This is a genomic window from Microvirgula sp. AG722 (assembly GCF_003269145.1).
In the GTDB taxonomy this organism is placed as follows: Bacteria; Pseudomonadota; Gammaproteobacteria; order Burkholderiales; family Aquaspirillaceae; genus Microvirgula; species Microvirgula aerodenitrificans.
On record NZ_QLTJ01000017.1, the window covers coordinates 1 to 55,670 of the forward strand.

57 protein-coding genes and 1 pseudogene are annotated in these 55,670 nt (G+C 64.8%); 26 read left to right on the plus strand and 32 right to left on the minus strand.

The features are described from left to right. Positions 1 to 321: SpvB/TcaC N-terminal domain-containing protein (locus DFO50_RS19825; protein WP_304598482.1), on the minus strand; the 321-nt coding region annotated here is incomplete at its 3' end. A 359-nt stretch (positions 322 to 680) separates the two neighbouring features. Between DFO50_RS19825 and selA the strand changes: the two genes are divergently transcribed. The 8 genes from selA to aroC all read left to right on the plus strand — a co-directional run bounded on the left by selA (position 681) and on the right by aroC (position 8,878). Then, positions 681 to 2,099 (plus strand): L-seryl-tRNA(Sec) selenium transferase, encoded by a 1,419-nt coding sequence (selA, locus tag DFO50_RS15945; RefSeq protein ID WP_112692859.1) that lies wholly within the window; start codon positions 681 to 683, stop codon positions 2,097 to 2,099. Positions 2,100 to 2,112: 13 nt separating this feature from the next. After that, positions 2,113 to 4,008, plus strand: coding sequence for a selenocysteine-specific translation elongation factor (gene selB, locus DFO50_RS15950; RefSeq protein WP_112692860.1), 1,896 nt, complete (start codon positions 2,113 to 2,115; stop codon positions 4,006 to 4,008). Between the two features lie 58 nt (positions 4,009 to 4,066). Next, positions 4,067 to 4,942 carry an NAD(P)-dependent oxidoreductase gene (locus DFO50_RS15955; RefSeq protein ID WP_112692861.1) on the plus strand — a complete coding sequence of 292 codons (876 nt, stop codon included), beginning with the start codon at positions 4,067 to 4,069 and terminating at the stop codon, positions 4,940 to 4,942. Beyond that, on the plus strand, positions 4,942 to 5,727 hold the full coding sequence (locus DFO50_RS15960; protein ID WP_112692862.1) for a hydroxypyruvate isomerase family protein: 786 nt from the start codon (positions 4,942 to 4,944) through the stop codon (positions 5,725 to 5,727). The genes DFO50_RS15955 and DFO50_RS15960 overlap by 1 nt, the downstream gene beginning before the upstream one ends. 33 nt (positions 5,728 to 5,760) lie before the next feature. Then, positions 5,761 to 6,465: a lytic transglycosylase domain-containing protein gene (locus DFO50_RS15965; RefSeq protein WP_107888662.1), complete on the plus strand. Its 705-nt coding sequence runs from the start codon at positions 5,761 to 5,763 to the stop codon at positions 6,463 to 6,465. A 168-nt stretch (positions 6,466 to 6,633) separates the two neighbouring features. Continuing rightward, positions 6,634 to 7,002 (plus strand): hypothetical protein, encoded by a 369-nt coding sequence (locus DFO50_RS15970; RefSeq protein ID WP_112692863.1) that lies wholly within the window; start codon positions 6,634 to 6,636, stop codon positions 7,000 to 7,002. Positions 7,003 to 7,082: 80 nt separating this feature from the next. Further along, positions 7,083 to 7,721: a 2OG-Fe(II) oxygenase gene (locus DFO50_RS15975; protein WP_051528990.1), complete on the plus strand. Its 639-nt coding sequence runs from the start codon at positions 7,083 to 7,085 to the stop codon at positions 7,719 to 7,721. Positions 7,722 to 7,777: 56 nt separating this feature from the next. Beyond that, a complete protein-coding gene (gene aroC / locus DFO50_RS15980) occupies positions 7,778 to 8,878 on the plus strand; it encodes a chorismate synthase (protein ID WP_028499982.1) in 1,101 nt (366 codons plus the stop codon). On the opposite strand, the gene DFO50_RS15985 is transcribed toward aroC, so the two are convergent. Continuing rightward, positions 8,875 to 9,600: a uracil-DNA glycosylase family protein gene (locus tag DFO50_RS15985; protein ID WP_112692864.1), complete on the minus strand. Its 726-nt coding sequence runs from the start codon at positions 9,598 to 9,600 to the stop codon at positions 8,875 to 8,877. The genes aroC and DFO50_RS15985 overlap by 4 nt on opposite strands. Positions 9,601 to 9,762: 162 nt before the next feature. Here DFO50_RS15985 and DFO50_RS15990 point away from each other — a divergent pair, with 162 nt between their 5' ends. After that, positions 9,763 to 10,101: a putative zinc-binding protein gene (locus DFO50_RS15990; protein ID WP_276324998.1), complete on the plus strand. Its 339-nt coding sequence runs from the start codon at positions 9,763 to 9,765 to the stop codon at positions 10,099 to 10,101. Here DFO50_RS15990 and DFO50_RS15995 read toward each other — a convergent pair. Continuing rightward, positions 10,029 to 11,597 (minus strand): exonuclease domain-containing protein, encoded by a 1,569-nt coding sequence (locus DFO50_RS15995; protein WP_199489870.1) that lies wholly within the window; start codon positions 11,595 to 11,597, stop codon positions 10,029 to 10,031. The two genes, DFO50_RS15990 and DFO50_RS15995, sit on opposite strands and share 73 nt — an antisense overlap. A gap of 20 nt (positions 11,598 to 11,617) precedes the next feature. On the opposite strand from DFO50_RS15995, the gene DFO50_RS16000 reads away from it, so the two are divergent. Then, complete coding sequence (locus DFO50_RS16000) at positions 11,618 to 12,253, plus strand: histidine phosphatase family protein (protein WP_028499979.1); 636 nt, start codon at positions 11,618 to 11,620, stop codon at positions 12,251 to 12,253. A 96-nt stretch (positions 12,254 to 12,349) separates the two neighbouring features. On the opposite strand, the gene DFO50_RS16005 is transcribed toward DFO50_RS16000, so the two are convergent. Further along, a complete protein-coding gene (locus DFO50_RS16005; protein WP_028499978.1) occupies positions 12,350 to 12,925 on the minus strand; it encodes a phasin family protein in 576 nt (191 codons plus the stop codon). Between the two features lie 229 nt (positions 12,926 to 13,154). Between DFO50_RS16005 and minC the strand changes: the two genes are divergently transcribed. The 8 genes from minC to DFO50_RS16045 all read left to right on the plus strand — a co-directional run bounded on the left by minC (position 13,155) and on the right by DFO50_RS16045 (position 19,351). Then, positions 13,155 to 13,874, plus strand: coding sequence for a septum site-determining protein MinC (gene minC / locus DFO50_RS16010; RefSeq protein ID WP_036386500.1), 720 nt, complete (start codon positions 13,155 to 13,157; stop codon positions 13,872 to 13,874). Between the two features lie 45 nt (positions 13,875 to 13,919). Next, the gene (minD, locus tag DFO50_RS16015; RefSeq protein ID WP_028499976.1) at positions 13,920 to 14,732 is read left to right on the plus strand and encodes a septum site-determining protein MinD; all 813 of its coding nucleotides are present in this window, start codon (positions 13,920 to 13,922) and stop codon (positions 14,730 to 14,732) included. A 4-nt stretch (positions 14,733 to 14,736) separates the two neighbouring features. Further along, positions 14,737 to 15,009, plus strand: coding sequence for a cell division topological specificity factor MinE (minE, locus tag DFO50_RS16020; protein WP_028499975.1), 273 nt, complete (start codon positions 14,737 to 14,739; stop codon positions 15,007 to 15,009). Next, a complete protein-coding gene (locus DFO50_RS16025) occupies positions 15,006 to 15,926 on the plus strand; it encodes a LysR substrate-binding domain-containing protein (RefSeq protein WP_028499974.1) in 921 nt (306 codons plus the stop codon). Before minE ends, DFO50_RS16025 begins: the two co-directional genes overlap by 4 nt. Before the next feature lie 230 nt (positions 15,927 to 16,156). After that, complete coding sequence (locus DFO50_RS16030) at positions 16,157 to 16,465, plus strand: hypothetical protein (RefSeq protein ID WP_028499973.1); 309 nt, start codon at positions 16,157 to 16,159, stop codon at positions 16,463 to 16,465. Positions 16,466 to 16,575: 110 nt separating this feature from the next. Then, positions 16,576 to 17,994 carry an MATE family efflux transporter gene (locus DFO50_RS16035; protein ID WP_112692865.1) on the plus strand — a complete coding sequence of 473 codons (1,419 nt, stop codon included), beginning with the start codon at positions 16,576 to 16,578 and terminating at the stop codon, positions 17,992 to 17,994. Continuing rightward, the gene (murB, locus tag DFO50_RS16040; RefSeq protein WP_112692866.1) at positions 17,991 to 19,013 is read left to right on the plus strand and encodes a UDP-N-acetylmuramate dehydrogenase; all 1,023 of its coding nucleotides are present in this window, start codon (positions 17,991 to 17,993) and stop codon (positions 19,011 to 19,013) included. Before DFO50_RS16035 ends, murB begins: the two co-directional genes overlap by 4 nt. Positions 19,014 to 19,093: 80 nt before the next feature. Beyond that, positions 19,094 to 19,351, plus strand: a complete 258-nt coding sequence (locus tag DFO50_RS16045; protein WP_036386498.1) for a DUF2442 domain-containing protein — start codon at positions 19,094 to 19,096, stop codon at positions 19,349 to 19,351. Positions 19,352 to 19,470: 119 nt separating this feature from the next. On the opposite strand, the gene DFO50_RS16050 is transcribed toward DFO50_RS16045, so the two are convergent. From DFO50_RS16050 to ndk, 14 genes are all read right to left on the minus strand, one after another. Continuing rightward, on the minus strand, positions 19,471 to 20,766 hold the full coding sequence (locus DFO50_RS16050; protein WP_028499971.1) for an adenylosuccinate synthase: 1,296 nt from the start codon (positions 20,764 to 20,766) through the stop codon (positions 19,471 to 19,473). 25 nt (positions 20,767 to 20,791) lie between these two features. Beyond that, positions 20,792 to 21,949 carry an ATP phosphoribosyltransferase regulatory subunit gene (locus DFO50_RS16055; protein ID WP_028499970.1) on the minus strand — a complete coding sequence of 386 codons (1,158 nt, stop codon included), beginning with the start codon at positions 21,947 to 21,949 and terminating at the stop codon, positions 20,792 to 20,794. A gap of 70 nt (positions 21,950 to 22,019) precedes the next feature. Then, entirely contained in the window at positions 22,020 to 22,907 is an 888-nt protein-coding gene (gene hflC, locus DFO50_RS16060) for a protease modulator HflC (protein ID WP_028499969.1), read from the minus strand. A gap of 3 nt (positions 22,908 to 22,910) precedes the next feature. Further along, positions 22,911 to 24,149 carry an FtsH protease activity modulator HflK gene (hflK, locus tag DFO50_RS16065; RefSeq protein ID WP_028499968.1) on the minus strand — a complete coding sequence of 413 codons (1,239 nt, stop codon included), beginning with the start codon at positions 24,147 to 24,149 and terminating at the stop codon, positions 22,911 to 22,913. 38 nt (positions 24,150 to 24,187) lie between these two features. Next, positions 24,188 to 25,285: a ribosome rescue GTPase HflX gene (hflX, locus tag DFO50_RS16070; protein ID WP_036386497.1), complete on the minus strand. Its 1,098-nt coding sequence runs from the start codon at positions 25,283 to 25,285 to the stop codon at positions 24,188 to 24,190. 144 nt (positions 25,286 to 25,429) lie between these two features. Further along, a complete protein-coding gene (gene hfq, locus DFO50_RS16075; protein ID WP_028499967.1) occupies positions 25,430 to 25,690 on the minus strand; it encodes an RNA chaperone Hfq in 261 nt (86 codons plus the stop codon). Positions 25,691 to 25,775: 85 nt separating this feature from the next. Further along, positions 25,776 to 27,155 (minus strand): ribosome biogenesis GTPase Der, encoded by a 1,380-nt coding sequence (gene der, locus DFO50_RS16080; protein ID WP_028499966.1) that lies wholly within the window; start codon positions 27,153 to 27,155, stop codon positions 25,776 to 25,778. Positions 27,156 to 27,160: 5 nt separating this feature from the next. Next, the gene (gene bamB, locus DFO50_RS16085) at positions 27,161 to 28,297 is read right to left on the minus strand and encodes an outer membrane protein assembly factor BamB (RefSeq protein WP_158537488.1); all 1,137 of its coding nucleotides are present in this window, start codon (positions 28,295 to 28,297) and stop codon (positions 27,161 to 27,163) included. A gap of 4 nt (positions 28,298 to 28,301) precedes the next feature. Next, complete coding sequence (locus DFO50_RS16090; RefSeq protein WP_028499964.1) at positions 28,302 to 28,931, minus strand: tetratricopeptide repeat protein; 630 nt, start codon at positions 28,929 to 28,931, stop codon at positions 28,302 to 28,304. Positions 28,932 to 28,940: 9 nt separating this feature from the next. Further along, positions 28,941 to 30,212: a histidine--tRNA ligase gene (gene hisS / locus DFO50_RS16095; RefSeq protein ID WP_112692868.1), complete on the minus strand. Its 1,272-nt coding sequence runs from the start codon at positions 30,210 to 30,212 to the stop codon at positions 28,941 to 28,943. Between the two features lie 142 nt (positions 30,213 to 30,354). After that, positions 30,355 to 31,626, minus strand: a complete 1,272-nt coding sequence (gene ispG, locus DFO50_RS16100) for a flavodoxin-dependent (E)-4-hydroxy-3-methylbut-2-enyl-diphosphate synthase (RefSeq protein ID WP_199489871.1) — start codon at positions 31,624 to 31,626, stop codon at positions 30,355 to 30,357. 3 nt (positions 31,627 to 31,629) lie between these two features. Next, positions 31,630 to 32,547 (minus strand): RodZ domain-containing protein, encoded by a 918-nt coding sequence (locus DFO50_RS16105; protein WP_028499961.1) that lies wholly within the window; start codon positions 32,545 to 32,547, stop codon positions 31,630 to 31,632. 145 nt (positions 32,548 to 32,692) lie between these two features. Then, positions 32,693 to 33,781, minus strand: coding sequence for a 23S rRNA (adenine(2503)-C(2))-methyltransferase RlmN (gene rlmN, locus DFO50_RS16110; RefSeq protein ID WP_028499960.1), 1,089 nt, complete (start codon positions 33,779 to 33,781; stop codon positions 32,693 to 32,695). A 56-nt stretch (positions 33,782 to 33,837) separates the two neighbouring features. Further along, positions 33,838 to 34,263: a nucleoside-diphosphate kinase gene (gene ndk / locus DFO50_RS16115; RefSeq protein ID WP_028499959.1), complete on the minus strand. Its 426-nt coding sequence runs from the start codon at positions 34,261 to 34,263 to the stop codon at positions 33,838 to 33,840. Between the two features lie 269 nt (positions 34,264 to 34,532). On the opposite strand from ndk, the gene DFO50_RS16120 reads away from it, so the two are divergent. Further along, positions 34,533 to 35,354 (plus strand): SPOR domain-containing protein, encoded by an 822-nt coding sequence (locus DFO50_RS16120; RefSeq protein ID WP_051528988.1) that lies wholly within the window; start codon positions 34,533 to 34,535, stop codon positions 35,352 to 35,354. A gap of 6 nt (positions 35,355 to 35,360) precedes the next feature. Here DFO50_RS16120 and DFO50_RS16125 read toward each other — a convergent pair whose 3' ends face one another. The 3 genes from DFO50_RS16125 to DFO50_RS16135 form a co-directional block, all read right to left on the minus strand. After that, on the minus strand, positions 35,361 to 35,678 hold the full coding sequence (locus DFO50_RS16125) for a YnfA family protein (RefSeq protein ID WP_028499958.1): 318 nt from the start codon (positions 35,676 to 35,678) through the stop codon (positions 35,361 to 35,363). Continuing rightward, positions 35,675 to 36,829 (minus strand): cell division protein ZapE, encoded by a 1,155-nt coding sequence (gene zapE / locus DFO50_RS16130; protein ID WP_199489872.1) that lies wholly within the window; start codon positions 36,827 to 36,829, stop codon positions 35,675 to 35,677. The genes DFO50_RS16125 and zapE overlap by 4 nt, the downstream gene beginning before the upstream one ends. Before the next feature lie 114 nt (positions 36,830 to 36,943). Beyond that, positions 36,944 to 37,561: a peroxiredoxin gene (locus tag DFO50_RS16135; RefSeq protein WP_107888667.1), complete on the minus strand. Its 618-nt coding sequence runs from the start codon at positions 37,559 to 37,561 to the stop codon at positions 36,944 to 36,946. Between the two features lie 457 nt (positions 37,562 to 38,018). Between DFO50_RS16135 and DFO50_RS16140 the strand changes: the two genes are divergently transcribed. Then, on the plus strand, positions 38,019 to 39,518 hold the full coding sequence (locus DFO50_RS16140; RefSeq protein WP_028499955.1) for an acetyl-CoA hydrolase/transferase family protein: 1,500 nt from the start codon (positions 38,019 to 38,021) through the stop codon (positions 39,516 to 39,518). Between the two features lie 70 nt (positions 39,519 to 39,588). On the opposite strand, the gene aspS is transcribed toward DFO50_RS16140, so the two are convergent. The 3 genes from aspS to DFO50_RS16155 form a co-directional block, all read right to left on the minus strand. Beyond that, complete coding sequence (gene aspS / locus DFO50_RS16145) at positions 39,589 to 41,394, minus strand: aspartate--tRNA ligase (RefSeq protein ID WP_112692869.1); 1,806 nt, start codon at positions 41,392 to 41,394, stop codon at positions 39,589 to 39,591. Between the two features lie 66 nt (positions 41,395 to 41,460). Continuing rightward, the gene (locus DFO50_RS16150; RefSeq protein ID WP_036386489.1) at positions 41,461 to 42,084 is read right to left on the minus strand and encodes a DUF502 domain-containing protein; all 624 of its coding nucleotides are present in this window, start codon (positions 42,082 to 42,084) and stop codon (positions 41,461 to 41,463) included. A gap of 3 nt (positions 42,085 to 42,087) precedes the next feature. Beyond that, entirely contained in the window at positions 42,088 to 42,330 is a 243-nt protein-coding gene (locus DFO50_RS16155) for an FmdB family zinc ribbon protein (RefSeq protein WP_028499952.1), read from the minus strand. A 291-nt stretch (positions 42,331 to 42,621) separates the two neighbouring features. Here DFO50_RS16155 and fabI point away from each other — a divergent pair, with 291 nt between their 5' ends. Genes fabI through DFO50_RS16170 form a run of 3 tightly spaced genes read left to right on the plus strand, consistent with a single transcriptional unit; the run spans position 42,622 to position 45,537 of the window. Beyond that, entirely contained in the window at positions 42,622 to 43,398 is a 777-nt protein-coding gene (fabI, locus tag DFO50_RS16160) for an enoyl-ACP reductase FabI (RefSeq protein WP_028499951.1), read from the plus strand. A gap of 43 nt (positions 43,399 to 43,441) precedes the next feature. Further along, the gene (locus DFO50_RS16165; protein WP_028499950.1) at positions 43,442 to 44,371 is read left to right on the plus strand and encodes a bifunctional enoyl-CoA hydratase/phosphate acetyltransferase; all 930 of its coding nucleotides are present in this window, start codon (positions 43,442 to 43,444) and stop codon (positions 44,369 to 44,371) included. Next, entirely contained in the window at positions 44,368 to 45,537 is a 1,170-nt protein-coding gene (locus DFO50_RS16170) for an acetate/propionate family kinase (protein ID WP_107888670.1), read from the plus strand. The genes DFO50_RS16165 and DFO50_RS16170 overlap by 4 nt, the downstream gene beginning before the upstream one ends. 281 nt (positions 45,538 to 45,818) lie before the next feature. On the opposite strand, the gene DFO50_RS16175 is transcribed toward DFO50_RS16170, so the two are convergent. After that, on the minus strand, positions 45,819 to 46,892 hold the full coding sequence (locus DFO50_RS16175) for a phospholipase A (RefSeq protein ID WP_028499948.1): 1,074 nt from the start codon (positions 46,890 to 46,892) through the stop codon (positions 45,819 to 45,821). Between the two features lie 81 nt (positions 46,893 to 46,973). Further along, entirely contained in the window at positions 46,974 to 47,240 is a 267-nt protein-coding gene (gene rpsT, locus DFO50_RS16180; protein ID WP_028499947.1) for a 30S ribosomal protein S20, read from the minus strand. 187 nt (positions 47,241 to 47,427) lie between these two features. Between rpsT and murJ the strand changes: the two genes are divergently transcribed. Further along, positions 47,428 to 48,972, plus strand: coding sequence for a murein biosynthesis integral membrane protein MurJ (murJ, locus tag DFO50_RS16185; RefSeq protein ID WP_028499946.1), 1,545 nt, complete (start codon positions 47,428 to 47,430; stop codon positions 48,970 to 48,972). A 68-nt stretch (positions 48,973 to 49,040) separates the two neighbouring features. Here the strand turns inward: murJ and DFO50_RS16190 are convergent, their stop codons facing one another. Further along, the gene (locus tag DFO50_RS16190; RefSeq protein ID WP_233495291.1) at positions 49,041 to 50,273 is read right to left on the minus strand and encodes a pyridoxal phosphate-dependent aminotransferase; all 1,233 of its coding nucleotides are present in this window, start codon (positions 50,271 to 50,273) and stop codon (positions 49,041 to 49,043) included. 99 nt (positions 50,274 to 50,372) lie between these two features. Next, positions 50,373 to 50,615, minus strand: a pseudogene (locus DFO50_RS19680) (Arm DNA-binding domain-containing protein); the annotation flags it as partial. 210 nt (positions 50,616 to 50,825) lie between these two features. Here DFO50_RS19680 and DFO50_RS16195 point away from each other — a divergent pair. Beyond that, a complete protein-coding gene (locus tag DFO50_RS16195; protein ID WP_028499944.1) occupies positions 50,826 to 51,188 on the plus strand; it encodes an Mth938-like domain-containing protein in 363 nt (120 codons plus the stop codon). Here DFO50_RS16195 and DFO50_RS16200 read toward each other — a convergent pair. Next, positions 51,185 to 52,039: an NAD(P)-dependent oxidoreductase gene (locus DFO50_RS16200; RefSeq protein ID WP_107888671.1), complete on the minus strand. Its 855-nt coding sequence runs from the start codon at positions 52,037 to 52,039 to the stop codon at positions 51,185 to 51,187. The genes DFO50_RS16195 and DFO50_RS16200 overlap by 4 nt on opposite strands. A gap of 147 nt (positions 52,040 to 52,186) precedes the next feature. Between DFO50_RS16200 and DFO50_RS16205 the strand changes: the two genes are divergently transcribed. Further along, positions 52,187 to 52,537 carry a NirD/YgiW/YdeI family stress tolerance protein gene (locus DFO50_RS16205; RefSeq protein WP_028499942.1) on the plus strand — a complete coding sequence of 117 codons (351 nt, stop codon included), beginning with the start codon at positions 52,187 to 52,189 and terminating at the stop codon, positions 52,535 to 52,537. A 72-nt stretch (positions 52,538 to 52,609) separates the two neighbouring features. Here the strand turns inward: DFO50_RS16205 and DFO50_RS16210 are convergent, their stop codons facing one another. From DFO50_RS16210 to DFO50_RS16220, 3 genes are all read right to left on the minus strand, one after another. Beyond that, positions 52,610 to 53,113: a ComEA family DNA-binding protein gene (locus DFO50_RS16210; protein ID WP_199489873.1), complete on the minus strand. Its 504-nt coding sequence runs from the start codon at positions 53,111 to 53,113 to the stop codon at positions 52,610 to 52,612. A 184-nt stretch (positions 53,114 to 53,297) separates the two neighbouring features. Further along, entirely contained in the window at positions 53,298 to 54,668 is a 1,371-nt protein-coding gene (purB, locus tag DFO50_RS16215) for an adenylosuccinate lyase (protein WP_028499941.1), read from the minus strand. Between the two features lie 76 nt (positions 54,669 to 54,744). After that, positions 54,745 to 55,638: a RimK family alpha-L-glutamate ligase gene (locus tag DFO50_RS16220; RefSeq protein WP_107890267.1), complete on the minus strand. Its 894-nt coding sequence runs from the start codon at positions 55,636 to 55,638 to the stop codon at positions 54,745 to 54,747. Positions 55,639 to 55,670 lie beyond the last annotated feature (32 nt).

Sequence of the window (55,670 nt, forward strand, 5' to 3'; positions counted from 1 at the left end):
GGGAACCAGCGGTTCGCCATCGGGGCCGACAAACACGTCGTCGTCGTTGTACTGCGGGACGCCGAGGCGGGTGCGACGCTGGATGGTCGGCAGGGTGAGCCGCCAGCCGGTGCCGCAGGGGCCGTTGCCGGCGCCGGCGCTGTAGCCGAGGGTCAGGGCGGGGGTGGATTCGCGGGCGACGGGGAGAGACAGCGGGATGTCGAACGAGACCAGGCCGGCGGCGAGGGTGGGCCCGCTGCCGTCACCGGGGCCGGGAAGGGCGTCGTGGATGGTGGGCAGCGAGGGGAGAGAAATGGTGATGGAGGAAGAATCGGAAAACATGACACTGCACTCCAGGCATCCAGACCATGGCCATACTCTGAATGCGACAAGGGAGTTTATCGGGGAGAGAGGCTCGTACTACGCTGTATTCAGGACTCACATGTACAACAGCAGGTCTGCACATCTGAATGCCATCAACGCTTTATTTTTTATGTCTTCAGTAAAAATTCATAAAATACCGGGACGGCAATATAAAACCATGCGGTTTTATTTTTTAAATTAAATTATTTTCAAACCACGGGTATATAAACCCTTTTATAGAAGACTATGCCTGTTGCGCGATAGACAGCCGACGAATGGGCTTCCCGATGGCACGACTGCTACAATAACGCTCTCAGCGACCCGCCCGCCTGCACCGCATGCCTGACCTCCGCGCCCTGTTCGCCCGCCTTCCCGGCATTGATGCCCTGCTGAACCACGCCGATCTGAATCTGCCGCTGGCCCGGCATGGCCGTGATGCCGTGGTCGCCGCCGCACGTCAGGTGCTGGACGGGGCGCGCGCGCATATCCGCGACCACGCCGTGCTGCCCGCCTGGGCCAGCGACGCCGGTGCGCTGGCGCGACGCATCGCCGCCGACTGCGCCGACCGGCAGCGGCTGGCACTGCGCCCGGTCTACAACCTGACCGGCACCGTGCTGCATACCAATCTCGGTCGCGCCGTGCAGGCGGAAGCCGCTGTCGAGGCAGTCACCCGTGCCATGCGCCATGCCGTCACGCTGGAATACGACCTGGACGGCGCCGGTCGCGGCCACCGCGACAGCGCCATCAGCGAACTGCTGGCGTCGATTACCGGCGCGGAAGCCGCGTGCGTGGTCAACAACAACGCGGCAGCGGTACTGATCACGCTGGCCACGCTGGCGGCCGGCCGCGAAGTGATCGTGTCGCGCGGCGAACTGGTCGAGATCGGCGGGGCGTTCCGCATGCCCGACGTGATGCGCCAGGCCGGCTGCCGGCTGGTCGAGGTCGGCGCCACCAACCGCACCCATCTGCGCGACTACCGCGATGCCATCAGTGCTGATACCGCGCTGCTGATGAAGGTCCATACCAGCAATTATGCGATCGAGGGTTTTACCGCCAGTGTGAGCGAGTCCGAACTGGCGCCGCTGGCACGCGAACACGGCCTGCCGCTGGCGACCGACCTCGGCAGCGGCGCCCTGATCGACCTGTCCCGCTACGGGCTGCCGGCAGAGCCGATGCCGCAGCAGATGATCGCCGCCGGCATCGACGTCGTGACCTTCTCCGGCGACAAGCTGCTCGGCGGTCCGCAGGCCGGCCTGATCATCGGCCGCCGCGACTGGATTGCACGCATCCAGAAGCACCCGCTGAAGCGGGCACTGCGTTGCGACAAACTGTCGCTGGCAGCACTGGAAGCCACGTTGCGCCTGTATCTGGAGCCCGACCGGCTGCCGGATACCCTGCCCACACTGCGCTACCTGACCCGGGCCCAGACCGAGATCCGCGCCGTGGCCGGCCGCCTGCTGCCGGCCCTGACCCTGGCTGCGGGCGAGGCATTCCGGGTAGACGATCAGGCCTGCCTGTCGCAGATCGGCAGCGGCTCGCTGCCGGTGGACCGGTTGCCGAGCTGGGCGATCTGCATCGAACCGCGCGATGGTCGCGGCAAGACGCTGGAAGCCTTTGCCCAGCGCCTGCGCGAGCTGCCCTCGCCAGTGATCGGCCGGCTGTCGGCCGGCAAGCTCTGGCTCGACCTGCGGCTGCTGGACGACGAGGCCGGCTTCTGCGCCAACCTCGCCGCACTGTCCGCCGCGCCCGCCCACTGACCGGACCCGCCCCATGATCATCGCCACTGCCGGACATGTCGACCACGGCAAGACCGCCCTTGTCCGCGCCCTGACCGGCACCGATGCCGACCGTCTGCCGGAAGAAAAAAAGCGCGGAATGACCATCGACCTCGGCTACGCCTATCTGCCGCTGGCCGATGGCCGCTCACTGGGCTTTATCGATGTGCCCGGTCATGAAAAATTCCTGACCAATATGCTGGCCGGTGTCGCCGGCATCGACTATGCGCTGCTGATCGTCGCCTGCGATGACGGCGTAATGCCGCAGACACGCGAACACCTGGCCATCCTGCATCTGCTCGGTCTGACCCGGGCCAGCGTGGTGCTGAGCAAGCGTGATCTGGTCGACGACGCCCGCCACGCCGAAGTCGCAGCGGAAGTCCGCGCCCTGCTGGCGCCGACACGGCTGGCCGACAGCCCGCTGTTCACCGTCGCCAGCCTGGACGGCAGCGGCATCGACGCACTGCGCGACCATCTGGTCGGCCTGCCGGCCAGCCAGTCGGCGCGGGAAACGCGACGTTTCCGTCACGCCATCGACCGCGCCTTCACCCTGACCGGCAGCGGGCTGGTAGTGACCGGCACCGCTTTCTCCGGGCGGGTCGCCGTCGGCGACACCGTCTGGCTGACCGGTCGCAACCGGCCGCTGCGGGTACGCAGCCTGCATGCACAGAACCGGGCAACCGACAGTGCCCATGCCGGCCAGCGCGTGGCGGTCAACCTGGCCGGTGATGTCGAAAAAACCGATATTTCACGCGGCGACTGGCTGCTGGCCGCCGCACCGCCCGCCGCCACCGACCGGGTCACCCTCCGCCTGGATGCATCGCTTGATCTCGCCACGCCGCTGGCGCACTGGCAGACAGTGCATGTCCATCATGCGGCCAGCCACGTGACCGGCCGCATTGCGCTGCTGGACCGCATCGCCCTGCCCCGCGGCGAGTCGGCGCTGGCCGAACTGGCGCTCGACACGCCACTGCATCTGGCCGACAACGACCGGCTGATCCTGCGCGACGCCAGCGCCCGCCAGACCCTGGCCGGCGCCACCGTCATCGAACTGGCCCCGCCCTCGCGCGGCAAGCGCACCCCGGCCCGGCTGGCCGCGCTGCGCGAACTGGTGCAAGTCATTCACGACGACAACGATACCCTGCGCTGCCGGGCACAGACCGGCGCCGTGTCGCTGACCGACTTTGCCTGGGCGCGCCAGCTCGATGCGCGACAGCTCGCGACCCTGCCTGCCCTGGCCGGGCTGAAAGTCACCGGCCGCGACAACACCGGCAACGCCTATTCGCCGGCCCACTGGCAGGCGCTGCAGGAACGGGTCCTGAGCCGCTTGCAGGCCCTGCATGACGCCCAGCCGGACCAGCTGGGCGCCGGACGCGGCCGGCTGCGCCGGCTGGCGGTGCCGACCGAGACCGACGCTGCCGCCGATGCGCTGTTCGACGACCTGCTGGCCGACGGCCGGCTGCAGATGAGCCGCGGCTTCCTGCACCTGCCCGGCCATGTGCTCAGTTTCGATGCCCGCGAGACCGCTGACTGGGCAAGGCTGCAGCCATGGCTTGGCGACGGCTGGGAACCGCGCTGGGTGCGCGACCTGGCCGGTGATGCCGGTCTCGACGAGGCCGGCGTGCGCCTGCTGATGAAGAAAGCCGCCCGGCTCGGTCATGTCACCGCCATCGTCCCCGACCGCTACTACCCGAGCCAGACCATCGAGCGGCTGGCCGCCATCGCCAGCGAACTGGCCGGAGAACAGGGTCAGGTCGACGCGGCCAGCTTCCGCGACGCCATCGGTGTCGGCCGCAAGCTGGCGATCCAGATCCTGGAGTTCTTCGACCGCAGCGGCTTCCTGCGCCGCCAGGGCGACGCCCACCGGCTGCGCGACACGCGGCTGTTCTGATCCGCCGGCCGCGAGCGACGTCACCGTCACCTTCCGCATTGCCAACAGGAGAGCCTGCATGAAAACACTCGCCTTTATCGGACTGGGCCTGATGGGCCAGCGCATGGCATCCCGGCTGCTCGACGCCGGTTTTGCCCTGACCGTATGGAACCGGGATCAGACCAAAACAGCCGCGCTGGTCGCGCGCGGCGCACGCCTGGCCGCTGACCCGGCGGCAGCCGCGCAAGGCGCCGATGCCGTTCTGCTGTGCGTATCGGACACGGCGGCCGTTGAGGCCGTGGTTTTCGGCGCCAGTGGCGTGGCCGCCGGCATCGCCGCCGGCACCCTGCTGGTCGATTTCTCCAGCATTGCCCCGGATGCCACCCGCGACTTTGCCACACGCCTGCAGCAGCAGACCGGCGCCAGCTGGATCGATGCGCCGGTCTCCGGCGGCACCGGCGGCGCCGAGCACGGCACGCTGGCGATCATGGCTGGCGGCAATGCGGCGGCCATCGAACGGCTGGCGCCGGTCTTCGCCCCGCTGGCGGCACGCGTGACCCGCATGGGAGAAGTCGGCGCCGGCCAGGTCACCAAGGTCTGCAACCAGTTGATCGTTGCTGCCAACAGTTTGCTGATCGCCGAGGCGGTCGCGCTGGCCGAGCGCGCCGGCGTCGATCCGGCCCGGCTGGCGCCGGCGCTGGCCGGCGGCTTTGCCGATTCAAAACCGCTGCAGATCCTTGCCCCGCGCATGGCCAGCCACACCCATGAACCGGTGCAGTGGAAAGTGGCGACACTGGAAAAAGACCTGGGCAATGCCATGGCGCTGGCCGCATCCTGTCACAGCCCGGTGCCACTGGCCGGCCAGGCGCTGGCGCTGATGCGCCGCCACGCCGAAGCCGGTCAGGCCCAGTCCGACCTGTCCACCGTGATCGACCTGTACCGGAGCCTGCACTGATGCCGCATTTCGCCGCCAATCTGTCCATGCTGTTTACCGACCGCCCGCTGACGGCCCGCTTTGCTGCCGCCCGCGCGGCCGGTTTCGACACGGTGGAGATCCAGTTTCCATATGAAGTGCCACTGGACGAACTGCTGGCCGCACGCGATGCCGCCCGGGTGGCGGTCGTGCTGATCAACCTGCCGGCCGGCGATCTGATGAACGGTGGCGACGGCATCGCCGGCGTGCCGGGACGCGAGGCGGAAATCGATGCCGCGCTGACCGTGGCACAACCTTATATAGCCGGACTGGGCGTGCGTTTCGTCAACGTGCTGGCCGGCCGTCTGGCGGCCGGCATCCGCCGCGAACAGGCGCTGGACACGCTGGTCGCCAGCCTGGTGCGGGTCTGCCGCGCCCTGGCGCCGCTCGGGGTGACTGTGACCTGCGAAGCGATCAATCCGTACGACATGCCGGGCTACCTGATCAACACCGTCGACGACATGCTGATGCTGAAACAGCACGTCAATGAGGCGAATTTCGGGGTGCAGTTCGATGTCTACCATATGGCGAAACAAGATTTCTGCCCGCTTAAGCTGGTGAAAAAACACATTCAGCATATCGACCACATCCAGTTCGCCGATGTCCCCGGCCGGGGCGCGCCCGGCACCGGTACGCTGGACTTCCCGGCCCTTTTCACCACCCTTGACCAGCTGGGCTACCGGGGCATCACCGCGGCGGAATTCAAAATGCATGATGAAAATTTCATGGCATTTGAATGGATTTCATCAGGAAATTCATCGGGTTGACCGATCCGGTTTTCGCCACTAGAATCCAACCCCATGATTTTCAAGAGATTAATTTGTCATACTTTGAGAGCCCTGACATTAGCTAGCTTTCTGCTAGTGACCTTGCCTTCGCAAGCCGCCATGTACGGCTATGTCGATGACACAGGGCGTGTCCATGTATCCAGCCAAAAAATCGACGAACGTTACCAGTACATTCCGCCCGGCCAGACCCTGAGCGCCACGCGCCCGGTCAACCGGATTACCCACCCGTACAACATCAAGCCGGCCAGACCGGTCACGCCGAGCCCGGCGCGGGTCGAGCGCTACCGCGACATGGTCGAGGAAGTCGCCGCCCGTTACAAACTCAACCCCGACCTGCTGCACGCGATCATCAGCGTGGAGTCCGGTTACAACCCCAAGGCACTGTCCAATCGCGGCGCGCACGGCCTGATGCAGGTCACCCGTTCCACGGCACGCCGCTTCGGCTCGGAGCAGCCGATGGACCCGAGGCAGAACCTCGAAGCCGGCGCCCGGTACATCTCCTATCTGCTGAAGATGTTCGACAACCGCCTGACCCTGGTCATCGCCGCGTACAACGCCGGCGAAGGGGCCGTCAAACGCTACAACGCCGTCCCGCCGTATGCGGAAACCCGGCAATACGTCGCCAAGGTGCTGGCCACCTACGCGGCAGCCAGCATGGACGACAACGGGGCGGCAGCACCTGCGCCCCGCCTGGAAAAAGCCGCCTTCAACGGCTAGCGGCCTGACGGCGATCCGCCGCCACGGCCGGCCATTCAAGACCCGCCCGGCGCCGCCGATGACATTGGCACGCCGGGCGGCTTTTTTGTCAGCCATGCCCGGCGCCCTTGACGGAACGGCGCCGCCGTACCGTAATGTCGGCTGACCTCTCCACCACTACAGTCCTCCATGTCCGTTCTTGCGCGTACCGTTCTGCTCGCCAGCCTGCTTTTCGCGCCATCGCTGGCGTTTTCTTCCGATCCCGTCCCGCTGAAGGGCCATGCCAGCGTCAGCGGCAAACTCGGCGGCCACCAGGTCCGCGACTATGTATTCACCGGCAAGGCCGGCCAGCCCGTGCGCATCACGCTGTCCGGCTCGCCGAATGCCTACTTCCTGCTGTGGGAGCCGGAGCACCAGGCCATGAGCGTGTCCGAGACCCGCGACTGGTGGGGCAAGCTGCCGACCGACGGCAAATACATGATCCGGGTGTTCGTCTACCGTACCGCCGCCGAGCGCGGCAAATCGGTCAGTTACCGGCTGCGTCTCGGCACGCGCTGAAGCAATTCGCACGCGGCGCCCCGTCTCGTGTTATCACTCCGCCTTTCCGCTGAAATCGCCGTACGAGGAGTGACACGCCCATGGAGCCGCTCGCGCTCGCCACGCCCCGCGTGACGAGTCTTACCCAATGCATCGACAGCGTCGCCGACAACGGCTGGGCCCTCTGGCCCGGTTTTCTGTCTGCCGACGACACTGCGGCCCTGGCCGCCCACACCCTTGCCGTCCATGCCGACGGCCATTTCCACCGCGCCGGCGTCGGCCGCGCCAGCGGCCTGGCGATCCGCGAAGGCATCCGCTCCGATCAGGTGCTGTGGATTGACGACGCCCCGCCCCACCCCGTTCTCGACCACTACCGCGAGCAGATGGACCAGTTGCGCGAGGCCATCAATCGCGCGCTGTACCTTGGCCTGTTCGATCTCGAAAGCCACCTGGCGGTCTATCCGCCCGGCAGTGCCTACGAACGCCACCTCGACCGCTTCCGCGACGACGACCTGCGCACGCTGACCGTAGTGCTGTACCTCAATCCCCCCGACTGGCAGGACGACGACGGCGGCCACCTGCGCTTCTGGGCCGGCGGCCCGGACCTCGAACCGATCCATATCCGGCCGGCAGGCGGCACGCTGGCAGTGTTCCTGTCCGACCGCTACTGGCATGCCGTGGAGCCGGCCCGGCGCACGCGGCTCAGCGTCACCGGCTGGTTTCGCCGCCGGCCGGTCTGAGCGGGAGCCGTGCTAAACTCGACGCCTTCCATATTGCACGCTTACGGGAACGCACCATGTCGGGTAACAGCTTCGGCCTCTTGTTCACCGTTACCTCGTTCGGCGAATCGCACGGACCGGCAATCGGTTGCGTGGTCGACGGCTGTCCGCCCGGACTGGCGCTGACCGAGGCCGACATCCAGATCGAGCTGGACCGCCGCAAGCCCGGCACCAGCCGCCATGTGACCCAGCGCCGCGAGCCGGACACGGTGGAAATCCTGTCCGGCGTCTTCGAGGGCCGCACCACCGGCACCCCGATCGCGCTGCTGATCCGCAACCAGGACCAGCGCAGCAAGGATTACGGCAATATCGCCGACACCTTCCGCCCCGGTCACGCCGACTACACCTACTGGCACAAGTACGGCATCCGCGACCCGCGTGGTGGTGGCCGCAGCTCGGCGCGTGAAACCGCCGTGCGCGTCGCCGCCGGTGCCATTGCCAGAAAGTGGCTGCATGAACGCTACGGCATCGTGATCCGTGGTCACATGACGCAGATCGGCGAACATCACATTCCGTTCCGCAGCTGGGACGAAGTCGGCCAGAACCCGTTCTTTGCGGCCGACAACAGCGTGGTTCCGGCTCTGGAAACCTATATGGACAGCATCCGCAAATCACTGGATTCGGTAGGCGCACGACTGCGGGTGGTGGCGGAGAACGTGCCGGTCGGCTGGGGCGAGCCGGTCTTTGACCGCCTCGACGCCGATATCGCCCATGCCATGATGGGCATCAATGCCGTCAAGGGCGTGGAGATCGGCGCCGGCTTCGATTCGGTTACCCAGCGCGGCAGCGTGCATGGTGACGAGCTGACACCGGACGGTTTTGCCAGCAACTACGCCGGCGGCATTCTCGGCGGCATCTCGACCGGCCAGGACATCGAGGTCAGCATCGCCATCAAGCCGACCTCCAGCATTGCCCAGCCGCGCCGCTCGATCGACAAGGCCGGCCATCCGGTCGACATGGAAACCCACGGTCGCCACGATCCGTGCGTCGGCATCCGCGCCACGCCGATTGCCGAGGCCATGCTGGCGCTGGTGCTGATCGACCACGCGCTGCGCCATCGCGCCCAGTGCGGCGATGTGCGGGTGGAGACCCCGCGCATCCCCGGTCATATCGCTTAGTCGCCAGTCCAGATTCCCTGCCCGACCAGCTGCCGCTCGGCCGCTGCGAACCAGCCCCGGTTCGCAGCCGGACTGGCCGGGCTCGGGTGCAGGATCTCGCCGATGCGCAACGCGCGCCCGGCCAGCGCCTGACGCGCCCGGTCGGCGGCAAAACGCCCGACGCCCACGACCCAGTCCGGCCCGGTCGCGTCGACCACGGCACACAGGTGTATGTCGCAGGCCTGGAATAACGGCCCCCTCTCGGCGCTGGCCAGCTTGTCCGGGGTCAGGTTTCGCGCCCCGACGCTGAACAGCAGCGGGCAATAGTTGACCACGAAGTGATCGGCAAAGAAATTTTCGGCCCGACCGAAACGGCTGGCGAATCCGCCCCACAGCCGCCGGCCACTGACCTCCGAACGCGGGCAGGCAAAGCCGTCGACCGGCCGCAGCGGCGACACCTCGGCCGGGCGCAGCACCGCGGCCTCGATGCCGAGCCAGTCGCGTACCATGCCGACCTCGCCGAACGGCACGCCGGTCTGGGTCATGCCCCAGGGTCCCGGGTTCATGCCGAGAAACAGCACGCGCTTGCGCCCGCCACCGTAGCGGCGCACATAGGCGGCAAACGGCGCCCACGCATAGTCGAGCGGATCGTAGACCTGGGTGACCGGGGGCGGGAAGCGCATGGCGTCAACCCGTTCGCGCAGCCGCACGGCGGCGGCAAGTTGCTGTTCGATGCTGTCCATGGCGACCAGTATGCCGCGCCTCGTCCGAATGAACGATGCCGCCCTGTCCGTTTGGGTGATATCCGCCGGCGGCAAACGCCGCCTAAGCTGAAAGGCATGACAACGCCCCCACCCCGACCCCCATTGGTTTACGCCTGTTCCGGCTGCTCCAGCGCAGCGCAAATGGCCAATCACTTCGCCCTGCGCCTGACCCGCGACGGTCTGGCCGAGATGTCGTGCATCGCCGGCGTTGGCGGCAATGTTCCCACCCTGCTGCGCATCGCCCGCTCCGGCCGGACGATCCTGGCACTGGATGGCTGTCCGCTGCACTGCGTCAGCGGCTGCCTGTCACAGGCTGGCGTCAGCGCCGACCGCCACCTGACACTGTCCGACTTCGGCGTGGTCAAGCGCAAACATCATGACTTCGACCCGGCCGAAGCGGACCGTCTCTATCCGCGTCTGGTCGATGAAGCGGTCGCACTGACAGCGGCCCCGCCACCGGGCACGACCGGCGACGACTGAGCCGTCTCCTCCACCGCAACGATCCGCGTCTCCGCCGGCGCCTTGCGGAACAGCGCCAGCAGCAGCTTGTAGATTTCGGCATCGAAAGGCGCGGCCAGTACCGGTACGGCCTCGCCCGGGCGGAAGCTGCCGAGCAGGCGCCAGTGGTCGAAACGGTGCGCGATGCTGTCGCCACTGACCGGATCGGCCTCGATCACGTCGATCGCCCCCGGATACGGCCAGCTTTTCAGCTTCAGCTTGCCCAGCGCCTTCAGCAGGCGGGCGTTGAAGTGCAGTGCCGGCTCGCGGCCGAGGCAGGTGCCCTTGCAGCGCCCCTGCCCGTATCCCCCGCACGGCCGGCCGGTACGCAGCGTCTCCAGGCCAAGCCGTGCCTGACACAGCTGATAGGCATCGGCCAGCTGCACCAGTGCCCGGCTGGCTTCACGGGAAGAACGGAACACCCCGTACAGCGATTCGGTCCGGGAAAAATCCACGTCATCGCTGCTGACCGGCACCGGTCGCAGAAAACCGCCATCGACCGTATCGAGCCGGAACGACACCAGCCCGCCGGCGTGATGCACATTGTGCAGCGGTGCCCGCTGCCGGATCAGCCGGATCTGCAGCAATTGCGCGCCAAATTCGCCAACCGCTTCGTGCCAGTCGATACGGGCCACCGGCCGGTTGAAGCGCGGCATCCGCCCCTTGCCGCGAGACGCGGCAAAATGCGCCAGCACCCCGCTGCGCAGGTTCGCACTCTTGCCGACATACAGCAGCGTGTCATCGTCGGCGTGGAACAGGTAGGCACCAGGCACGTCCGGCAAGGCATCGGCCACATCGGGATCGATGCCGGGCGGCAGGTCCGGCGACAGGGCCTGGGCATGCGTGGCGGCCAGCACCACGTCGCGGCCAAGCTCGCGCCCGGCCGCCTCGAGGAACACCCGCACCGCCTCGGCATCGCCCAGCGCACGGTGACGCATGCCGGGTGGCACATCGATGCCGAAACGGGCGATCAGGCTGTCGAGGTTGTGCTTGAAATGCTGCGGGTACAGCGCACGCGACAGCTTGACCGTGCACAGCTGGTCGGCATGAAAGCGCAGACCGACCCGCCTGAATTCATTTTTCAGGAAGCCGTAGTCGAAACGGGCGTTGTGCGCGATGAACAGGCGACCGGACAGGCGTTCGAGTACCTCGTCCGCCAGGGCGGCGAACGGCGGCGCATCGGCCACCATGCGGTCGGAAATGCCGGTGATCTGCTCGATGAACGGCGGAATGGGCTGGCCGGGATTGACCAGCGACGACCAGCGTTCCACCCGCTCGCCGTCGACGGCGATCAGGCCGATTTCGGTGATCCGGTCACGGGTGATGTGGCCGCCGGTGGTTTCGAGGTCGACAATGACTAAGGGACGATCTAGCACGAGGAACAGACGGATGGATTCGGAAAAAAGCGAACGCGCAGCGAGCGGAGAGTCCGCCGGAATGAAGTAATGGATCGCTATTCTAACCGACAGCGACGCCACGGCTTGCTACCATTCCCCCCATGCTGAATTCAACCAGACTGACTTTTGTGCGCCACGGCGAGACGGCATGGAATGTCGACCATCGCCTGCAGGGGCACCTGGACATCCCCCTCAACGACACCGGCCGCGCCCAGGCGCAGCTGACCGCCGCCGCACTGGGCGACGAAGCGTTCGACGCGCTGTACTCCAGCGATCTCGGCCGCGCACTGGACACGGCGGCACCGCTGGCCGAACGGCTGGCGCTGCCGGTCACCCCCGACCCGGCACTGCGCGAGCGCCACTTTGGCGCGCTGCAGGGCCTGCGCCCGGCCGATGCCGAACACGAGCACCCCGAACTGTGGCAGCGCTATCGCGGCCGTGCGCTGGACTGGGTGCCACCCGGCGGCGAATCGCTGGCCGACTTCGCCGCCCGCATCCACACCCGGCTGGAAACGCTGGCCAGCCAGCACCACGGCCAGTCGCTGCTGCTGGTGACCCACGGCGGCGTGCTGGAAGTCATCTACCGGCTGGCTACCTCCACCCCGCTGGCCCTGCCGCGCGACTTCCCGATCCCGAACGCCGCCATCTACCGCATCGAACGCCACCCGGGCGGCTGGCGGCTGCTCGGCTGGGCCGAGCGCCCGCACCTCGAGCAGGCGCGCGACGAGATTCTCTGAGCGGCAGACGATAAAAAACCGCCGTGAGAAAAGCTCACGGCGGTTCTTGCTGTCCATCAACCCCACTGCACTGGCGGCGGGGTTTTGACTTCAGACTCAGGCGGCAGCGCTGCCCGAGGCCTTCTTGCCGGCGCGGTTGACGGCAGCGGAAGCAGCCTTGGCCGACGAGGTAGCGGCTTCGACACCGGCTTCGGCCAGCTCGCTCGACACCTTCTTGGCGGTGCGCGACAGGCTGTCGTAGGCGGCGGTGGCGCTGGTGATCGCGTTCTTGGCGATATTCACGGCAGCGTCGGAACCGGCCGGGGCGTTCTTCGAGATATTGTCCAGCGAGGCGCAAACCAGCTTGTTGAAGTCCAGAATCTGTTCTTCAATGAAGCTTTGCACTTCGTTCTGGGTTTCCACGGCGGCGTCGTACACGCTGCGGGCGGCGCCGAAAACCTGTTCGATACCCGGCTGGGCCAGGGTCGCCTGCACTTCGGCCAGCGCCTTCGGGTCCTTGGCGGAAGCCAGGGTCTTGGCGGTCGAAGCCTGTTCAGCCAGCAGCTTCTTCGACAGTTCGAGTTGCAGGGCGGCGAAGCGCTCGGCGCTGGCCAGCACGATCGAGGACAGGCGCAGTGCGCGATCCAGTTGGTTTTTTTGCAGGTCTTGCAGGCGTTCGGTTTGATTGAACATGGTGTATCTTCCTTCCGGCATTGGTTTGAACTTCTTCTTCCGCTGCCAGCGCCTTATGGTGCACTGCAGCAACACCGTGAATTTATGCAAGACCGGCCCGCTTGTCAAACTTTTTTTGTGCACTGCACAATGACGAATGACGGCATCTTGACGGTTCCGTGGAAAACACGTCGAACAGCAGGTAAACTCGCGCCATTCAAAAGCTTTTGTCCGTCGCCATCGACGCATCATGAACGCCAATCCAGCGCACGCATTCGACATAAAATCCGCCCGTTTGAACCTGCTGGCGGTCCGGCTGAAAAGCCCCCGCCTCGACGAGCTGGAACTTGACCTCAGCACCCGCTTCGCCAACGGCTCGCCGTTCGACGGCGAACCGGTCGTGTTCGACCTTCCCGCCGACGGTGCAAACGCCATTCGCTACGACGAACTGGTCAGCCTGTATGCCCGCTATGGCCTGAAGGCAATCGGTGTGCGCGGTGCACCATCGGGACTGCGCGGCGCGCTGGCCCAGGCCGGCCTGATCGCCTTTTCCGGTTCGGACAGCGACGACGAGCCGCACCCCCAGCCACCGGCCCAGGCAGAAGCACCGGCCGCCGCCGCACCCAGTGCGCCGCCGTCGACGCTGATCATCGACCGGCCGGTCCGTGCCGGCCAGCAGATCTACGCGAAAGGCGGCAACCTGGTGGTTCTGGCCATGGTCAGTGCCGGCGCGGAAGTGATCGCCGACGGCGACATCCATATTTATGCGCCACTGCGCGGCAAGGCACTGGCCGGTGCCCGCGGCAATATTGCCGCGCGCATCTTCGTGCAGGCAATGGAAGCGGAACTCCTGTCCATCGCCGGCATCTACCGCACCATCGAACAAGCGTTGCCGGCCTCCATCGCCGGCAAACCCACTCAGATATTCCTGGACGCAGACAAACTGGTCATGCAGCCATTGGCCGCCTGATTGCAGGCGCCGAATATCGCCCGATATCATCGACAGGGGAAATACGTGGCCAAAATCATCGTCATCACGTCCGGCAAGGGCGGCGTCGGCAAGACCACTACCAGCGCAAGCTTTGCAAGCGGCCTTGCCCTCAAGGGGCACAAGACGGCCGTCATCGACTTCGACGTCGGCCTGCGCAATCTCGACCTGATCATGGGTTGCGAACGCCGCGTCGTCTATGACCTGATCAATGTCGTCAACGGCGAAGTGTCGCTGAATCAGGCGCTGATCAAGGACAAGCACTGCGACAACCTGTACATCCTGCCGGCGTCGCAGACGCGCGACAAGGATGCGCTGACCGAGGAAGGCGTGGAAAAGGTCCTGAACGACCTGGCCGCCGACGGTTTCGAATACATCGTCTGCGATTCGCCGGCCGGCATCGAGCGCGGCGCGCTGATGGCGCTGCACTTCGCCGACGAAGCGATCATCACCACCAATCCGGAAGTGTCGTCGGTGCGCGACTCCGACCGCATCCTCGGCATTCTGGCCGCCAAGTCCCGTCGCGCGATCGAAAACCGCGAACCGGTCAAGGAACACCTGCTGATCACCCGCTACACGCCGGCGCGCGTCGAGCGCGGCGAAATGCTGTCGGTCGATGACGTGAAGGAAATCCTGCGCATTCCGCTGATCGGCGTCATTCCCGAGTCGCAGGCGGTCCTGCAGGCATCGAACCAGGGCACGCCGTCCATCCACCTGTCCGGCACCGATGTCTCGGAAGCCTACAAGGACGTGGTCGACCGTTTCCTCGGCGCCGACAAACCCATCCGTTTCCTGGACGCACCGAAGGTCGGTCTCCTGAAACGCCTGTTCGGAGGCTGAACCCATGACACTGATTGAACGCCTGTTCGGCAAGCGCCAGAAAACCGCGGCCATCGCGCGCGAGCGACTGCAGATCATCCTTGCCCACGAGCGCAGCGGTCGCGGCACCGACAAGCCGGACTACCTGCCGGCGCTGCAGGCCGAACTGATGGCCGTCATCTCCAAGTACGTGCAGGTGTCGCAGGAGGACATCAAGGTCCAGCTCGAACGCCAGGACAACCTGGACGTGCTGGAAGTGAACATCGTGCTGAACGAGCCGCAACGGCCAGCGGCATGACCCTGACCGAGCTCAAGTACATCGTCGCCGTCGCCCGCGAGCGCCATTTCGGCCGTGCAGCGGCCGCCTGCTTCGTCAGCCAGCCGACCCTGTCCATCGCGGTCAAGAAGCTGGAAGACGAACTGGGCGTGACGCTGTTCGAGCGCGGCTCCGACATCAGCGTGACCGATATCGGCCGCCAGGTGGTCGAGCAGGCCCAGGTCGTGCTCGAACAGGCCGCCGTGGTCAAGCGCATCGCCGGCGAGCGGCAGAACGAGCTGGTCGGGCCGCTGAAGCTCGGCATCATCTTCACCATCGGCCCGTATCTGCTGCCTAAGCTGATTCCGGCACTGCGCCACGTCGCCCCCGACATGCCGCTGTACCTGGAAGAGAACTACACGTCGCGGCTGGCCGACATGCTGAAAAGCGGCGAGATCGACGCCGCCATCGTCGCCGAGCCGTTCGATGAACCGAACATTGTCACGCTGCCGCTGTACGACGAACCTTTCGTCATCGCCACGCCGAAGGACCACCCGTGGGCCGACCGCGATGCGATCCAGCCGCACGAGCTGGCCAACGAGGCCGTGCTGCTGCTGACGCAGGGCAACTGCTTCCGCGATCAGGTGGTTGAAGTGTGCGACCGCCATGCCGAGCCGGTTCCCGGCGGCCACCCGCTGTCGCAGGCCCTGTCCGGCAGTTCGCTGACCACCATCCGCCACATGGTCGCCAGCGGCGTCGGCGTCACCGTGCTGCCGGCCACCTCGGTCAGCGCCGCCGACAACGAGCTGCTCTGTATCCTGCCGTTCGCCGGCCAGGCGCCGACGCGCCGGGTCGTGGTCGCCACCCGCAAGCACTTCCCGCGCATGGGCGCCATCCACGCCCTGGCCGACGCGGTGCGCAGCAGCGGACTGGAAAGCGTCACCATGGTCGGTGACTGACCAGTGGTACAGTTGAAGTCAGTCAAGGTTATTGACGTCCGGGCTTGACGCGCAGAAAATAACTTTCGCAAACGGCATGCCGTTATGCATTTTCCAGGGGGAACCGCCTGCGCTTGATGACGGTTCCGTTTTTACCGCGCCGATTTAACGACAACTTGCGGGGCGCATTCAAATTCCGCTAAAGCGTCCCCCGGGTCGCACCGGGTGCGCTGTGTCGTCGGAGACATGCCATGTACGATTGCCAGACCGACGCCGCCATTGAGTTCGGCCATTCCCCTTCCCCGACAGCCCCGACCCGCTCGGCCCTGTGCGGCGACCTCTGTTGCCGCCCGCTGGCCAATGCCACGCCGCAGGACGTCCTGACGATCGCGGACCTCGCCCTCTCTCTCGGCTATCGCGTCAACCGCCAGCAACCCGCCTGCCTGACCATTCTTGCCGTCCGCCTCGACGACGCGCTGCGCCTCAATGCACGCTTCGGTGACCGCTTCGTGGTCAGCGGCGAGATGAACGCCCCCACCCCCATCCGCGTACCGGGCTGAGCCCGGCGCCCTGACCGGCAAGGACACCGGCGCCCGCCGTGGCGCCGGCGCAGCCCTGGCCGAGTGCGATATACTTCGCGTTCTGTCCTCTTTCTGATACGGCCCCCGGAATGCGCATTGCCACGCTGTTCTCCCGTCGTCACGAGGCGCGGGCGGAAGCGTCCGCGCTAACCCGGCTGGCAGTACCGATGATGATCGCGCAGATGGCACAGGTCGCGACCGGCTTCGTCGACACGGTCATGGCCGGCCAGGTCAGCGCCAACGATCTCGCCGCCGTCTCGATCGGTTCCAGCATCCTGATCACCGTGTTCATCACCCTGTCCGGGGTGATGGTCGCGCTGAATCCGGTCGTCGCCCACCATATCGGTGCCCGGGCACCGGAAAAAATCGGCCCGTCGGTGCGCCAGGGCATCTGGCTCGCACTCGCACTCGGCCTGTTCGGCATGACCATCCTGTTTGGCGTGCAGCCGTTCCTCGGCGCCCACCTCGGACTCGACGCGGCCGTCACTGACAAGGTCAACGGTTTTCTGACCGGTGCCGGTCTCGGCGTGCCGGGCGTGCTGCTGTACCGCGCACTGCATGCCTACTCGTCCAGCGTCAACCGCACCAAGCCGATCATGATCGTCAGCCTGTGTGCGCTGGCGCTGAACATCCCGCTCAACTACATCCTGATCCACGGCCTGTTCGGCTTTCCGGAACTCGGCGGTGCCGGCTGTGGCTGGGCCACCGGGGCGGTATTCTGGTTCAGCTTCATCGCGCTGGCCATCCATACCCGGCTGGCGGCCGCCTACCGGCCATATCGGCTGTGGCAGCGCTTCGAGCGCCCGGACCCGGCCCAGCAACGCCAGTTGCTGCGTATCGGGGCACCGGTGGCGTTCTCGTATTTTCTGGAAGTCAGCGCCTTCACCTTCGTCGCGCTGGCCATTGCCAAGCTGGGTGCGGTCACCGTATCCGGCCACCAGGTGGTGATCAACTTCTCCAGCCTGATCTACATGATTCCGCAAAGCCTGGCGACTGCGCTGACGGTCCGTGTCGGCCAGGCACTGGGCCATCAGGACCCGCAGGCGGCACATTTCCGCAGCGGCGTCGGCATGGTGGTGGCGCTGCTCTGTGCCTGTGCGACATCGCTGTGCGTCCTGCTGCTGCGCGAACCGATCGCCGCCATGTACAGCAACGATGCGCGCGTGGTCGCACTGGCGGCCTCGCTGCTGCTGTTCGCCGCGGTATTCCAGCTGTCCGACGCCGCGCAGACGGCGGCAGCCGGCGCGCTGCGCGGCTACAAGGTTACGGCACGGCCGATGGCGGTCCACCTGGTCGCCTTCTGGGGCGTCGGGCTGGCCGGCGGGGCCTGGCTCGGCCTCGGCCATGGCATCGTGCTCGGGCTGGAGCGGCCGATGGGCGCGCACGGCTTCTGGCTGGCCCTGACCATCAGCCTGACCCTGGCTGCCATCCTGCTGAGCTGGATGCTGGCCCGCGTCAGCCATGATGCCCTTCCCGCCCCCGGACATTTGCAAAAGGTTTCCGCATGACCCTCCTCGCGCAGCACGACGTCGCGCTGGCTCCGTTCACTACCTTCGGCGTGCCGGCCCAGGCCCGGCGCCTGGTCCATGTCAGCGACGAGGCCGCGCTGGCCGCACTGCTGGACGACGACGCCTTTCGCCACGGACCGAGGCTGGTGCTCGGCGGCGGCAGCAATGTGCTGTTCACCCGCGACTTTCCCGGCACGGTCGCCCGCATCGAGCTGAAGGGCATTGCCGTCATCGACGATCAGCCGGACACAGTGCAGGTCCGTGTCGCCGCCGGCGAAATCTGGCATGACTTTGTCCGTTCCGCGCTGGCCCGCGGCTGGTTCGGGCTGGAAAACCTGAGCCTGATTCCCGGCACGGTCGGTGCCAGCCCGGTGCAGAACATCGGCGCCTATGGCACCGAAGCGGGCGAACGGATCGTGCAGGTCGATGCGGTGGAGATTGCCACCGGCACCCTGCACCATTTCGACCATGCCGGCTGCCGTTTCGGCTATCGCGACAGCGTGTTCAAGCGCGAGTGGAAGGACCGGCTGATCATTACCGCCGTGCATTTCCGTCTCAACCGGCATGCCTCGCCCCGCACCGGCTATGGCGACATTTCCCGTGAACTGGACGCCGCCGGCATCGTGACGCCAACGCCGCTGGATGTGTCGGATGCGGTGTGCCGCATCCGCGCCGCCAAGCTGCCCGATCCGGCGCGGCTGGGCAATGCCGGCAGCTTCTTCAAGAACCCGGTGGTGACGCAGGCCACGGCGGACCGGCTGCATGCCGCCCATCCGGGCCTGGTCAGCTATCCGCACAGTGCCGGTCTGGTCAAGCTGGCCGCCGGCTGGCTGATCGATCATGCCGGCCTGAAGGGGCTGGTCCGGGGCCAGGCGGCGGTCCATGACCGCCAGGCCCTGGTGCTGGTCAATCGCGGCGGAGCCAGTGGCGAGGAGGTACTGGCGCTGGCCCGCCATGTGCAGCAGACCGTTCGCGATCGCTATGATGTAGAAATAGAACCGGAGCCAATCATTCTTTAGTGCCTTGCCGCCGCTGTGCGGCAAGCCAGATGCGGATACAATTCAGACTATTCCAGTCGCAATCCACAGGGACACCGCCCATGACAGCCAAGCTCACCAAAGTGCTCCCTCTGACCGGCAAGCGGCTGATTGTCGGTTTTGCGGACGGGGTCAGCGCGACGGTGTGGCTGGACCGGATCGACGGCCCGCACGATGAACGTTTTGCCGCGCTGGTCGATACGGCCCTGTTCCGCGCGGCACGCGTCGACAACGACCGCGTGGTCTGGCCGAACGGCGCCAGCCTGGCCGGCGAGCTGTTGTACGCGCAGGCGACACGGCGACCCCACACCGGCTCGTAGCAGGCATCCCCGCAGCGGCATCGCCTGTCGATCGGGCCTGCTGCAGTGCCTCGCCACGGTGAACATCACAACGCAGAACGCCGCCTTTTCAGGCGGCGTTCTGCATGTCCCGGCGGTGCTTACGCGCCGAACGGGTGACGCAGCACGATGGTTTCCGCGCGGTCCGGACCGGTCGAGATGATGTCGATCGGGGCTTCGCAGATTTCCTCGATGCGCTTCAGGTAAGCGCGTGCATTGGCCGGCAGGTCCTCGAAGCGCTTGACGCCGAAGGTCGAGTCGGTCCAGCCGGGGATGGTTTCGTAGATCGGCTCGCAGCCGGCCACGTTTTCCGAGCCGAACGGCAGGATGTCGTATTCGACGCCGTCCTTGCGATAGCCGACGCACAGCAGGATTTCGTCCATGCCGTCCATCACGTCGAGCTTGGTCACGCACAGGCCGGATACGCCGTTGATCTGGATCGAGCGCTTCAGCAGCGCGGCATCGAACCAGCCGCAGCGGCGCGGACGGCCGGTGACCGAACCGAACTCGTTGCCACGCTTGGCCAGGAAGGCGCCAACATCATTGCACTGCTCGGTCGGGAACGGGCCGGAACCGACGCGGGTGGTGTAAGCCTTGACGATGCCCAGCACGTAATTGAGCATCTGCGGCGCCACACCGGCGCCCGGCGAGGCCGCACCGGCCACGCAGTTCGACGAGGTCACGAACGGATAGGTGCCGTGGTCGATGTCCAGCAGCGTGCCCTGTGCGCCTTCGAACAGGATCGGTTTGCCGGCCTTGTTCATTTCATACAGCGTGCGCGACACGTCGGCCACCATCGGCTTGATGCGCTCGGCGTAGGCCATGGTGTCGTCCAGGGTCTTCTGGAAGTCGACCGGCTCGGTCTTGAAGTATTCCTTCAGCAGGAAGTTGTAGTAAGCCAGGTTTTCGCCGAGCTTGGCGGCAAAACGTTCCGGGTGGAACAGGTCCTGCACGCGGATCGCGCGACGCGCGATCTTGTCCTCGTAGGCCGGGCCGATGCCGCGACCGGTGGTGCCGATCTTGTTCTCGCCCTTGGCGGCTTCACGCGCCTGGTCGAGTGCAATGTGGTACGGCAGGATCAGCGGGCAGGACTCGGAGATCTTCAGCCGGCTGGCGACATCGATGCCGGCAGCCTGCAGTTCGTCGATTTCCTTCAGCAGCGCTTCCGGCGACAGCACGACGCCGTTGCCGATAAAGCAGTTGCGGCCGGCATGCAGGATGCCGGACGGGATCAGGCGCAGAATGGTCTTCTTGCCATTGATGACCAGCGTGTGGCCGGCATTGTGGCCGCCCTGGAAGCGCACCACGCCTTCAGCGTGGTCCGTCAGCCAGTCGACGATTTTTCCCTTGCCTTCGTCACCCCATTGGGTGCCGATCACGACGACGTTCTTGGCCATAGTTACCTCTCGAAACTCAAATTCATCAATGGGTGGAAGGCAGCGGCACAAGCTGTGCCACGCCGTCGATCAGCGTCAGGGCACGGTCGCAATGCAGCGCCTCTGCGGATTCGTGCAGGTAGTCGATGACGACCACCTCGCCTGCCTTGCGCAAACGCGCAGCTTCTTCGGCCAGTTGCGGCAGGTCGTCCGCCGCCAGGCGGATGCCCTTGGACGGATTCTGCTGCGGCAGGATGCGGATCAGGTCGCGCAGGTCCAGACTGAAACCGGTGGCCGGGCGAGCCCGGCCGAAACGGCGGCCGACATTGTCGTAACGACCGCCACGGGCCAGTTCTTCCGCCCAGCCTTCGGCATAGGCGGCGAACATCAACCCGGTATGGTAATGCGTACCGCGCAGTTCGGTCAGGTCGAATGTGACCCGGGCCCGGCCGGCAAAGGCGGCAGCAACGCGTTCCAGGTCATCCAGTGCCGCACGGATCGCCGGGAGTCCCGGCAGCGAAGTGCGTGCCCGTCTGACTGCATCCGGCCCGTACAGTTCGGTCAGGTGACGGAAGGCGGAGCGGAACGGCTCGTGCACGTCGACGGTCAGCGCCGCGACCGTGGACGTGTCCTTGCTCTGGATGGCCGAGAACAGCTCGTGCTCGAAATCGCCGTCGAGCTGCGCCTCGCGCACCAGTGCCCGGTACAGACCAAGATGACCCAGATCCAGCGTGACATCGTTCACGCCGACCTGCGCCAGCGACGACAGCATCAGGTCGATGACTTCCAGGTCGGCCGCCAGCCCGTAACAGCCGTACAGCTCGGCACCGAGTTGCAGCGGTTCGCGCGAGCGGGTCAGACCGGTCGGGCGGGTATGCACGATGCTGCCGGCGTAGCACAGCCGGGTCGCGCCGTCGCGATGCGCCAGCAGATGAGCGTCGATGCGCGCCACCTGCGGCGTGATGTCGGCGCGCAGGCCGAGCTGGCGCCCGGTCAGCTGGTCGTCGAGCTTGAAGGTCCGCATGTCCAGTGCCGGGTCGGCATGGGTCAGCAGCGCCTCCGTGTATTCGATCAGCGGAGGACTGACGAGCTCGTAACCGTAGGTCCGGTACAGCTCCAGCATCCGCGCCTTGGCCGACTCCACCTGCCGCGCAGTAGCGGGCAGGATGTCGGCGATGTATTCAGGAAGCAGCCAGGTATGCATTAGTTTTTTACACGTTAAAAGGCGGGGGACGATCCCCCCGCCTTGCCGACCCGAACCGGCGTCGCTCGAATTACTTCTTCGCGCCGCCAGCCGAAGCCTTCGGATCCTTCATGTACTTGAAGAAGGCCGAATTCGGTTCCAGCACCATCACGTCGCCCTTGGACTTGAACGACTGCTTGTAGGCATCCATGCTGCGGTAGAACGAATAGAATTCAGGATTCTTGCCGTACGCGTCGGCATAAATCGCGGACGCACGCGCATCCCCTTCGCCTTTCGCCACCTGGGCCTGCCGGTAGGCATCAGCCAGGATGACTTCGCGCTGACGGTCAGCGTCCGCCCGGATGCGTTCAGCATCCGCTGCCCCCTCGCTTCGCAGCTGGCTTGCCACCGTGCGACGCTCGGACTGCATGCGATCGTAGACCGACTGGGAGATTTTATCCGGAAAATCGACGCGCTTTAAGCGGACATCCAGAATTTCCACACCAATCTTGCGGGCATCGACGTCGGCGCGCTTGCGCACGATCTCCATCACCCGGTCACGCTGGCCGGAAATCACGTCGGCAACGGTCTTCTGGCCGAACTCGGCGCGCAGTCCGTCGTTGATGGTCTGGCGCAGACGGGCCACGGCCGCGCTCTCGTTGCCGCCCACCGACTTGTAGAACTGCTCGACGTTGGTCACGCGCCATTTGACGAAGCTGTCCACCAGCACGTTCTTCTTCTCGCGGGTGTTGAACAGCTCCGGCGTGTCCGAGTCGATGGTCTGGATGCGGCGGTCGAAGTAGCGGACGTTCTGCAGCAGCGGCACCTTGAACTGGATGCCCGGCTCCTTCACGACACGCATGACTTCGCCGAACTGGAACACCATCGCATACTGGCGCTGGTCGACGATGAACAGCGACATGCTCAGCAGCAGCAACGCGGCGAGGACGGCGATAACACCAGGAATGAGTCTGTCCATCGCTTATTGCCCCCCTTCCTGGTTACGACCGCGACGCACGTCGCGGCTGAAATTGCGGCCGTTCGCCCCTTCGTTTGCCTGCGGTACCGCTTCGGCCTCGGCCGACGGGGTACCGGCGGCCTGCGGCCGGTTGCCGGCGGCGGCCGGCGCTTGCGGGTTGGTCATCTGCATCAGCTTGTCCAGCGGCAGGTACAGCAGGTTCTGGCCACCCTTCTGGTCGACGATGACCTTGGTGGTGTCCTGCATGACCTTCTGCATGGTGTCGTAGTAAATGCGTTCGCGCGTCACCGCCGGCGCCTTCTGGTATTCGCCCAGCACCGACTTGAAGCGCGCGGCCTCACCCTCGGCGTTGGAGATCACGCGCTGCTTGTAGCCCTGCGACTCTTCCAGCAGGCGGGTGGCAAGACCCCGCGCCTTCGGAATGACGTCGTTCGCGTATGCCTGGCCTTCGTTGCGCAGTTTTTCCTTGTCCTGGCCCGCCTTGACGGCGTCCTCGAACGCGGCCTGCACCTGCTCCGGCGGCTGCACGTCGTTGATGTTGACCTTGGCCACCCGGATGCCGGTGCCATAGCGGTCAAGCATCGCCTGGATCACCTGCTGCGTTTCGGCGGCAATCTGCCCCCGGCCCTCGTTCAGCACGAAGTCGACCTTGTTCTTGCCGACCACTTCGCGGATCGCGCTCTCGGTCACCATCTTGACGACATCCTTGCCGTCCTTGTCGGTGAACACGTTGTTGAAAAGGAAGGCGCGCGGGTCCTTGACGTCGTACTGGACCGACAGCTGCACGTCGATGATGTTCTGGTCTTCCGTCAGCATCAGCGATTCTTCGAGCACGCGATTCTTGGCGTTGCCGCGATAGCCGATCTCGACCGAACGCACTTCGGTCAGGGTGACGATCTCGACTTTCTCGAACGGATACGGCAGATGCCACTGCAGGCCGGAATCGGTGATGCGGTTGAAGCGACCCAGCTGAAGGACCACCCCTTCCTCACGCGCGTCGACCACGTAGAAGCCGCTGGCCAGCCACAGCGCCACCAGCACGCCGCCAAGGGCCAGCACGCCACCCTTCATCGCGCCACGCGGGGAGCGCGGCGCCGAGGGGCCGCCGTTGTCGTCGCCACCTCCCTTGCCGCCCAGTATGCGGGACAGCTTGTTGTTGAGGTTGCGGAAAAGCTCGTCGAGATCGGGCGGCCCGTCATTGCCGCGCCGACCTCCGCCCCGTTGCGGGTCGTTTTGTGCCATGGGATCGGGGTCCGGGTTCTTGATGTTTGAATACGCTGTCAGTATGTGGGGGCGCTTGCGCATTCGACAAGCGCAGCCCGCAACAGCTCCAGGCCTTCGCCGGTAAGCGCGGAGACGCGAACGGCAATGATACGCCCTTGTTCGTCCCGCTCGATGTCGGCCGGCAATCCCTTCAGATCGCACTTGTTCCAGACCAGGAGCTGAGGTACGCCATCGGCGTCGATTTCCTTCAGCACTTTGTTGACTTCGGCGATCTGCATGTCACGGGTATCGCTGGCGCTGTCGACCACATGCAGCAGGAGATCGGCTCTGACCGTCTCTTCCAGCGTGGCCTTGAACGCAGCAACTAGCGAATGGGGCAGATCGCGGATGAAGCCCACCGTATCAGACAACACTACACTTAGCTGCTCGTTAAGGTAGAGCCGACGGCTGGTGGTATCCAGTGTCGCGAACAGCTGATCGGCCGCATAGGCGCGCGCCTTGGTCAGCGAATTGAACAGCGTCGACTTGCCGGCATTGGTATAGCCGACGATGGAAACGCTGAACACGCCGCCGCGCTCGCGGCCGCGCCGCTGCACGTTCCGCTGCCGTTCGACCCGCGCCAGGCGGTCTTTCAGCAGCTTGACCCGTATGCCGATCAGACGGCGGTCGGTTTCGAGCTGGGTTTCACCCGGCCCGCGCAGGCCGATGCCGCCCTTTTGCCGTTCCAGGTGGGTCCAGCCGCGCACCAGGCGGGTCGCCAGGTGGTTGAGCTGGGCCAGTTCGACCTGCAGCTTGCCTTCGTGGCTGCGTGCGCGCTGGGCGAAGATGTCCAGGATCAGGCTGGTTCGGTCGACCACGCGGCATTCCAGCAAGCGTTCCAGGTTGCGCTGCTGTGCCGGGGACAGTGCATGATTGAAGATCACCACATTGGCGTCGTGCGCCTTCAGCGCCATGCCGATTTCCTCGACCTTGCCCTTGCCGGCAAACAGGGCCGCATCCGGTCGCTGTCGCTTGCCGATTACCACGTCGCGCACATCGACACCGGCCCCCTTGACCAGCTCGACACATTCCTCGACGCCTTCGGCAAAATCCGGCTCGCCAAAATTCAGACACACAACTACTGCGGTATCACCAAAATCAGGACGGTCTAACACGAATAGGGATCGCTTTCAGCTATGACAAAATGCAGACGGCCGGCAATCGCCGGCCGGTCGGACAAAAGGCAGACGGGGGAAGCGGCTCGTTGACGGGCACCGGTCCATTGCCGGCTACCCCCGCCTTCCCCGCGCCGTCGCCGGTCAGGCGTCCTGCGGGGCAGCGCCGGCCGGGGTGTGATGCTCGTGCGGAATGGAGACCGGACGTGCGGGCACCACGGTCGAGATGGCATGCTTGTACACCATCTGGGTCACCGTGTTTTTCAGCAGCACGACATATTGATCGAACGACTCGATCTGCCCTTGCAGCTTGATGCCGTTCACAAGATAGATGGACACCGGCACGTGCTCTTTACGCAGCACGTTCAGAAACGGGTCTTGTAGCATTTGCCCTTTGGTGCTCATTTTTGATCTCCGATTTTACTTAAGGTTTTGTAATTCGCTCGGGATAGCGTTCTATTTTTCTAAGCGGAAAAACGCCGGGATGCCACTATTTTTTCTTGCCGTATCGTACCGGTTTCGGCTTGCCCTTGGTCGGTTTCGGCGGTGCCGCCCGTTCGGTATAGGGGTTGTCGGTCGATTTATACTGCACACGCAACGGCGTACCCTCAAGCTTGAAGATACGGCGGAAACTGTGTTCAAGATAACGGGTATAGCTGTCCGGCAACTTATCAAGCGCATTGCCGTGTATCACCACGATCGGCGGATTCATGCCGCCCTGGTGGGCATAACGCAGTTTCGGCCGGGTCAGGCCGATCATCGGCGGTGACTGGCGTTCCAGCGCCACTTGCAGCGCACGCGTCAGCTTCGGCGTCGCCAGCTTGCACATTGCGGCCGTGTACGCCTGGTCGATGGACTTGAACAGCTCGCCGACGCCCTGCCCCTTCAGTGCCGAAATATAGTGATATTTGGCAAATTCAAGGAAATGCAGCTTGCGGGCGATGCTGTGCTTGATGCGCAGCTTCTGGTCTTCGCCACAGTCGTCCCACTTGTTGACCGCGACCACCAGCGCCCGGCCGGCTTCGAGGGCAAAACCGGCCAGCGTCGCATCCTGGTCCGACACGTCGAGGCTGGCGTCGAGCACCAGCACGGCGACGTTGGCGTCTTCGATCGCCTGCAGCGTCTTCACCACCGAGAATTTCTCGATTGCCTCGTTCACCTTGGCGCGACGGCGCACGCCGGCGGTATCGATGATGGTGTACGGCTTCCCTTCGCGCTCGAAATCGATGTAGATCGAGTCACGGGTAGTCCCCGGATGGTCGAAGGCAATCACCCGTTCTTCACCGAGGATGGCGTTGACCAGCGTCGACTTGCCGACGTTCGGCCGGCCGATGATGGCGAACTTCGGATGGCGCGGGTCTTCTGCCGGTGCCTCGTCGGCAAACGGCTCCAGCACCTCGTCCATCAGTTCGCGCACGCCTTCGCCATGGGCGCCGGAAATGCTCCACGGCTCGCCAAGACCCAGCTCGTAGAATTCGGCCACCACCATGGCCCGGCTCATGCCTTCGGCCTTGTTGACCACCAGGTAGACCGGCCGGCTGCCCTGGCGAAGCTGGTTGGCGATGATCTTGTCCTGCGGCGTCAGCCCGGAGCGGGCATCGACCAGGAACACCACCGCGTCCGCTTCATCCACGGCCTGCAGGGTCTGGCGCGCCATCTCATGCATGATGCCGCTGTCGACCACCGGCTCGAAGCCCCCGGTGTCGACCACGAGATACGGCTTGTCACCGACCCGCCCGTGGCCATAGTGACGGTCACGGGTCAGGCCGGGCAGGTCCGCCACCAGCGCGTCGCGGGTTTTGGTCAGCCGGTTGAACAGCGTCGATTTGCCGACATTGGGCCGGCCGACAAGCACTACAGTCGGTTTCACTTAATTTACAGTCCCAGTTGGGCGATTCGGCCGAGGCCCTGCACCAGCAGGTTCGGTCCCGCGGCGACCGGCTGGCCGGATGCGCCGATCGACGCACGGCCGAGCTCGTCGCCCGATTCATTGGAAAGCAGGTGGGCAATGCCTTCGCCGTCGGTCACGACGACGAAGCGGCCCAGCAGGGCCGGTGCCTCCACCTTGCGGTATTTGAAGCCATCCTGGCGCCAGACGCTGCGGCCGTCGGTACGGTCGAACGCCTGCACCGAACCGTCGTCGGCGGTCACGTAGATATTGGCGGCGTCCAGGGCAATGCCCTTGCTCGACGACACTTCACGCGACCACATCGGCGTCGCGGTACGCGCGTCGAAGCAGCTCAGGCGACCCTGGAAGGCGACTGCGCACACCTGGCCACGGTCGAACACCGGGCGACTGGCGACGTCGACCATCCGGTCGAGTTCGGTCGCGCCCTTCGGCGTGGCGACGTTGGCTTCCCACATCGCGCGGCCATCGGCCAGACCCAGCACCGTCAGCACGCCGCCGGGCAGGCCCAGCAGCACGACATCGGAGCCGAGCAGTTGCATGGCACCGGTCGAACGCACCGACAGCGCCGGTTGCTGGCGCTGGTACAGCCACAGTTGCTGGCCGCTGGCAAAGTCGAACGCCGTCACGTTGCCGTCACCGGTACGGACCACGACCGTCTTGCCGTCGGTCTGCGGCGCTTCCAGCGCCTGGCTGGTCAGCGTCGCCTTCCAGCGCGATTCGCCCTGGGTGGTGAAGGCCAGCAGTTCGCCGCGCTCGCTGACGGCAAACACCCGGCCATCACGCACACCGACACCGGCCGACAGCCGGACCTTGGTATCGAAGCCGCCGATCTCGCGGCCGGTGGCAGGATCGATGATCTGCACGCGGCCGTTATTGCCTGCGGTGTACACGCGCTCACCGTCGAAAGCCGGTTCGAACACGTAGCCGCCGGCATCGCCGACGCTGTTTTTCCAGCCGACCTTCAGGTCGACCAGTGGCTTCAGCGGCTTCAGCGGCGTCGGCTCGGGCGTATTGTCGCTGCCGGAAAACAGCGAGCAGCCGGACAGGGCCAGCGCAGCAAGCAGCGCAACGACGGACAACTTCATCGGGAAGGGTTTATTCATGTTATCAGCCACCCAGTGAATCGATTTTGACTTGGACCAGTTCTGCGCGCGGCGCTTCCGGCGACATCTTGGCCAGGGACTCCAGATAGGCCGCATGTGCGCCCTTGCGATCGCCCTTGACCGACAGCGCGTCGCCCTTGAGTTCGAGTTGCTGCGCGGCGAAGGCGACGTCGACCGGCTTGGCCAGTTCGGCCAGCGCGGCGTCAGCCTGGTTCGCATCGAGCTTCAGCGAGGCAAGGCGCAGGCGGGCCACGGCCACCAGCGCTGCTTCTTTTGCATTGGCAGTCACCCAGCCCAGCGCCTGTTCGGCCGTCTTGACGTCACCGTGGTCGAAAGCGACCCGGGCCGCCAGCAGGCTGGCACGCGCGGCGTAGCCGGACGACGGGTAGGCATCCTGCAGCGCCTTGGCGCTGGCCACCAGCTTGCCGGTGTCATTGCTGCGGACGGCTTCGTCCACCGGTGCATACAGCACGGCGGCCTCGGTGGCGACATGGCGCTGGTAATAGCCCCAGCCCTTGTAGCCGAGATACGCCACCGCAGCGACGACCACCCCGGTGCAGATCCAGCGACCCCACTGGCGCCAGAACGCCTTGATGTCGTCTATCTGCTCCTGTTCCTGCAAGTCGAAAGCCATGAGTTCCCCTTAAGATTTCAGCGCGGCAAGCTTTGCCACAAGTTCGTGCCGGCCGAGCGTCTCCTGCTCGCCGCCATCGCGCAGCGGCTTGAGCACGGCCTGGTCGTTGGCCAGTTCGTTTTCGCCGACGATGACGGCGTAACGCGCGCCACTCTGGTCGGCTTTTTTCATTTGCGACTTGAAGCTGCCCTCACCCATGTGCTGGATGACCGCGTAGCCGGCAGCGCGCAGCGCCTTGGCCAGCTGCATCGCGTACAGCGGCGCACCGTCGCCCTGGCTGACCAGGTAGATATCGGTGCCGCTGCTGGCAGGCAGCAGTCCCTTGTCGGCCAGCAGCAGCAGCACGCGTTCCATGCCCATGCCAAAGCCGATGCCCGGCGCCGGCTTGCCGCCCAGCTGTTCGGTCAGCCCGTCGTAGCGCCCGCCGGCGCAGACCGTGCCCTGGGCGCCGAGTTCGGTGGTCACCCACTCGAACACCGACTGGTTGTAGTAATCGAGACCGCGCACCAGACGCGGGTTTTCCACGAAGTCGACGCCGATGCCGGCGATCATCGCCTTCCAGCCGTCGTAGTGCGCGCGTGATGCGTCGCCAAGGTAGTCGATCAGGCGCGGCGCGCCATCGGCCATCTCCTGCAGCGCCGGGTTCTTGGTGTCGAGCACGCGCAGCGGATTGGTATACAGCCGGCGCTTGCCGTCCTCGTCGAGGATGTCGACGAACTGTTCCAGATAGCGGATCAGCGCTTCGCGGTGGCGCGCGCGCTCGTCGGCATTGCCCAGCGTGTTGATTTCAAGCCGCACGTAGTCGCTGATGCCCAGCCGCTGCCACAGGTCCGCCGTCATCATGATGATTTCGGCATCGATATCGGGGCCGGCAAAGCCGAGCGCCTCGATGCCGACCTGGTGGAACTGCCGGTAACGGCCTTTCTGCGGCCGTTCGTGACGATACATCGGGCCCATGTACCACAGCCGCTGCGTGGCGTTGTACAGCAGGTTGTGTTCGACCACCGCGCGCAGCGTGCCGGCCGTGCCTTCCGGGCGCAGCGTCAGGCTGTCCCCGTTCAGGCTGTCGGTGAAGGTGTACATTTCCTTCTCGACGATGTCGGTCACTTCGCCGATCGAGCGCACGAACAGCGGCGTGTTCTCGACGATCGGGGTGCGGATGTTCTGATAACCGTAATCGGTCAGCAGGGTGCGCAGCACGCCCTCAAAATATTCCCACTGCTGGGATTCGCCCGGCAACACATCATTCATGCCGCGAATCGCCTGTATTTTTTCTGCCATCTTCAGTTCTGTTCGAGAGTCTTGATTCGGTTTTGCCATGGGGTACGGAACAATACAGCGGGCCGCAGCACGGGTATTCCCGATGCTGCGGCCCGTCGGCGGACAGGCAAGAGCATAGATTATTCCACGCCCTTGCGCGTCATCAGACCGGTTTCAGCGCAATCGTGCGACGACGCTTGCTGCCGCCCTCCCCGTATCGGGTTTTCACATAGTCGTCGACGATGTCCTGGAAGGCGTCGGCAATATTGTCGCCCTTCAGGGTCACCGTCTTTTCGCCGTCCACATAGACCGGCGCGACCGGGACTTCGCCGGTGCCGGGCAGCGAGATGCCGATGTCCGCCAGCTTGCTTTCGCCCGGACCGTTCACCACGCAGCCCATGACCGCGACATTCATCATTTCAACGCCGGGATACTGCAGCCGCCAGATCGGCATCTGCTCGCGCAGATAGGTCTGGATCTGGTCGGCCAGCTCCTGGAACACCGTGCTGGTGGTGCGACCACAGCCCGGGCAGGCAGTCACCAGCGGCGTGAACGAACGCAGGCCCATCGTCTGCAGGATTTCCTGGGCGACGATGATTTCCCGGGTACGCGACTCGCCCGGTTGCGGCGTCAGCGAGACGCGGATGGTATCGCCGATGCCTTCCTGCAGCAGTACGGCCAGCGCCGCGGTCGACGCGACGATGCCCTTCGATCCCATGCCGGCCTCGGTCAGCCCGAGGTGCAGCGCGTAGTCGCAACGGCGGCCCAGATCGCGGTAAACCGCAATCAGGTCCTGCACATGGCTGACCTTGCACGACAGGATGATCTGGTCCGGATCCAGCCCCAGTTCCACGGCCCTGGCGGCGTTTTCCAGCGCGGACACGATCAGCGCCTCGCGCATGACCGCCTCGGCCGGCAGCGGCTGCGGCCGGCGGCTGTTTTCATCCATCAGCCGGTTGGCGAGCGCCTGGTCGAGGCTGCCCCAGTTCACGCCGATCCGTACCGGTTTGTCCAGTTCGGCCGCCAGCCGGATCATGAACGAGAATTTCTCGTCGCCCTTGGCACCCCGGCCGACGTTGCCCGGGTTGATGCGGAACTTGGCCAGCGCCCGGGCGCAGTCGGGATAGTCGCGCAGCAGGCGATCACCATTGAAATGGAAATCCCCCACCAGCGGCACGTTGCAGCCCATGTCGTCGAGGCGCTGACGGATTTCCGCCACCCGTGCCGCCGCTTCCGGCGAATTCACCGTGATGCGGACGATCTCGGAGCCGGCCTCGGCCAGCTCGGCGACCTGGGCCGCCGTGCCGGCGGCATCGGCGGTATCGGTATTGGTCATCGACTGCACGATGACGGGCGCGTCCCCGCCGACCAGTACATGGCCTACGCGCGCCTGTCTGGACACGCGCCGGGGGATGGGACTGCCGGTATCGATCATGGCTTACTCGAGAGTCAGTTTTGCCGTGCTGCCACGGATCTTGTCGGCCAGGTCGACCTTCTTGCCGTTGAAGTACAGTTCGGCCTGCTGGGCATTGCCGATCACGACCCGGTACGGCGGCTTGCCGGTCACGGTCTTCTCGGCACCAGCGGAAACCTTTTCGTACAGCAGCTTGTTGCCATCGGCATCCAGCACCGACACCCAGCTGTCGGTCTTGGCCAGAATGCGGACGGCGCCGGTTGCGGCCGGCGTTTCTGCCGCAGCCGCAGTCGGTGCCGGCGCGGTGGCCGTGTCGGCCGACGGAGTGGTCGGTGCGGCGGTATCGGTGCCCGGAGCGGGTGCCGTCGACGTGTCCGGCGCCGGCGTTTCGGTCGTCGCGGGCGCCGCTTCAGGCACCTCGTCGGCCGGCGGCGTTTCGGCATCGGTCACCAGCGCACCGGCTTCCGGCTGCGCCATGTCCGCCACCGGGGCAGCCGGAGCAGTGTAGTTGACCAGGGCGCCATAGCCGATATAACCGGCAATGCCGAGCAGGGCCAGCAGCAGTACGCTCTTGACGACCCGGCCGCCATTGCCGCCCGACCGTGCCGGACGCGGCGCAACCGGTTCTGAGGCGGTCTGCTGTTCGGGGACCGGCGTTGCGGCGACTGCCGTGCTCGGCAGATGGCCGTCCAGCCAGGCCAGCAGCGGTGCGGCATCCATCTCCAGGAAACGTGCGTAGTTGCGCACAAAGCCTCGCGCGAAGGTCGGTCCTGGCAATTTGTCGTAATTGTCCGCCTCGATGGCTTCGATCTGTCGCTTCGACAGCTTGATCTGGTCTGCCACTTCCTGGATGGAAATGCCGCGCTTGATCCGCTCGTTGGACAGCATGACGCCGGCCGATTGCATCGGTGCGGCCGTTTCGCGGGGGATGTCACTGGTCATCTGGGGATTCCGCTCGTTGTACTGTTGAGCCGGGTCCGGGTCGGGACGACGGCACTTGAGTTCCAAAATTTACCGACTTCTTCACTGGTGTCCCCACACATCGCACCTGTGCGTTCGCGCCAACGGGAAGATCGACGGCAACGGGTCATGAACCGCCATTCTCCGTCAGCCAGCGAATCTTGCGTTTTGTCTTGTCCTGAACCTGTCCGGCCAGTTGCCCGCAGGCGGCATCGATATCGTCGCCGCGCGTTTTGCGGATCGTGGTGACATGGCCGGCATCCACCAGAATGTCGCGGAACGCGCGCACCGCATTGTTGCTCGATCGCTCGTACCCCGAGTTGGGGAACGGGTTGAACGGGATCAGGTTGAATTTGCATGGCACGTCGCGGACGAGGGCCACCAGTTGCCGGGCATGTTCCGGTCTGTCGTTCACCCCGTCAAGCATCACATATTCAAAGGTGACGAAATCGCGCGGTGCGCGCTCGAGGTAGCGTTGACAGGCTGCCAGCAGTTCGCGCAGCGGATATTTCCGGTTGATCGGCACGATCTCGTCGCGGATGGCGTCGTTCGGCGCGTGCAGGCTGACGGCCAGCGCGACCGGACAGTCCTCGCGCAGACGGTCCATGACCGGGACCATCCCGGACGTCGACACGGTGACGCGGCGGCGCGACAGCCCGTAACCATGGTCGTCGAGCATGATCTGCAGCGCGGCGACCACATTGTCGTAATTGGCGAGCGGTTCGCCCATGCCCATCATCACGACATTGGAGATGACGCGTTCGTTCTTCTGCGTCACCCCCAGGGATTTGTTTGCCCACCACAGCTGGCCGATGATCTCGGCAGTGGTGAGATTGCGGTTGAAGCCCTGGCGCCCGGTCGAGCAGAACGTGCATTCCAGCGCACAGCCGACCTGGCTCGACACGCACAGCGTGCCGCGCTCGTTCTCGGGAATGAAGACGGTTTCCACCCCGTTGCCGGTACCGACATCCAGCAGCCACTTGCGCGTGCCGTCGGTGGACTGCTGCTCGGCCATCAGGCTGGGCACGGTCACGCAGGCCGACTGTTCAAGCTTGGCGCGCAGGCTCTTGGCGAGATCGGTCATGGCGCCGAAATCGTTTTCGCCCATCTGGTGCATCCAGCGCATCACCTGTCTGGCGCGAAAAGGCTTTTCGCCCATGGCGGCGAAATGGTCGGTGAGTTGCGGGAGGGTGAAATCGAGCAGATTGGTCTTCATGGCACAACACGAGGTGAGAAGCCGCGCGGGACACCGTCCCGGCGCGGCAGGCGCGATCAGCGCGAGTAGACTTCCGAAGCGGCGAAGAAGTAGGCGATTTCGATCGCGGCGTTTTCAGCGCTGTCCGAACCGTGGACGGCGTTGGCGTCGATCGAGTCGGCGAAGTCGGCGCGGATGGTGCCCTTGTCGGCCTTTTTCGGGTCGGTGGCGCCCATCAGGTCACGGTTCTTCAGCACGGCGTTTTCGCCTTCCAGCGCCTGGATCATCACCGGGCCGGAGATCATGAACTGGACCAGGTCGTTGAAGAACGGACGTTCCTTGTGCACGGCGTAGAAGCCTTCGGCTTCGCTGCGGGACAGATGCTTCATCTTGGCGGCGACAACCTTCAGGCCAGCCGACTCGAAACGATCGTAGATCTTGCCGATCACGTTCTTGCCCACGGCGTCAGGCTTTACAATTGACAGGGTACGTTCGATTGCCATACAAAGTCTCCTCGACATGAATTCGGTATAAATTGGAAGGCACATGCCTTCGATGAACCCGATATTCTAGCAGTGTTGCGGCTCCGGCGTCGCGATTCGCACCGCCGTGGCTGACGAACGACAGACAACTGTTTCCAACCCGGGAGTCTGCGGGCCGGCCAATGGACAATGATCCGGCGGCACACTTGCCCTGCGGGCCGGTTGTACCCTGCCCGCCCAGACTCCCGCCGACGCCGGCGGGCCGCCCGCTTCACCCGCATGACCGGACTATGACCGAACCCACCGAGAAACCGACCCCCACCGTCTCCCGCAAGTCGCTGCTGATCGCGGCGGGCATCGTCACAACGGCGCTGATCGCCTGGCCGGTCTACAACAGCGTGACCCGCCCCGTCGCGCCGCCGGGCGGCGCGCCAGCAGCAAAGAGCGAAGGCATCATCACGCCGCCACATCCGGCGGCGGTGGAAACGGCACCGGACAGCGCGACGGAGAAGCCGGCCGAGCCCGCCCCGGCAGCCGAAGCGGCAGCCGAGCCGACGGCACCGGCCACCGAGGCACCGGCCCATGCGCCGGCCGAACCGGTGACGCCGGCCCAGCCCAAGGCCGCACCGGCGGCAGCACCGGCCGCCAGCGCCGCGCACCCCGCCGCCAGCAAGGCGACCGAGAAGCCGGCCGCACCGGCACCGAAAGCAGCAACCAGAGACAGCGCAACACCGCCCGCGAAGGCCGCCGCCAGGGAAACCGAAGCGCCGGTCGCAAAGAGTGCGCCCGCGCAGAAACCGGCAGCCACGGCCAAACCCGCTCCTGCCGCGGCCGCGGCGCCGACGCCGGTACCGTACCGTACCGCGCCGCCGACCGAGGCCGCACGTCCGGACGGCAGCTCGGTCGGTTACCGTATCCAGCTCGGCCTGTTCAGCAATCTCGACAATGCGACGGCACTGGTCCAGCGCCTGAAGAAGTCCGGGATCGCCGCCCAGTCGGAAACCCGGGTCAGCGTCGGCCCGTTCACGACCCGTGCCGAGGCGGACGAGGCAATGACGCAGCTGAAGGCCATGGGCCTGACCCCGCTGCTGGCACCGAATGGCAAGCTGTAGCAGCAGCTAGCGCGGCTGGAAGGCGATGATCGCCATGCCGGCCAGCGCGATGCCCGCCCCGGCCAGATCCCAGCCGGTCGGCCGCACGCCATCCACGCCCCACAGCCACAACAGCGCCACGCCGATATACACGCCGCCATATGCCGCATAGACGCGGCCGGCGGCGGCTTCGTGCAGGCTGAGCAGCCAGGCGAACAGCGCCAGGCTCAGCGCGGCCGGCAGCAGCACCCAGACCGGTGCGCCGCGTTTCAGCCACAGCCACGGCAGGTAGCAGCCGGCAATCTCCGCGACCGCCGTCAGCACATACAGCAGCAGGGTCTTCACAGCGCCAGATCGTCGACCGGCACCCGCTCGAACGGATCGCCCTGATGCGGCAGCGCCAGATATTCGCTGGTCTGCATTTCCGACAGCCGGCTCGCGGTGCGGAAGAACTCGCTGGCCTGCACCCCTTCGGTATACAGCGCATCCGCCTCGACTTCGGCCGACATCACCAGCTTGACCCGGCTGTCGTAGAACACGTCGACCAGCCAGGTAAAGCGTCGCGCTTCACTGGCCTGGCTGGCACTCAGCTTCGGCATGCCGGACACGAACACGGTGTGATAGGCACGGGCGATCTCGACATAGTCGGTCTGCGCACGCGGGCCGGCGCAGATTTCCATGAAGTCGAACCAGATCACGCCGGGCACATGCCGCACGCACTTCAGCTTGCGATCGAACAGCGTGATTTCGCGCTTCAGCGCCTTGCCCGGCGCCAGCCGGGTCCAGATTTCTTCCAGCCGTTCCTGGCTGCCGGCCAGTGGCGTCACATACAGCGGCTCACGGGTCAGTTCCCGGTGCCGGTAGTCGCGCCCCCCGTCGACGTTCAGCACATCCATCCACTCGTTGATCAGTGCGATGGTCGGCAGGAAATTCATCCGCTGCAGCCCGTTCGGATACAGCGCATCCGGCTGGTAATTCGAGGTCATGACAAAGATCACGCCATGCTCGAACAGCTCCTTCAGCAGCCGGGCGAGAATCATCGCGTCGGCAATGTCGGAGACGTGGAATTCGTCGAAGCACATCAGCCGTGTCCGCTCGGCGATGCGCCGCGCGACCGTGACCAGCGGATCGGCTTCGTTGGTCAGCGTCCGCAGTTCGGCATGCACTTCCATCATGAACTGGTGGAAATGCACGCGCCGCTTGCGCCGGTACGGCACGCACGCATAGAACGCATCCATCAGGAAGCTCTTGCCGCGACCGACCCCGCCCCAGAAGTACAGCCCGCGCGGCACTTCCGGATTGCGCAGGCTCTTGCCGAGGAAGCGGCCGCGCCGTTTCTTGAATTCCATCAGCTGGAAGTACAGCCGGTCCAGATGGTCGATGGCCTCGGCCTGGGCCGGGTCGACGATAAAGCCGGGGCGGCCCGCCAGCTGCTCGTACCAGGCTTTGGGTGACAACTGGGTATTCTGACCGGGAGAGAAAGCGTGTTGCGACATGCGAAAAGGGACGGGGAGGCAAAGCGGCAATCTAGCATAGCCGGGCGGGACAGGTCCGCGCAGGCAAAGAAAAAACCCGCCGGCAGGCGGGTTTTTCTTTGCAACGCAAAGGCGTTACAGGTCCTTGGCGTTTTCGGCCAGGTAGGACGCGACGCCGCTCGGGTCGGCCTTCATGCCCTTCTTGCCCTTGTTCCAGCCTGCCGGGCAGACTTCGCCGTTTTCTTCGAAGAACTGCAGCGCGTCGACCATGCGCAGTGCTTCGTCGATATTGCGGCCCAGCGGCAGGTCGTTGACGACCTGGTGACGGACCTGGCCGGCACGGTCGATCAGGAAGGTGCCACGGAAGGCCACGCCGCCTTCGGATTCGACGTCGAATGCCTGGGCAATTTCATGCTTGGTGTCGGCGACCAGCGTGTAGCCGACCTGGCCGATACCGCCCTTTTCCACCGGGGTGTTGCGCCAGGCGTTGTGGGTGAACTGGCTGTCGATCGACACGCCGATGACTTCGACGTTGTGCTTCTTGAACTCTTCCAGGCGGTGATCGAACGCGATCAGTTCCGACGGGCACACGAAGGTGAAGTCAAGCGGGTAGAAGAACACGACGGCGTACTTGCCGGCGGTCGCGCTCTTGAAATTGAAGTTGTCGACGATCTGGCCGTCGCCGAGCACGGCCGAGAAGGTCTTGTCAGCGTCAGCGAAGAACGGAGCCTGTTTACCAACCAGAACTGCCATGAGGGTCTCCTTGTTTGATGCGGGTAAAGTGGGCAGGTGCGCCCGATGTGATTGCCGACGTTATAACGAAGCGTCCCGGCGCGATCCAATTGATTCGGCTAATGGCGCGCATAGCGTGCGGCAATCAATGAATCCGGGCATATCCTCTTAGTAATGGGGCATGGCCGGGCTTTTTTCAAGGGCAGTGGCCATGCCGGCAAGCGGGCAAATAGGACAACATATTTGTCCGTATTGGCCGGGAGTGCTTTAATGGCGGTCTCGCTGAGAGACATTACAAAACCACAAGCCTGACGGTCGCCAGAACCGCACACGCGCCCCGAACGCGGCCCGCACTGACTGCATGCGTGATGTTTCATCCGACTCGCGCGCCCACACACATGCCCGCGCCATCCGCGCCCGCCTGGCAGCCAGTCCACGACCCGGTCACCGACGTGCCGACCAGGCTGGAGAAACCATCATGAGTGAACAACGCATTCGCTGCGCAGCCCTGCTCGACAGAGTCACTACCCCGGCCAAGGCCGCCGAACTGATCCGCGACGGCATGACCGTCGGCACCAGCGGGTTCACCCGCGCCGGCGACGCCAAGGAAGTCCCGATCGCGCTGGCCGAACGCGCCCGTACCGAGCCGCTGCACATCACGCTGATTACCGGCGCCTCGCTCGGCCACGACGTCGACAAGGTGCTGACCGAAGCCGGCGTGCTGGCCCGCCGCATGCCGTTCCAGGTCGATACCACGCTGCGCCGCGCGATCAATCGCGGCGAAGTGATGTTTATCGACCAGCATCTGTCGGAAACGGTCGAGCTGCTGCGCTCGAACCAGATCGGCCCGATGGACGTCGCCATCATCGAGGCGGTGGCCATCACCGAGGACGGCGGCATCGTGCCGACCACCTCGGTCGGCAACTCTGCCAGCTTCGCCATCCTGGCCGAGAAGGTGATCGTCGAGATCAACCTGAGCCAGTCGCCGGCACTGGAAGGCCTGCACGACATCTGGATTCCGAAACCGCGCCCGACCCGCGAGCCGCTGCCCATCGTCACCCCGCACGACCGCGTCGGCACCACTTCGGTGCATATCCCGCTGGAAAAGATCGCCGCCATCGTCATCACCGAGAAAGCAGACAGTGCGTCGACCGTGCTGCCGGCGGACGAAGACACGGCACTGATCGCCTCCCACCTGATCGAATTCCTCAAGCACGAAGTGTCGCGCGGTCGCCTGTCGGCACAACTGCCGCCGCTGCAGGCCGGCATCGGCACCATCGCCAATGCGGTGCTGGCCGGCTTCGTCAATGCACCGTTCGAGAACCTGACCATGTATTCGGAGGTGCTGCAGGATTCGACCTTCGACCTGATGGACTCGGGCAAGATGACTTTTGCCTCCGGCTCGTCGATCACGCTGTCAGCGGCCAAGCACAAGCAGGTGTTCCAGAACATGGACCGCTACCGCGACAAGCTGGTGCTGCGCCCGCAGGAGGTCAGCAACCATCCGGAAGTGATCCGCCGCCTCGGCCTGATCGCGCTGAATACCGCACTGGAAGTCGACATCTACGGCAATGTGAACTCGACCCACGTCGGCGGCACGCACATGATGAACGGCATCGGCGGCTCGGGCGACTTTGCCCGCAATGCCTATTTCGCCATTTTCGCCACCAAGTCGATCGCCAAGAACGGCAATGTCTCCAGCGTGGTGCCCATGGTGTCGCACTGCGACCACAACGAGCACGACGTGGACATCATCGTCACCGAGCAGGGTCTGGCCGACCTGCGCGGTCTGGCGCCGCGCGAACGGGCCAGGGTGATCATCGACAACTGTACCCACCCGCTGTACCGCGACCTGCTGCGCGATTACTACCGCGACGCACTGACGCTGGGCGGCCAGACGCCGCACCGGCTCGAACGCGCCTTCGAGCTGCATGTGCGCTACCGCGAAACCGGCTCGATGCTGGCCACCGCCGTCTAAGCCAGGCCCGGAACGACAAAAAGCCGACCCGTTACAGGTCGGCTTTTTTTCATGCCACGAGCCCGATAACTCAGGCGGCCGGCGTTTCTGCCTTCTGGCGCAGACGCAGGCTCAGTTCCTTGAGCTGCTTGTCGTCGACGACGTTCGGTGCATTGGTCAGCAGGCACTGTGCGCGCTGGGTCTTCGGGAACGCGATCACGTCGCGGATCGACTCCGCACCGGCCATCAGCGTCACCAGACGGTCGAGACCGAAGGCCAGGCCACCATGCGGCGGCGCGCCGAACTTCAGGTTGTCGAGCAGGAAGCCGAACTTGTTCTGCTGTTCCTCGGCCGAAATCTTCAGCGCGGAGAACACCTTTTCCTGCACTTCGGCACGGTGGATACGCACCGAACCGCCACCGATTTCCCAGCCGTTCAGCACCATGTCGTAGGCACGGGCCAGGCAGTTGGCCGGATCGCTTTCCATCAGGTCTTCGTGACCCGGCTTCGGCGACGTGAACGGATGGTGGCAGGCCGTCCAGCGGTCTTCGTCCTCGTCGTACTCGAACATCGGGAAGTCGACCACCCACAGCGGGCGCCATTCGCGCACGAAGTAGCCGCCGGCCTCGCCGCGTGCGTGACCGATCTTCAGTCGCAGCGCGCCAATGGCTTCGTTCACCACCTTGGCCTTGTCGGCGCCAAAGAAGATGATGTCGCCGTTGTCGGCGCCGGTGCGGGCCATGATCTCGTTCAGCGCGTCGACCGACAGGAACTTGACGATCGGCGACTGCAGGCCGCTGGTTTCGTCATTGGTGATCTTGCTCTTGTCGTTGACCTTGATGTACGCCAGACCCTTGGCACCGTAGATGCTGACAAACTGGGTGTAGTCGTCGATTTCCTTGCGGCTGATGCTGGAACCGCCCGGCACGCGCAACGCCACCACGCGACCGTTCGGCAGATCGGCCGCCCCGCGGAAGACCTTGAACGTCTCGGTCTTCATCAGGTCGGTCAGCTCGGTGAACTTGAGGCTGACGCGCAGGTCCGGCTTGTCCGAACCGTAGTAGAACATCGCATCCTGGTAGCTCATGCGCGGGAAATCGCCAAGCTCGACCTGCATCACGTCGCGGAAGATCTCGCGCGTCATGCCTTCGGTGATGTCCATGATCTCGCCCTCGTTCAGGAACGAGGTTTCCAGGTCGATCTGGGTGAATTCAGGCTGGCGGTCGGCACGCAGGTCTTCGTCGCGGAAACACTTGGTGATCTGGTAGTAGCGGTCGAAGCCGGCCACCATCAGCAGCTGCTTGAACAGCTGCGGGCTTTGCGGCAGCGCGAAGAACGAGCCCGGATGCACGCGGCTCGGCACCAGGTAGTCGCGAGCGCCTTCCGGGGTCGAACGGCCGAGGATCGGCGTTTCGATGTCGATGAAGCCCTGCTTGTCCAGGTACTGGCGCACGCCCATCGCCACGCGGTAGCGCAGGCGCAGGTTCTTCTGCATGGCCGGACGGCGCAGGTCGATGACGCGGTTGGTCAGACGCACGGTTTCGGACAGGTTTTCGTCGTCGATCTGGAACGGCGGCGTGGCAGCCGTGTTCAGGATCTCGATGTCCTTGGCCAGGATTTCGATCTGGCCCGACACCAGACCGGTATTGACGGTCCCTTCCGGGCGATTGCGCACGATGCCGCTGATCGACAGCACGAATTCGTTGCGCGCGCTGTCGGCGGTGCTGAAGGCTTCCGGCGTGTCCGGATCGATGACGACCTGCACCAGACCCTCGCGGTCGCGCAGGTCGATGAAGATGACGCCGCCGTGGTCACGACGACGATGAACCCAGCCCTTGACCGTCACGGTCTGGCCGAGAAAGCGGGTGTCGATGAGTCCGCAGTAATCGGTACGCATGGTGTGCTGACTTTCGATTTTGGAGCACCCCGCCGGCCACACGGCCGGCAGGGCCCCCTGTTGGAATTAACGGGTTTTCTGTCCGGGCGTCACTACGCCCATCGAGATGATGTACTTGAGCGCGTCGTCCACGCTCATGTCCAGTTCATGGGTGTCGGCCTTCCGGACCATGACGAAATAGCCCGAGGTCGGGTTCGGCGTGGTCGGGACGTAGACGCTGACATATTCCTCGCCGCCCAGGTGCTCGATGACGCCCTTGCCCGGATGACCGGTCAGGAAGGCGATGGTCCAGGCATCCTGGTGCGGAAACTGCACCAGCAGCGCCTTGCGGAACGATTGTCCCGAGCCGGACAGCAGGGTGTCGCTGACCTGCTTGACGCTGGAGTAGATCGATTTCACCACCGGAATGCGCCCCATCAGCGCATCCCAGAAGCCGACCAGTTTCTGGCCGAGGATGTTGGCGGCGAACGCGCCGGTGAAAATCATCACCAGCAGCGCGAACAGCAGACCGAGGCCGGGAATGTGGAAGCCGATCAGCGACTGCGGCTGCCAGGAGCCCGGCAGCCAGTCCAGCGTCTGGTCCATGGTGCTGACGATCAGGTCGAGCACCCACAATGTCACCGCCAGCGGCAACCAGATCAGGAAACCGGTGACCAGGTAACCCTTCAGTGTAAGACGGACTCTCAGCATCGCTCAGCCGCAGCCTCCGCAACCGCCACCCTGTGCGGCGGACGCGGGACAGGCAGGCGCCTTGTTCTTGAAGTCGGTGGCGTAAAAACCGCCGCCTTTCAGCTGGAACCCGCCCACGGCGGACAACTGCTTGGCATAATCGCCGCCGCCGCATTGCGGGCAGGCGGCAATCGGGTCGGCGGACAGCTTCTGCAGGTGTTCCTGCTCGTGTCCGCAGCTCCCGCAGCGGTATTCATAGATCGGCATGACCGTCGTTCTCTCTGGCATGACCGTGTACATGGCACGGCGCTTGCGTTCGGTATCGGAAAAATGTCGGATGAGATATTGTCATGATGACATCTTGCTGCATTGCAGCAAAAATACCATACAGCCTGTATGCTTATACGGTATTTGCAAACGGCAAAGTATAGCGCACTGCCGGCGCAAAGAAAAAACGCTGCAACGCGTGACTGACCATGTCATCAGAGCGGCGTGGTTTAAGGTGTTTGTCATTAGCTGTTGTTATTTTATTGCTGTCATCCAGCACGGGAGCTTTACATGCAGAACCTGTCCAACGTCATCGCCGGCAAAAAAGGCCTTATCGTCGGCATCGCCAACGACAACTCCATCGCCTACGGTTGCGCCGAGGTCCTGAAGCAGTGCGGCGCCGAGTTCGCCGTCACCTACCTGAACGAGAAGGCCGAACGCTTTGTGCGCCCGCTGGCCGAATCGCTGGGCGCCGGCATCATCATGCCGATGGACGTCGAGGTCCCAGGCCAGCTGGAAGCCGTGTTCGCCGAGATCGAAAAGAAGTGGGGCAAGCTCGACTTCGTGATCCACTCGATCGCCTTCTGCCCGATGGACGACCTGCACGGCCGCGTGACCGACTGCTCGGCCGAAGGCTTTGGCCAGGCGATGCGCGTGTCGTGCTACTCGCTGATCGAGATGGCCCGACTGGCCGAACCGCTGATGACCGACGGCGGCACCATCGTCACCATGACCTACTACGGCGCCGACAAGGTAGTGGAGAACTATAACGTGATGGGCCCGGTCAAAGCCGCGCTGGAATCCACCGTCCGCTACCTGGCCGCCGAACTGGGCCGCAAGCGCATCCGCGTCAATGCCGTGTCGCCGGGACCGCTGCGCACCCGCGCCGCCAGCGGCATCGCCCACTTCGATCGCCTGATCGAGGATGCCATCGCCAAGACGCCGGAACACAAGCTGGTCGATATCGAAGATGTCGGCATGACCACCGCGTTCCTGATTTCCGACGCCGGCCGCGCGCTGACCGGCGAGACGGTCTACGTCGACCGCGGCTTCCACCACATGGTCTGATCACCCCGCCCCCCTTTCCACCGCTTAATCCAGGACCGTCACCATGAATCGAGACGAACGCGCCTTTGATCCCCTGATCGCCCAGGCCAAAGCCCATGGGGCGATCACCATGTCGGTCTGCCACCCGTGCAGCACGGAATCGCTGCTCGGCGCCATCGAGTCGGCCCAGCACGGGCTGATCGAGCCGATCCTGGTCGCCCCGCGCAGCAAGCTCGACAAGCTTGCCAACACGCTGGACATCGACCTCGGCCGTTATCGCGTCGTCGACGTCGAGCACAGCCATGCCGCGGCGGAAAAGGCCGTCGAGCTGGTCCGCAGCGGCGAAGCGCAGGCGCTGATGAAGGGCAGCCTGCATACCGACGAGTTCATGTCCGCCGCGCTGGACCGCAATCTCGGCATCCGCACCGACCGTCGCATCAGCCACGTGTTCATCATGCGGGTATCGACCTATCCGCGACCGCTGTTCATCACCGATGCGGCGATCAATATCGCGCCGAACCTGAAGACCAAGGTCGACATCACCCAGAACGCCATCGACCTGGCCCATGCACTCGGCGTCCCCATGCCGAAGGTCGCCATTCTGGCAGCGGTGGAAATGGTCAATCCGGACATGCAGTCGACCATCGACGCGGCCTGCCTGTGCAAGATGGCCGATCGAGGCCAGATTCGCGGCGCCATGCTCGACGGCCCGCTGGCCTTCGACAACGCCATCTCGCACGAGGCGGCCGACACCAAGGGCATTCTGTCCAAGGTTGCCGGCGAGCCGGACATCCTGGTGGTGCCGGACCTGGAGTCGGGCAATATGCTGGCCAAGCAGCTGACCTATCTTGCCGACGCCGCGTCGGCCGGCATCGTGATGGGCGCCCGGGTGCCGATCGTGCTGACCAGCCGCGCCGAAGACGCGCACGGTCGCCTCGCATCGGCGGCGGTCGCCAATGTGCTGGCCCATTACCGGGCCGGAGGCAAGGCATGAGCTGCAATGTGTTGCTGGCGCTGAACGCAGGCTCCGCGACGCTGAAGTTCCGCTGCTTCCTGCCCGGCAGCGATGTCGCACTGGCCAAGGGGCTGGTCGATGGCGTCGGGCGCGGTCGCGCGCACCTGACGCTGACCGCTGCCGACGGCAGCGTGCTGGTCGACCAGCCGCTGGGGGAAAGCGGTCATGCCGCCGCGCTGGGTGCGGTGCTGGCCCAGCTGGATACGCATGGCTGGCACCCGGTGGCCGTGGTTCACCGCATCGTCCACGGCGGCACCCGCTTCCGCCAGGCGACACGGCTGGATACCGCCACCATCGATGCCCTGCGCGAACTGTCGTCACTGGCGCCGCTGCACCAGCCGGTGGCGCTGGCCGCCATCGACGCGCTGACCACCATCGCCCCGGATACGCCGCAGATCGGCTGCTTCGATACCGCGTTCCACACCACCCAGGACCCGCTGGCCGCCCGCTTCGGCATTGCCCGCCACTGGCATGACCGGGGCGTGCAGCGCTACGGCTTCCACGGTCTGTCGTATGCCACCATTGCCCACAAGCTGCCGGCGCTGATCGGCCCCGACGCCGCCGAACAGCGGGTGGTGGTGCTGCACCTCGGCAGTGGTGCCAGCGCCTGCGCGCTGCACCAGCGCCGCAGCGTGGCCAGCAGCATGGGCTTCTCGGCCGCCGACGGGCTGTTGATGAGCACCCGCCCTGGCGGTCTCGATCCCGAGGTGGTGCTGTACTGGCAGGAACAGGCCGGCATGAACGTCGCCAATGTGCGCAGCGAGATCTACAAGCGTTCGGGCTTGCTGGGGGTATCCGGCATCTCGGCCGACATGCGCGACCTGCAGGACAACGACCGGCCGGAAGCGAACGAGGCGGTGGAGCTGTTCTGCTACCGTGCAGCGCGCGAAGTCGGTGCACTGGCGGTCCAGGCCGGCGGACTCGACCACATCGTGTTCACCGCCGGCATCGGCGAGCGCAGCACGCCGGTCCGTCGTCGCATCGTCGAACGGCTGTCCTGGCTCGGCTTCCAGCTGGACGCGGCGGCCAACGACAGCAATGCGCTGCGGATCTCGACCGTGGACAGCCCGCGTGGCATCTGGGTGATTCCGACCGACGAGGAAGGCCAGATGGCGCGCGAAGCCGCCGCACTGATCCCGGCCTGAAGCCGTCAGACAGGAAAAGTCCCCGGAACGCTTCGTTCCGGGGGCCCGGACTGTTCATAAAGGCGGGCACCGACGTTCACCATGGCGTGTCGGTGCAGGCCCGACTGACAGAAACTGTCGTGCACGGCAGTCTGCCTGATGGAATCCTGTCTCTTCCGTTCCCGCCGCCGCGGGAAACCCCCGCTTCGCTCGTCCGTTCTTCGTGAACGGGGTTGATGGACAGTCTGAACCGCCGTGAGGAAAGCTCACGGCGGTTTTTTGCTTTCTCCTGGCCGCGCCTGCTACATCTCCAGCCAGTCGGTCAGCATCAGGCCGATGCCGAGCGAACTGTTGGCGTGGTTGTAGTCAATCAGGCTTTCGCCATAGCCGTTCACGTACTGGACGAAGCCGCGCAGGCGGCCATGGATCGGAAAGCTGTATTCAAGCTGCAGCATGCCCTTGCCGGTCGCCGCATTGAGCCGGCCCAGCGCCGAGAAGGTGTGCGAACCGTCGCGGCTGTAGATCAGCTGGACGTCACCATGCCCCATGTAGTCGGTAATGTCCGGGTTGTCGCCCCCGCCGCCTTCCGGCAGCCGGTACCAGGCGCGACCGAGCACCGTCCACGGCCCGCGTTCGAGGCCGGCCATGGCGTAGATCCGGTTCCAGCTGCGCGACAGCGGGTCGTCCTGACCATTCGACTGGTGGACCAGGCCGCCGCCGACCATCGCCAGCTTCCAGCCCCACAGCGACTGGCTGGTCGGTACGGTCAGCATCAATTCCGGCTCATAGTCGGTGTTGCGGAACGGCGACGACTGCGACTTGTTGTACACCTGCCAGTGCGATTGCTGGGTATAGCCGAACCACAGGTCGGCCGGGGTATCGAACATGTCCTGCCACAGCTTGGTCTTGAACGAAATCTGGAACTTGGCTTCGGTGTTCTGCACCGCATCGAACAGCGGCGTCTGCGGCTGGCTTGGCGACTGGGCACGATTGCTCGGATTGAAGTTCTGCCACACCGGCAGCACGTAGTTGGGCCGGTAGGCGCGCAGGGTGAAGGTGCCCCGCTTGTCCGAGGTGTCGAGATCCCACAGCCGCGTCAGCGGCGTGCGCCAGGCGACGACCGGCTCTGCGGGTGTCGTCGCCGTGTCGGTGCTGTTCTGCACTTCCCCGGTGGTCGGAGCGCTGGCAGCCTGGGCCGCACGTTCGGCCGGTGGCGCCGTCGGGTCCGGCGGCTGCGCGGTCAGGCTGTCATAACAGGTCAGCCGGGCGGCATCCTCGCCGAGCGCGCGACAGTGTGCCAGCGCATCGGTCAGCGGGACCGCCGCCTGTGCGGCGCCGGCCAGCACCATACAGGGCAGCAAGAGAGGCAATCGCATGATGGACAGTCTCCGTATGACAGAAATACAAAAGGCTTCGCAATTGCGAAGCCTTGTGCATTCTGGAATCGTACCAGACTATCAGGCAGCCATAGCCTTGATAGCGGACGACAGGCGGCTCTTCTGGCGAGCGGCCTTGTTCTTGTGGAACACGCCCTTGTCGGCGATGCGATCCATCACACTGCCGGAGACCTGGAACACGGCTTGCGCCGCAGCCTTGTCGCCTGCTTCGATCGACTTGATTACTTTTTTGACCGCGGTGCGATAAGCGGTACGCAGGCTGGCGTTCTGCGCGCGGGCCTTCAGGGCCTGGCGGGCGCGCTTGCGAGCTTGTGCGCTGTTTGCCATGAATGATTCTCCTGGTGAGCGGATTCTGTAAAACACGCGATTGTAAGGATGAGCCCCTGCTTTTGCAACAACAATGACTTAGCACGATTTGTCTTTCTGCCGTGCGGGGCCATTTCGGCACGCTGGTTTTGTACCGCTTCTCGCCGTACCATCGCGCCTTTGCGCCAGCTACAGTTCTGACAACAACATGAATCTGCTCAAAGCCCTGGTCACCGTCAGCGGGATGACGCTGGTTTCCCGCATACTGGGTTTTATCCGCGATGCCGTCATCGCGCGTGCCTTTGGTGCCGGCTTCGCCACCGACGCCTTCTTCGTCGCCTTCAAGCTGCCCAACCTGTTGCGCCGCATCTTCGCCGAGGGCGCGTTCTCGCAGGCCTTCGTGCCGGTGCTGGCCGAATACAAGCAGAAACGCGGTGAAGACGATACCCGCGTGCTGCTGGCCAACGTCAGCGGTGTGCTGGCCGCCTCGCTGCTGGTGGTGACCGTGGTCGGCATGCTGGCGGCGCCCTGGGTGATCTGGGTGACGGCGCCAGGCTTCACCACCGACGCCACCAAGTTCGACCTGACCGTGTCGATGCTGCGCGTCACCTTTCCCTATATTCTGCTGATCTCGCTGGCCTCGCTGGCCAGCAGCGTGCTCAATACCTATAACCAGTTCTCGATTCCGGCCTTCGCCCCGACCTTCCTGAACATCTGCTTTATCGTGTTCGCCGCTTTCCTGGCGCCGTACTTCCACCCGCCGGTGATGGCGCTGGCGTGGGCGGTATTCGCCGGCGGCGTGGTGCAGCTGGGCTTCATGCTGCCGTACCTGAAAAAGCTGCGCATGCTGCCCATGCCGCGCTTCGGTTTCCGCGACGCCGCAGTGATGCGCATCGTCCGCCAGATGGGCCCGGCGATCTTCGGCGTGTCGATCAGCCAGATCTCGCTGGTCATCAACACCATTTTTGCGTCGTTCCTGGTCTCCGGCAGCGTGTCGTGGATGTACTACGCCGACCGGCTGATGGAATTCCCCACCGGCATTCTCGGCGTCGCACTCGGCACCATCCTGCTGCCGAGCCTGTCCCGCCATGCGGCCAGCGACGATACCGCCACCTTCTCGCGCCTGCTCGACTGGGGCATCCGCCTGTCGGTGCTGCTGGCACTGCCGTCCGCCGTCGCGCTCGGCGTGCTGTCCAAGCCGCTGATCGCCACCCTGTTCATGTACGGCAAGTTCAGCCCGCTGGATGCCGACATGACCCAGCGCGCGCTGATTGCCTACTCGGTGGGCCTGCTCGGGCTGATTCTGGTCAAGGTGCTGGCGCCGGGCTTCTATGCGCGCCAGAACCTGAAGACGCCGGTCAAGATCGCCATCACCACGCTGATCCTGACCCAGTTGATGAACCTGGTCTTCATCCAGTCACTGCAGCATGCCGGGCTGGCGCTGGCCATCGGCCTCGGCGCCTGCCTGAATGCCGCCCTGCTGCTGTTCCAGCTGCTGCGCCACGGCATTTATATGCCGCAGGCCGGCTGGATGTCGTTCGGGCTGAAAGTGGTCATTGCCGTGATCGGCATGGCCGCCGTGCTGTACGGACTGCTGCAGGTGCTGCCGACCGACTGGCACGGCCACGCGTGGCAGCGGGCGCTGTGGCTGGGCGTGCTGGTGGTCGGCGGCGCCGCCAGCTATTTCGCCCTGCTGTTCGCGCTTGGCTTCCGCCTGCGCGACTTTGTCTGGCGCGAACGCCTCGCGGCCTGACGCAGTTGCCTTGAAGAAAAGCGGCCTTCCAGTTGGAAGGCCGCTTTCAGACAGGAGCAGTCCGGGAGTCAGACGGCGATCGCGTGCCGGCTGCGATAGCCGTCAAGGAAGCGTCCGATCCGGCCCATGGCTTCTTCAAGGTCATCGGTGTTCGGCAGGAACACCACGCGGAAGTGGTCCGGCTCATGCCAGTTGAAGCCGGTGCCCTGCACCAGCAGCACGCGCTGTTCGTTCAGCAGTTCCAGAATCAGTTGCTGGTCGTCTTCGACCGGATACATCTTGCGATCCAGCTTCGGGAACATGTACAGCGCGCCCTGCGGCTTGACGCAACTGACGCCCGGCATGTCGTTCAGCATCCGCCAGGCAAGGTCACGCTGACGCGCCAGCCGGCCGGTCGGTGCCACCAGATCGTCGATCGACTGATAGCCGCCGAGCGCGGTCTGGATCGCATGCTGGCCCGGGGCATTGGCGCACAGCCGCATCGAGGCCAGCATGTTCAGCCCCTCGATATAGTCCTTCGCCATGCTCTTGTCGCCGCTGACCACCATCCAGCCGGCACGGAAACCGGCGGAGCGGTAGTTCTTCGACAGCCCGTTCATGGTCACCACGAACAGATCCGGCGCCATCGACGCGATTGACGTGTGGGTCACCCCGTCGAACAGCACCTTGTCGTAGATTTCGTCGGCAAACAGGATCAGCCCGTGTTCGCGGGCCACGGCCACCAGCTCGCGCAGTACCTCGTCCGGATAGACGGCGCCGGTCGGGTTGTTCGGGTTGATGATGACCATCGCCCGCGTATTCGGCGTGATCTTGCGCCGGATATCGTCGATGTCCGGATACCAGTTCTGCTGTTCGTCACACATATAGTGCACGGCATTGCCGCCGGACAGGGTGACGGCAGCGGTCCACAGCGGGTAGTCCGGCGCCGGCAGCAGCACTTCGTCGCCGGCATCCAGCAGCGCCTGCATCGACATCACGATCAGCTCGGACACGCCGTTGCCGATATAAATGTCTTCGACGCCCACGGCCGGAATCAGCTTTTCCTGCGTGTAGTGCATGATCGCCTTGCGCGCGGCGAACAGGCCCTTGGAATCGGTATAGCCGGAGGCCTGCGGCAGGTGGCGCGCCATGTCCTGCATGATTTCTTCCGGAGCCAGGAAACCGAACGGTGCCGGGTTGCCGATATTCAGCTTGATGATGCGCTGCCCTTCGTCCTCCATCTGTTTGGCGCGGTCGAGCACCGGGCCGCGGATGTCGTAGCAGACGTTGAGCAATTTGCTGGATTTGTGGATCGGCTTCATCGGGGCGACCTTGTGGAGAGTGTTCGGCAAAGGGGAAGAAGGAAGCGGCACGGCCACGGCGGCGGCTTCCGGCTGGCGACGCCCGGCGCGCGCGCCGGACGGATCGACGCCAGCGGCCAGTTGCGCGCGCGCGGCGGCGGCGGCATCCCGGGCGGCATCGAGGGAAATCTGCGGATACACGCCCAGGGCGAGCACTTTCTCCTTGCCGGCGAAACGGTACTTGAGTCGCCAGTAGCGCGCGCCATTCGGCCGCGCCAGCAGGTAAAGACCACCGCCGTCGAACAGCTTTCGGTCACGGTCGCCATCGACGATCGCGGCGATGTCTTCGGATGTCAGCGCCATTTTTGGGGTATCTCCAGAAACGTTTCCAGAAATATACCCCGCACCCGTAAAAACGGCAAACAAATACCCCTATCATGCCGGCAATCCACAGCGGGGGTATCTAAAAAAGCGTGGCGACCGCGACCCGGCCGCAACGCCGTATAATCGCGGCAGACCCATGAACGGCGGCACCTTACGGACACGACCGCCGCAAGCAAGCGAGAACACTTGATGAAAATGCATCTGACCCAGGGCGCACAAAACCTGTTCACCGCCTATGGCGACGGCTTTGTCGCCATCAATCAGGAACAGCACCACCAGCCATTGCTGGTCATGGCGGATCTGCTGACGCCATGGCCCGCCTCCTCGTTCGAGGCGCTGACCGAGGACGACTTCGCCGCGCTGCTGGCGCATGACCCGGAAGTCGTGGTGCTGGGTACCGGTCCGCGGCTGCGATTTCCGCATCCGCGCCTGACTGCCGCGCTGACCGCCCGTCAGATCGGCGTCGAGGTCATGGATACCCCCGCCGCCTGCCGGACCTTCAATATTCTGGTCAGCGAGGACCGCCGCGTCCTCGCTGCCATCCTGCTTTAGGCCGCAGAAATCAGCCGCGCGATCGCCGACGAATCAAGCTCGCCGTCGCCGTTCGCCACCAGCGCGTCGATCAGCGCCGTCACCTGCGTGGTGGCCGGCAGGGCCGTGTCCAGCGCGCGGGCGGTTTCACCGACGATGCCCATGTCCTTCTGGTGCAGTTTGGCCTTGAAGCCCGGCACGTAGTTGTCGTCGATCATGCGCTGGCCATGGATATCCAGTACCCGGCTGGAGGCAAAGCCGCCCAGCAGGGCCTCGCGCACGCGAGCCTTGTCGACCTGGCACGCATCGGCCAGCTTGAATGCCTCGGCAACCGCCTGCACATTCAGCGCCACCACGATCTGGTTGCAGGCCTTGGCCACGCTGCCGGCGCCGGAGTCGCCGATGCGGACAATGTTCTTGCCCATCGCCTGATACACCGGCTGCGCCTTGTCAAATGCCGCCTGCTCGCCACCGACCATGAACGACAGCGTGCCATTGACGGCACCGACCTCGCCGCCCGAGACCGGCGAATCGAGGAAAGTCACGCCCCGCCCGGCGCAGCCGGCAGCGATGCGTCGTGCGCCCAGCGGGGCGATGGTCGACATGTCGATCACGATCAACCCCGGCCGTGCGCCCGACAGCACGCCGTTTTCCCCGAACAGCACCGACTCGACATCGGGGGTGTCCGACACATTGGTCACCAGCACGTCGACGCGTCCGGCCAGCTCGGCCGGTGTCGCGCAGGCGGTGACCGCCAGATCGCCGATGCTGGCCGGGCGGCGCGCCCAGACCGACACCTCGAAGCCCGCCTTGAGCAGATTCCGTACACACGGACGCCCCATGATGCCCAAACCGATATAACCCACTCTCACGCTGTCTCTCCCGCAGTAATGATGAATGCCCGGACACCGCCAGCCCGTCGTATCCCGGCATGGCGATGACTAAGGTCTGATTAAATGAGGAATCCGATAGTAACGCCATCGCCCCGCTGACGGGGTAACGCTACGAAAGGCACCATCATGCGTTCGCTTCTGATTGCCATCCCCCTGCTTGCCAGCGCCGCAGCCTGGGCCGCGCCCGCCACCACCGGCGGATTCGTTGGAGAACCGCCGAAGCCGGTCACGGTCGAACAGGCCCGTGCCCTGCCCGATGACAGCCCGGTCGTGCTGCAGGGCCGGATCACCAAGCGCCTGAATCACGACAACTACGAATTCCAGGACAAGACCGGCAAGATCACGGTCGAGATCGACAAGCATGTCTGGGCCGGCCAGACCGTCGCGCCGAAAGACCAGGTCGAGATCTCCGGCGAGGTCGACAAGGACCTGACATCGACCGAAATCGACGTCAAGCAGCTGCGCCTGCTGCACTGAGCCACCGCGCGCGTCACATGAAAAATCCCCGCCTGTTCTCTGCCAGGCGGGGATTTTTCGTGCAGGGGGAACTTACTGTGCCGGAGCAGTGGCCGGTTTTTTGGCCTTGTCCTTGGCGGCAGTCTTGTCCTTGTCGACAGCGGGCTCGCCGGCCGGGGCCGGTTGTTTGGTGGCCGGCTTCTTGGCCTTGTCCGTCGTCGCCTTGTCCGCAGCCGGGGCAGCGGCCGGAGCCGAAGCCGGCTTGGCAGCCGGCGCGGCCTTGGCACTGGCCGGGGCCGCCGGCTTGGCACCCGGCTTCGCCGCCGGCAGCGTGGTGGCGCCGGACAGCGACACGTCCTTGCGGATGCTTTCCAGCGTCTTGTCGCCGATACCGGTCACTTTTTTCAGGTCATCGACCGATTTGAACGGCCCGTTCTTCTGCCGGTAATCGAGGATGGCCCTGGCCTTGGCCGGCCCGATGCCGTTCAGCGCTTCCAGCTCGGCCTGGCTCGCCGTATTGACGTTGACCGCAGCAAACGCGGCACCGATGTAGACAAAGGCGGCAAGGATGCCGACCAGCAATCGACGCAGAAACATGAAGGGACTTCCTTTTTTGGGATGAACGGTTTGAACATAGCGCGATACCGGATACGTCGCCATATTTTTTACCCGTTTTGCCTAACCGCGCCAGACATGAACAATGAAAAAGCGCCCGCGAAGGGCGCTTCAGGCTGTCCATGCTCCCCGTCCGCAAAAAACGGACATGAGGAGAAGGTCGCGGTCAGATCCGCTTGGCCAGTTCTTCCGCCTTGCCGAGGTAGGTCGCCGGACTCAGCGCCAGCAGGCGGGTCTTCTCGTCGGCCGGGATTGCCAGCGTCTCGATAAAGGCCGCCAGCGTCTCGCGGCTGATGCCGTCCTTGCCACGAGTCAGTTCCTTCAGTTGCTCGTACGGATTCTCGATGCCGTAGCGACGCATCACGGTCTGGATCGGCTCGGCCAGCAGCGCCCAGTTCGCGTCGAGGTCGGCTTCGAGCAGCGCCGGATTGCTTTCCAGCTTGTTCAGGCCGCGCAGGAGCGCCTTGAAGCCGAGCTGGGTGTAGCCGAACGCCACGCCCATATTGCGCAGCACGGTGGAGTCGGTCAGGTCACGCTGCCAGCGGCTGACCGGCAGCTTTTCGGCCAGGTGCGACAGCAGCGCGTTGGCCAGCCCGAAGTTGCCTTCCGAGTTCTCGAAGTCGATCGGGTTGACCTTGTGCGGCATGGTCGAGCTGCCGACTTCGCCGGCAATGACTTTCTGCTTGAAGTAACCCAGCGAGATATACCCCCACATGTCGCGGTCGAGGTCGATCAGGATGGTGTTGACGCGCACCATGGTCTGGAACAGCTCGGCCATGTAGTCATGCGGCTCGATCTGGATCGTGTACGGGTTGTAGGTCAGGCCCAGGCCTTCGACGAAACGCTTGGCCAGGCCTTCCCAGGCCACTTCCGGGTAAGCGGTCAGGTGGGCATTGAAGTTGCCGACGGCACCGTTGATCTTGGCCAGCATTTCCTGGCGGGACAGCATCTCGCGCTGGCGTTGCAGCCGGTAGACGACGTTGGCGATTTCCTTGCCCATGGTGGTCGGCGTGGCCGGCTGGCCATGGGTGCGGCTCATCATCGGCTGGGCGGCCAGCTGGTGGGCCAGTTCGGTCAGGCGGGTGATGATTTCATCCAGCACCGGTACCAGCACCAGATCGCGTGCGCTCTTCAGCATCAGCGCATGGCTGAGGTTGTTGATGTCTTCCGACGTGCAGGCAAAGTGGATGAATTCGCTGGCAGCCATCACTTCCGGATTGCCGGACAGGCGTTCCTTCAGCCAGTACTCGATGGCTTTCACGTCATGGTTGGTGCGTGCCTCGATCGCCTTGACCGCTTCCGCATGTTCGACCGAGAAGCTGTCGATCAGGGTGTTGATCTCTTCGATGGTGGCATCGGAGAACGGGGCGATTTCGCCGATCAGCGGCTCGGCGGCCAGCGTCTTGAGCCACTCCAGTTCCACTTTCACCCGGGATTTCATCAGGCCGAATTCGCTGAAGATGCCCCGGAGCGGTTCGCAGGCGGCGGCGTAGCGGCCGTCGATCGGGGACAGGGCGGTCAATGCATTGAGATTCATGTGCGTCGATCTTGCTATGCCGGACCAGCCGGCGAGTTGAAAACCATGTCGCGACCCCGGGGCCGCGGCGGAAACATCAGCCCAGACGCCGGACCAGTCCGGCGGCCAGCGCGTCGGCGGCGGCCGGCGCAAAACGGAAGAACAGTTCGGGCTCGATCATCTCGAGCTCCATGATGGCCAGCCGGCCGGCGTTGTCGCGGATGGTATCGACCCGCGCATACAGGACGTCGAACGGCACGGCGCGCACGGCGGCCTCGGCAAAGGCGCACTCCTCGGCGCTCGGCTGGTGCGGATGCACGCTGCCGCCGTGGTCGTCCTGGACGCGGAAATCACCTGCCTTCGGCGTCTTGCGGATGGCGTGGGTCACTTTGCCGTCGATCACCATCAGCGACAGCTCGCCCTGCTCCAGCACACCGCGCTGGAACGGTTGCAGCATCATCGATTCGTGCCGGATCAGCTCGCCGAACGCCGCTTCATGCTCGCCGGCACGATCGGCATGAAAACGGTAGGTGTGGCGGGCCGCACCCGACACCGCCGGCTTGAGGATCAGTTCGTCCCAGTCCAGTCCGGCCACCACTTCGGTCAGGCTCCGGCTGTCGCCCGGCTCGACGTAGACGGTCGGCACCACATTGACGCCGGCGCGCGCCAGGTCGCCAAGGTAGTGCTTGTCGATATTCCAGCGGATCAGTGCCGACTCGTTCAGCAGCCGCGTACACGATTCGACATGGTCAAGCCACGGCGAGAATGTCGCATAGCGGTCGAAATAGTCCCAGGTGGTACGGAACAGCACGGAACGGGTCTGGCCCCAGTCCTGGTCAGGGTCGGCCCAGTCGCGGCGCGCCACGTTCAGGCCCTGGCGCTGCAGGGCCTCCATGACCAGCCCATCCTCGAGATGGACCTGCGACGTATACCAGTCGGATTCGTCGGGGTGCAGATAGCGGGATTCGGTCAGAATCAGGGTATCGAACATCGGTTCCAGCCTGCGCTGCGCGGACACGGTCC

Coding starts and splice junctions, on each gene's coding strand:
- DFO50_RS16005 (WP_028499978.1), bottom strand. CDS start 12,925: ATGTTCAATCAAACCGAACGCCTGCAAGACCTGCAAAAAAACCAACTG.
- purB (WP_028499941.1), bottom strand. CDS start 54,668: ATGAATCTCAATGCATTGACCGCCCTGTCCCCGATCGACGGCCGCTAC.
- DFO50_RS16025 (WP_028499974.1), top strand. CDS start 15,006: ATGACCCTGACCGAGCTCAAGTACATCGTCGCCGTCGCCCGCGAGCGC.
- DFO50_RS16190 (WP_233495291.1), bottom strand. CDS start 50,273: ATGAAGCCGATCCACAAATCCAGCAAATTGCTCAACGTCTGCTACGAC.
- DFO50_RS16035 (WP_112692865.1), top strand. CDS start 16,576: ATGCGCATTGCCACGCTGTTCTCCCGTCGTCACGAGGCGCGGGCGGAA.
- DFO50_RS16050 (WP_028499971.1), bottom strand. CDS start 20,766: ATGGCCAAGAACGTCGTCGTGATCGGCACCCAATGGGGTGACGAAGGC.
- ndk (WP_028499959.1), bottom strand. CDS start 34,263: ATGGCAATCGAACGTACCCTGTCAATTGTAAAGCCTGACGCCGTGGGC.
- hisS (WP_112692868.1), bottom strand. CDS start 30,212: ATGGCAGAAAAAATACAGGCGATTCGCGGCATGAATGATGTGTTGCCG.
- DFO50_RS16155 (WP_028499952.1), bottom strand. CDS start 42,330: ATGCCGATCTATGAATACCGCTGCGGGAGCTGCGGACACGAGCAGGAA.
- DFO50_RS16205 (WP_028499942.1), top strand. CDS start 52,187: ATGCGTTCGCTTCTGATTGCCATCCCCCTGCTTGCCAGCGCCGCAGCC.
- fabI (WP_028499951.1), top strand. CDS start 42,622: ATGCAGAACCTGTCCAACGTCATCGCCGGCAAAAAAGGCCTTATCGTC.
- DFO50_RS16045 (WP_036386498.1), top strand. CDS start 19,094: ATGACAGCCAAGCTCACCAAAGTGCTCCCTCTGACCGGCAAGCGGCTG.
- DFO50_RS15955 (WP_112692861.1), top strand. CDS start 4,067: ATGAAAACACTCGCCTTTATCGGACTGGGCCTGATGGGCCAGCGCATG.
- ispG (WP_199489871.1), bottom strand. CDS start 31,626: ATGATCGATACCGGCAGTCCCATCCCCCGGCGCGTGTCCAGACAGGCG.
- DFO50_RS15970 (WP_112692863.1), top strand. CDS start 6,634: ATGTCCGTTCTTGCGCGTACCGTTCTGCTCGCCAGCCTGCTTTTCGCG.
- DFO50_RS16120 (WP_051528988.1), top strand. CDS start 34,533: ATGACCGAACCCACCGAGAAACCGACCCCCACCGTCTCCCGCAAGTCG.
- DFO50_RS16195 (WP_028499944.1), top strand. CDS start 50,826: ATGAAAATGCATCTGACCCAGGGCGCACAAAACCTGTTCACCGCCTAT.
- DFO50_RS16175 (WP_028499948.1), bottom strand. CDS start 46,892: ATGCGATTGCCTCTCTTGCTGCCCTGTATGGTGCTGGCCGGCGCCGCA.
- murJ (WP_028499946.1), top strand. CDS start 47,428: ATGAATCTGCTCAAAGCCCTGGTCACCGTCAGCGGGATGACGCTGGTT.
- DFO50_RS15960 (WP_112692862.1), top strand. CDS start 4,942: ATGCCGCATTTCGCCGCCAATCTGTCCATGCTGTTTACCGACCGCCCG.
- DFO50_RS16165 (WP_028499950.1), top strand. CDS start 43,442: ATGAATCGAGACGAACGCGCCTTTGATCCCCTGATCGCCCAGGCCAAA.
- DFO50_RS16055 (WP_028499970.1), bottom strand. CDS start 21,949: ATGCATACCTGGCTGCTTCCTGAATACATCGCCGACATCCTGCCCGCT.
- DFO50_RS16000 (WP_028499979.1), top strand. CDS start 11,618: ATGCTGAATTCAACCAGACTGACTTTTGTGCGCCACGGCGAGACGGCA.
- DFO50_RS16140 (WP_028499955.1), top strand. CDS start 38,019: ATGAGTGAACAACGCATTCGCTGCGCAGCCCTGCTCGACAGAGTCACT.
- hflC (WP_028499969.1), bottom strand. CDS start 22,907: ATGGACAGACTCATTCCTGGTGTTATCGCCGTCCTCGCCGCGTTGCTG.
- DFO50_RS16210 (WP_199489873.1), bottom strand. CDS start 53,113: ATGTTTCTGCGTCGATTGCTGGTCGGCATCCTTGCCGCCTTTGTCTAC.
- DFO50_RS16170 (WP_107888670.1), top strand. CDS start 44,368: ATGAGCTGCAATGTGTTGCTGGCGCTGAACGCAGGCTCCGCGACGCTG.
- DFO50_RS16135 (WP_107888667.1), bottom strand. CDS start 37,561: ATGGCAGTTCTGGTTGGTAAACAGGCTCCGTTCTTCGCTGACGCTGAC.
- DFO50_RS16150 (WP_036386489.1), bottom strand. CDS start 42,084: ATGCTGAGAGTCCGTCTTACACTGAAGGGTTACCTGGTCACCGGTTTC.
- hflK (WP_028499968.1), bottom strand. CDS start 24,149: ATGGCACAAAACGACCCGCAACGGGGCGGAGGTCGGCGCGGCAATGAC.
- murB (WP_112692866.1), top strand. CDS start 17,991: ATGACCCTCCTCGCGCAGCACGACGTCGCGCTGGCTCCGTTCACTACC.
- DFO50_RS16090 (WP_028499964.1), bottom strand. CDS start 28,931: ATGGCTTTCGACTTGCAGGAACAGGAGCAGATAGACGACATCAAGGCG.
- aspS (WP_112692869.1), bottom strand. CDS start 41,394: ATGCGTACCGATTACTGCGGACTCATCGACACCCGCTTTCTCGGCCAG.
- DFO50_RS15985 (WP_112692864.1), bottom strand. CDS start 9,600: ATGGACAGCATCGAACAGCAACTTGCCGCCGCCGTGCGGCTGCGCGAA.
- selB (WP_112692860.1), top strand. CDS start 2,113: ATGATCATCGCCACTGCCGGACATGTCGACCACGGCAAGACCGCCCTT.
- DFO50_RS16030 (WP_028499973.1), top strand. CDS start 16,157: ATGTACGATTGCCAGACCGACGCCGCCATTGAGTTCGGCCATTCCCCT.
- minC (WP_036386500.1), top strand. CDS start 13,155: ATGAACGCCAATCCAGCGCACGCATTCGACATAAAATCCGCCCGTTTG.
- DFO50_RS16220 (WP_107890267.1), bottom strand. CDS start 55,638: ATGTTCGATACCCTGATTCTGACCGAATCCCGCTATCTGCACCCCGAC.
- rpsT (WP_028499947.1), bottom strand. CDS start 47,240: ATGGCAAACAGCGCACAAGCTCGCAAGCGCGCCCGCCAGGCCCTGAAG.
- rlmN (WP_028499960.1), bottom strand. CDS start 33,781: ATGAAGACCAATCTGCTCGATTTCACCCTCCCGCAACTCACCGACCAT.
- DFO50_RS15990 (WP_276324998.1), top strand. CDS start 9,763: ATGGCCAATCACTTCGCCCTGCGCCTGACCCGCGACGGTCTGGCCGAG.
- DFO50_RS15965 (WP_107888662.1), top strand. CDS start 5,761: ATGATTTTCAAGAGATTAATTTGTCATACTTTGAGAGCCCTGACATTA.
- bamB (WP_158537488.1), bottom strand. CDS start 28,297: ATGAATAAACCCTTCCCGATGAAGTTGTCCGTCGTTGCGCTGCTTGCT.
- selA (WP_112692859.1), top strand. CDS start 681: ATGCCTGACCTCCGCGCCCTGTTCGCCCGCCTTCCCGGCATTGATGCC.
- DFO50_RS15975 (WP_051528990.1), top strand. CDS start 7,083: ATGGAGCCGCTCGCGCTCGCCACGCCCCGCGTGACGAGTCTTACCCAA.
- zapE (WP_199489872.1), bottom strand. CDS start 36,829: ATGTCGCAACACGCTTTCTCTCCCGGTCAGAATACCCAGTTGTCACCC.
- aroC (WP_028499982.1), top strand. CDS start 7,778: ATGTCGGGTAACAGCTTCGGCCTCTTGTTCACCGTTACCTCGTTCGGC.
- minE (WP_028499975.1), top strand. CDS start 14,737: ATGACACTGATTGAACGCCTGTTCGGCAAGCGCCAGAAAACCGCGGCC.
- hfq (WP_028499967.1), bottom strand. CDS start 25,690: ATGAGCACCAAAGGGCAAATGCTACAAGACCCGTTTCTGAACGTGCTG.
- DFO50_RS16105 (WP_028499961.1), bottom strand. CDS start 32,547: ATGACCAGTGACATCCCCCGCGAAACGGCCGCACCGATGCAATCGGCC.